Source organism: Siccirubricoccus soli, assembly GCF_024178315.1.
Classification (GTDB): Bacteria; Pseudomonadota; Alphaproteobacteria; order Acetobacterales; family Acetobacteraceae; genus Siccirubricoccus; species Siccirubricoccus soli.
The window spans coordinates 55,854-109,654 of record NZ_JAMZIK010000010.1; the positions used below are offsets into that span (position 1 = coordinate 55,854).

The 53,801-nt window shown below is 70.7% G+C and carries 47 protein-coding genes (1 of these 47 only partly in view); 26 read left to right on the top strand and 21 right to left on the bottom strand.

Features of this window, described 5'->3' with window-relative positions:
• Both NJ376_RS02190 and NJ376_RS02195 read left to right on the top strand, forming a co-directional pair.
• Positions 1-317, top strand: the final stretch of a protein-coding gene (locus NJ376_RS02190) for an efflux RND transporter permease subunit (RefSeq protein ID WP_252951575.1). 2,872 nt of this gene lie to the left of the window's left edge; the window shows 317 of its 3,189 coding nt (coding positions 2,873-3,189); its start codon lies off the left edge, out of view; the stop codon is at positions 315-317.
• Between the two features lie 108 nt (positions 318-425).
• Positions 426-2,744 carry a xanthine dehydrogenase family protein molybdopterin-binding subunit gene (locus NJ376_RS02195; protein WP_252951576.1) on the top strand — a complete coding sequence of 773 codons (2,319 nt, stop codon included), beginning with the start codon at positions 426-428 and terminating at the stop codon, positions 2,742-2,744.
• A 122-nt stretch (positions 2,745-2,866) separates the two neighbouring features.
• On the opposite strand, the gene NJ376_RS02200 is transcribed toward NJ376_RS02195, so the two are convergent.
• The 3 genes from NJ376_RS02200 to NJ376_RS02210 form a co-directional block, all read right to left on the bottom strand.
• Complete coding sequence (locus NJ376_RS02200) at positions 2,867-3,499, bottom strand: hypothetical protein (RefSeq protein ID WP_252951577.1); 633 nt, start codon at positions 3,497-3,499, stop codon at positions 2,867-2,869.
• Positions 3,500-3,713: 214 nt separating this feature from the next.
• Positions 3,714-4,190 carry a MarR family winged helix-turn-helix transcriptional regulator gene (locus NJ376_RS02205; RefSeq protein WP_252951578.1) on the bottom strand — a complete coding sequence of 159 codons (477 nt, stop codon included), beginning with the start codon at positions 4,188-4,190 and terminating at the stop codon, positions 3,714-3,716.
• Between the two features lie 102 nt (positions 4,191-4,292).
• A complete protein-coding gene (locus tag NJ376_RS02210) occupies positions 4,293-5,225 on the bottom strand; it encodes a class I SAM-dependent methyltransferase (RefSeq protein ID WP_252951580.1) in 933 nt (310 codons plus the stop codon).
• A gap of 80 nt (positions 5,226-5,305) precedes the next feature.
• Between NJ376_RS02210 and NJ376_RS02215 the strand changes: the two genes are divergently transcribed.
• The gene (locus NJ376_RS02215) at positions 5,306-6,493 is read left to right on the top strand and encodes a M20 aminoacylase family protein (RefSeq protein WP_252951583.1); all 1,188 of its coding nucleotides are present in this window, start codon (positions 5,306-5,308) and stop codon (positions 6,491-6,493) included.
• On the opposite strand, the gene NJ376_RS02220 is transcribed toward NJ376_RS02215, so the two are convergent.
• From NJ376_RS02220 to NJ376_RS02250, 7 genes are all read right to left on the bottom strand, one after another.
• Entirely contained in the window at positions 6,439-7,506 is a 1,068-nt protein-coding gene (locus NJ376_RS02220) for a M48 family metalloprotease (protein ID WP_252951585.1), read from the bottom strand. The two genes, NJ376_RS02215 and NJ376_RS02220, sit on opposite strands and share 55 nt — an antisense overlap.
• A 23-nt stretch (positions 7,507-7,529) precedes the next feature.
• Positions 7,530-8,813 carry an aspartate aminotransferase family protein gene (locus NJ376_RS02225; RefSeq protein WP_252951587.1) on the bottom strand — a complete coding sequence of 428 codons (1,284 nt, stop codon included), beginning with the start codon at positions 8,811-8,813 and terminating at the stop codon, positions 7,530-7,532.
• A gap of 153 nt (positions 8,814-8,966) precedes the next feature.
• The gene (locus tag NJ376_RS02230; RefSeq protein WP_252951589.1) at positions 8,967-9,560 is read right to left on the bottom strand and encodes a pyridoxamine 5'-phosphate oxidase family protein; all 594 of its coding nucleotides are present in this window, start codon (positions 9,558-9,560) and stop codon (positions 8,967-8,969) included.
• 24 nt (positions 9,561-9,584) lie between these two features.
• Complete coding sequence (locus tag NJ376_RS02235; RefSeq protein ID WP_252951591.1) at positions 9,585-10,196, bottom strand: glutathione S-transferase family protein; 612 nt, start codon at positions 10,194-10,196, stop codon at positions 9,585-9,587.
• Between the two features lie 101 nt (positions 10,197-10,297).
• On the bottom strand, positions 10,298-10,846 hold the full coding sequence (locus tag NJ376_RS02240) for a UGSC family (seleno)protein (protein ID WP_252951593.1): 549 nt from the start codon (positions 10,844-10,846) through the stop codon (positions 10,298-10,300).
• A 149-nt stretch (positions 10,847-10,995) separates the two neighbouring features.
• The gene (locus NJ376_RS02245; RefSeq protein WP_252951595.1) at positions 10,996-12,087 is read right to left on the bottom strand and encodes a hypothetical protein; all 1,092 of its coding nucleotides are present in this window, start codon (positions 12,085-12,087) and stop codon (positions 10,996-10,998) included.
• 68 nt (positions 12,088-12,155) lie between these two features.
• Complete coding sequence (locus tag NJ376_RS02250) at positions 12,156-13,061, bottom strand: LysR family transcriptional regulator (RefSeq protein ID WP_252951597.1); 906 nt, start codon at positions 13,059-13,061, stop codon at positions 12,156-12,158.
• Positions 13,062-13,125: 64 nt separating this feature from the next.
• Here NJ376_RS02250 and NJ376_RS02255 point away from each other — a divergent pair, with 64 nt between their 5' ends.
• The 4 genes from NJ376_RS02255 to NJ376_RS02270 all read left to right on the top strand — a co-directional run bounded on the left by NJ376_RS02255 (position 13,126) and on the right by NJ376_RS02270 (position 17,820).
• Positions 13,126-13,452, top strand: coding sequence for an NIPSNAP family protein (locus tag NJ376_RS02255; RefSeq protein WP_252951599.1), 327 nt, complete (start codon positions 13,126-13,128; stop codon positions 13,450-13,452).
• 179 nt (positions 13,453-13,631) lie between these two features.
• Positions 13,632-14,540, top strand: coding sequence for an agmatinase (gene speB, locus NJ376_RS02260; RefSeq protein WP_252951601.1), 909 nt, complete (start codon positions 13,632-13,634; stop codon positions 14,538-14,540).
• A 369-nt stretch (positions 14,541-14,909) separates the two neighbouring features.
• Positions 14,910-16,106, top strand: a complete 1,197-nt coding sequence (locus tag NJ376_RS02265; protein WP_252951604.1) for a type III PLP-dependent enzyme — start codon at positions 14,910-14,912, stop codon at positions 16,104-16,106.
• Positions 16,107-16,410: 304 nt separating this feature from the next.
• Positions 16,411-17,820 (top strand): homospermidine synthase, encoded by a 1,410-nt coding sequence (locus NJ376_RS02270; RefSeq protein ID WP_252951606.1) that lies wholly within the window; start codon positions 16,411-16,413, stop codon positions 17,818-17,820.
• Between the two features lie 41 nt (positions 17,821-17,861).
• Here the strand turns inward: NJ376_RS02270 and NJ376_RS02275 are convergent, their stop codons facing one another.
• Both NJ376_RS02275 and NJ376_RS02280 read right to left on the bottom strand, forming a co-directional pair.
• Entirely contained in the window at positions 17,862-18,995 is a 1,134-nt protein-coding gene (locus NJ376_RS02275; RefSeq protein WP_252951608.1) for a zinc-dependent alcohol dehydrogenase family protein, read from the bottom strand.
• Between the two features lie 16 nt (positions 18,996-19,011).
• A complete protein-coding gene (locus NJ376_RS02280; RefSeq protein ID WP_252951609.1) occupies positions 19,012-19,974 on the bottom strand; it encodes a Bug family tripartite tricarboxylate transporter substrate binding protein in 963 nt (320 codons plus the stop codon).
• 123 nt (positions 19,975-20,097) lie between these two features.
• Between NJ376_RS02280 and NJ376_RS02285 the strand changes: the two genes are divergently transcribed.
• The 3 genes from NJ376_RS02285 to ggt are packed head-to-tail and all read left to right on the top strand — an operon-like array spanning position 20,098 to position 22,568.
• Positions 20,098-20,319, top strand: coding sequence for a DUF2795 domain-containing protein (locus NJ376_RS02285; protein WP_252951611.1), 222 nt, complete (start codon positions 20,098-20,100; stop codon positions 20,317-20,319).
• A gap of 10 nt (positions 20,320-20,329) precedes the next feature.
• The gene (locus NJ376_RS02290) at positions 20,330-20,899 is read left to right on the top strand and encodes a type 1 glutamine amidotransferase domain-containing protein (protein ID WP_252951613.1); all 570 of its coding nucleotides are present in this window, start codon (positions 20,330-20,332) and stop codon (positions 20,897-20,899) included.
• Positions 20,900-20,957: 58 nt separating this feature from the next.
• A complete protein-coding gene (gene ggt, locus NJ376_RS02295) occupies positions 20,958-22,568 on the top strand; it encodes a gamma-glutamyltransferase (RefSeq protein WP_252951616.1) in 1,611 nt (536 codons plus the stop codon).
• Between the two features lie 257 nt (positions 22,569-22,825).
• On the opposite strand, the gene NJ376_RS02300 is transcribed toward ggt, so the two are convergent.
• Positions 22,826-23,470, bottom strand: a complete 645-nt coding sequence (locus NJ376_RS02300) for an MBL fold metallo-hydrolase (protein WP_305879957.1) — start codon at positions 23,468-23,470, stop codon at positions 22,826-22,828.
• 126 nt (positions 23,471-23,596) lie between these two features.
• On the opposite strand from NJ376_RS02300, the gene NJ376_RS02305 reads away from it, so the two are divergent.
• The 6 genes from NJ376_RS02305 (at position 23,597) to urtE (ending at position 30,260) form a co-directional block, all read left to right on the top strand.
• On the top strand, positions 23,597-24,520 hold the full coding sequence (locus tag NJ376_RS02305) for a DMT family transporter (RefSeq protein ID WP_252951618.1): 924 nt from the start codon (positions 23,597-23,599) through the stop codon (positions 24,518-24,520).
• A gap of 259 nt (positions 24,521-24,779) precedes the next feature.
• Entirely contained in the window at positions 24,780-26,030 is a 1,251-nt protein-coding gene (gene urtA / locus NJ376_RS02310) for an urea ABC transporter substrate-binding protein (protein ID WP_252951619.1), read from the top strand.
• Between the two features lie 119 nt (positions 26,031-26,149).
• Positions 26,150-27,709, top strand: a complete 1,560-nt coding sequence (gene urtB / locus NJ376_RS02315; protein ID WP_252951620.1) for an urea ABC transporter permease subunit UrtB — start codon at positions 26,150-26,152, stop codon at positions 27,707-27,709.
• A gap of 41 nt (positions 27,710-27,750) precedes the next feature.
• The gene (gene urtC, locus NJ376_RS02320; protein ID WP_252951643.1) at positions 27,751-28,800 is read left to right on the top strand and encodes an urea ABC transporter permease subunit UrtC; all 1,050 of its coding nucleotides are present in this window, start codon (positions 27,751-27,753) and stop codon (positions 28,798-28,800) included.
• Entirely contained in the window at positions 28,797-29,561 is a 765-nt protein-coding gene (gene urtD / locus NJ376_RS02325) for an urea ABC transporter ATP-binding protein UrtD (protein ID WP_252951621.1), read from the top strand. The genes urtC and urtD overlap by 4 nt, the downstream gene beginning before the upstream one ends.
• A 3-nt stretch (positions 29,562-29,564) precedes the next feature.
• Positions 29,565-30,260, top strand: a complete 696-nt coding sequence (gene urtE / locus NJ376_RS02330; RefSeq protein WP_252951622.1) for an urea ABC transporter ATP-binding subunit UrtE — start codon at positions 29,565-29,567, stop codon at positions 30,258-30,260.
• Positions 30,261-30,279: 19 nt separating this feature from the next.
• Here urtE and NJ376_RS02335 read toward each other — a convergent pair whose 3' ends face one another.
• Positions 30,280-30,972 carry a cyclase family protein gene (locus tag NJ376_RS02335; protein ID WP_252951623.1) on the bottom strand — a complete coding sequence of 231 codons (693 nt, stop codon included), beginning with the start codon at positions 30,970-30,972 and terminating at the stop codon, positions 30,280-30,282.
• A gap of 468 nt (positions 30,973-31,440) precedes the next feature.
• Here NJ376_RS02335 and NJ376_RS02340 point away from each other — a divergent pair, with 468 nt between their 5' ends.
• The 4 genes from NJ376_RS02340 (at position 31,441) to NJ376_RS02355 (ending at position 39,490) form a co-directional block, all read left to right on the top strand.
• Positions 31,441-34,773: a transglutaminase family protein gene (locus NJ376_RS02340; RefSeq protein WP_252951624.1), complete on the top strand. Its 3,333-nt coding sequence runs from the start codon at positions 31,441-31,443 to the stop codon at positions 34,771-34,773.
• A 190-nt stretch (positions 34,774-34,963) separates the two neighbouring features.
• Positions 34,964-37,480 carry a circularly permuted type 2 ATP-grasp protein gene (locus NJ376_RS02345; RefSeq protein WP_252951625.1) on the top strand — a complete coding sequence of 839 codons (2,517 nt, stop codon included), beginning with the start codon at positions 34,964-34,966 and terminating at the stop codon, positions 37,478-37,480.
• Positions 37,477-38,373 carry a transglutaminase family protein gene (locus NJ376_RS02350; RefSeq protein WP_252951626.1) on the top strand — a complete coding sequence of 299 codons (897 nt, stop codon included), beginning with the start codon at positions 37,477-37,479 and terminating at the stop codon, positions 38,371-38,373. The genes NJ376_RS02345 and NJ376_RS02350 overlap by 4 nt, the downstream gene beginning before the upstream one ends.
• 58 nt (positions 38,374-38,431) lie before the next feature.
• Positions 38,432-39,490: a zinc-binding metallopeptidase family protein gene (locus tag NJ376_RS02355; RefSeq protein ID WP_252951627.1), complete on the top strand. Its 1,059-nt coding sequence runs from the start codon at positions 38,432-38,434 to the stop codon at positions 39,488-39,490.
• Positions 39,491-39,767: 277 nt separating this feature from the next.
• Here the strand turns inward: NJ376_RS02355 and NJ376_RS02360 are convergent, their stop codons facing one another.
• Complete coding sequence (locus NJ376_RS02360; RefSeq protein ID WP_252951628.1) at positions 39,768-40,820, bottom strand: Ldh family oxidoreductase; 1,053 nt, start codon at positions 40,818-40,820, stop codon at positions 39,768-39,770.
• Between the two features lie 10 nt (positions 40,821-40,830).
• Positions 40,831-41,568 (bottom strand): enoyl-CoA hydratase/isomerase family protein, encoded by a 738-nt coding sequence (locus NJ376_RS02365; protein WP_252951629.1) that lies wholly within the window; start codon positions 41,566-41,568, stop codon positions 40,831-40,833.
• A gap of 163 nt (positions 41,569-41,731) precedes the next feature.
• Here NJ376_RS02365 and NJ376_RS02370 point away from each other — a divergent pair, with 163 nt between their 5' ends.
• From NJ376_RS02370 to NJ376_RS02380, 3 genes are read left to right on the top strand one after another with little or no spacing between them, the layout of a single operon-like run.
• Complete coding sequence (locus NJ376_RS02370; RefSeq protein WP_252951630.1) at positions 41,732-42,196, top strand: MarR family transcriptional regulator; 465 nt, start codon at positions 41,732-41,734, stop codon at positions 42,194-42,196.
• 1 nt (position 42,197) lies between these two features.
• Positions 42,198-43,334, top strand: coding sequence for an HlyD family secretion protein (locus tag NJ376_RS02375; RefSeq protein ID WP_252951631.1), 1,137 nt, complete (start codon positions 42,198-42,200; stop codon positions 43,332-43,334).
• Positions 43,327-44,877, top strand: a complete 1,551-nt coding sequence (locus NJ376_RS02380) for an MDR family MFS transporter (RefSeq protein ID WP_252951632.1) — start codon at positions 43,327-43,329, stop codon at positions 44,875-44,877. Before NJ376_RS02375 ends, NJ376_RS02380 begins: the two co-directional genes overlap by 8 nt.
• Before the next feature lie 80 nt (positions 44,878-44,957).
• Here NJ376_RS02380 and NJ376_RS02385 read toward each other — a convergent pair whose 3' ends face one another.
• Genes NJ376_RS02385 through NJ376_RS02405 form a run of 5 tightly spaced genes read right to left on the bottom strand, consistent with a single transcriptional unit; the run spans position 44,958 to position 49,664 of the window.
• On the bottom strand, positions 44,958-45,944 hold the full coding sequence (locus NJ376_RS02385; protein WP_252951633.1) for a branched-chain amino acid ABC transporter permease: 987 nt from the start codon (positions 45,942-45,944) through the stop codon (positions 44,958-44,960).
• Entirely contained in the window at positions 45,941-46,804 is an 864-nt protein-coding gene (locus NJ376_RS02390) for a branched-chain amino acid ABC transporter permease (RefSeq protein WP_252951634.1), read from the bottom strand. Before NJ376_RS02390 ends, NJ376_RS02385 begins: the two co-directional genes overlap by 4 nt.
• Position 46,805: 1 nt before the next feature.
• Positions 46,806-47,546: an ABC transporter ATP-binding protein gene (locus tag NJ376_RS02395; RefSeq protein WP_252951635.1), complete on the bottom strand. Its 741-nt coding sequence runs from the start codon at positions 47,544-47,546 to the stop codon at positions 46,806-46,808.
• 54 nt (positions 47,547-47,600) lie between these two features.
• Positions 47,601-48,341 carry an ABC transporter ATP-binding protein gene (locus NJ376_RS02400; RefSeq protein ID WP_252951636.1) on the bottom strand — a complete coding sequence of 247 codons (741 nt, stop codon included), beginning with the start codon at positions 48,339-48,341 and terminating at the stop codon, positions 47,601-47,603.
• Positions 48,342-48,347: 6 nt separating this feature from the next.
• The gene (locus NJ376_RS02405; protein ID WP_252951637.1) at positions 48,348-49,664 is read right to left on the bottom strand and encodes an ABC transporter substrate-binding protein; all 1,317 of its coding nucleotides are present in this window, start codon (positions 49,662-49,664) and stop codon (positions 48,348-48,350) included.
• Between the two features lie 277 nt (positions 49,665-49,941).
• On the opposite strand from NJ376_RS02405, the gene NJ376_RS02410 reads away from it, so the two are divergent.
• The 3 genes from NJ376_RS02410 to NJ376_RS02420 all read left to right on the top strand — a co-directional run.
• Positions 49,942-51,087, top strand: coding sequence for a CaiB/BaiF CoA transferase family protein (locus tag NJ376_RS02410; RefSeq protein WP_252951638.1), 1,146 nt, complete (start codon positions 49,942-49,944; stop codon positions 51,085-51,087).
• Between the two features lie 31 nt (positions 51,088-51,118).
• Positions 51,119-52,774 (top strand): GMC family oxidoreductase, encoded by a 1,656-nt coding sequence (locus NJ376_RS02415; protein WP_252951639.1) that lies wholly within the window; start codon positions 51,119-51,121, stop codon positions 52,772-52,774.
• 196 nt (positions 52,775-52,970) lie between these two features.
• A partial coding sequence (locus tag NJ376_RS02420) for a GMC family oxidoreductase (RefSeq protein ID WP_252951640.1) occupies positions 52,971-53,801 on the top strand: 831 nt, incomplete at its 3' end.

The window sequence follows — 53,801 nt, forward strand, 5'->3', positions numbered from 1 at the left end:
ATGCGGCCATCGAGGGTTCCCGCCTCCGCTTCCGCGCGGTGATGATGACCTCCATCGCCTTCTGCCTCGGCCTGGTGCCGCTGGTGACGGCGACGGGGGCGGCCATGCTCTCCCGCCGCGCCGTGGGCACGCCGGTCTTCGGCGGCATGCTCGCCGCCTCCCTCGTCGGCATCTTCATGATCCCGATGCTCTACGTCGTGTTCCAGACGGTGCGGGAGAGGGTGAAGGGCTGGTTCGGGGTGGCGCCGGAAACCCATGGGCCCGGCCAGGGCCCCGGCCCGGCGCCGGACAAGAAGGACAGCGCCCGGGCGCACTAGGCCCGCCGCCCCGGCGCCGCGCTGCGGCGCCGGGGACCTGCCCCCTTCCCCTCAGGGGCGCAGGTGACGGATGATGGGGGCAAGACCGATCTCGGGAGAGAGGCACCCATGGCCAAATTCGGGCTGAGCCAGCCGCTGCGCCGCATCGAGGACCCCCGGCTGCTGAAGGGCGGCGGCCGCTACACGGATGACATCGCGCCGGAGGGCACGGTGCGCGGCGTGGTCCTGCGCAGCCCGCATGCCGCGGCGAGGATCCTCTCCATCGACACCGCCCCGGCCCTGGCCATCCCCGGCGTGCTGGCGGTGTTCACCGCCAAGGATTGGGAGGAGCAGGGCCTCGGCGAGATCCCCTGCGTCATCCCGCTGAAGAACGCCGACGGCACGAGCCGCGCCGCGACGCCGCGCGGCGCGCTGGCCAAGGACCAAGTGCGCCATGTCGGCGATCCCGTCGCCTTCGTGGTGGCGGAGACGCTGCAGGCGGCGCGCGACGGTGCCGAGGCCGTCCTGGTGGATTACGACCTGCTGCCCTCCGCCACCGACCTCGCCACCGCCCACCAGCCGGGCGCGCCGCTGGTGTGGGACGGCATCCCGAACAACATCGCCTTCGACTGGGAGACCGGCGACAAGGCGAAGGCGGATGCGCTTTTCGCCCAGGCGGCGCATGTGACGAAGCTGCGGGTGGTGAACAACCGCGTTGTCGTCGCCTCCATGGAGGTGCGGGCCGCCACCGCGGAATACGACGCGGCGGAGGAGAAATTCACCCTCACCTGCGGCACCCAGGGAAGCTGGCTGGTGAAGGACCTGCTGGCGGGCAGCGTGTTCAACCTGCCGCCGGAGAAATTCCGCGTGGTCACCCCGGATGTCGGCGGCGGCTTCGGCATGAAGCTCTACCTCTATGCCGAATACGCCCTGGTCTGCATGGCCGCCCGTGCCCTGCGGCGCCCGGTGAAGTGGATCAGCGAGCGGACCGAGGCCTTCCAGTCCGACACCCATGGCCGCGACAACATCACGGAGGCCGAGCTGGCGCTGGACAAGGACGGCAAGTTCCTGGCGCTGCGCACCACCAACTACGCCAATATGGGCGCCTACCTGAACACCTTCGCGCCGATGATCCCGACCATGGCGGGCACCAAGGTGCTGGCCAGCGTTTATGATTTCCAGGCCATCCACGCCCATGTCATCGGCGTGCTCACCCATACCGTGCCGGTGGACGCCTATCGCGGCGCCGGGCGGCCGGAGAGCAATTACGTGGTGGAGCGGGTGATCGACGCCGCGGCGCGGGAGCTGGGCATCGACCGGATCGAGCTGCGCCGCCGCAACATGGTGCCGCAGAACGCCATGCCCTACGTCTCCGCCATGGGCCAGCGCTATGACAGCGGCGATTTCGCCACGGTGCTGGATGCGGCGCTGCAGAAGGTGGACTGGGCCGGCTTCGCCGCGCGCAAGGCGGCCTCGGAGGCGCAGGGCAAGCGGCGCGGCATCGGTCTTGCCTACTACCTGGAAGCGACCGGTGGCGGACCGACGGAACGCGCCGAGGTGCGCTTCGCCGCCGATGGCTTCGCCGAGGTCCTGGTCGGCACCCAGAGCACCGGCCAGGGGCACGAAACCGCCTATGCCATGCTGACCAGCCATGAGCTCGGCATCCCGATCGAGAAGATCCGCATCGTCCAGGGCGATTCGGATCAGATCCCGACCGGCGGCGGCACCGGCGGCGCGCGCAGCCTCTACTCCGAGGGCCAGGCGATCCTGCTCACCACCGCGACGGTGATCGAGAAGGGCAAGCAGGCGGCCTCCGAGCATCTGGAAGCCGCGGTGTCCGACATCGAATTCACCCAGCAGGGCGGCCGCTTCACCGTGGTCGGCACCGATCGCGGCGTGGACATCCTCGAGCTCGCCCGCATCCAGCGCGAGCGCGCGTCGAAGGGCGAGCCGGCGACCCTGCTGGACGCGGCGGAGGTGGCGGAGATCAAATCCCACACCTTCCCCAATGGCTGCCACATCGCGGAAGTGGAGGTGGAGCCGGAGACCGGCCTCGTCACCGTGGCGCGCTATGTCGTGGTGGATGATGTGGGGCACGCCATCAACCCGATGATTGTGCGCGGCCAGGTGCATGGCGGCGTGGCGCAGGGCATCGGCCAGGCGGTGCTGGAGCGCACGGCCTATGACCCGGAAAGCGGCCAGCTTCTCACCGCCTCCTTCCAGGACTACGCGCTGCCGCGGGCGGAGGATCTGCCGGATATCGAGGTGGAGTTCGTCTCCATCCCCTGCGAGACCAATCCGCTCGGCGTGAAGGGCGCGGGCGAGGCAGGGGCGGTCGGCTCGCCGCCGGCGCTGATGAATGCGCTGGTGGATGCGCTCTCCGGCGCGCATAGCGACAGGCCGGCGACGCCGGAAAGCGTGTGGAAGGCGATCAAGGCGGCGGCGTAAGGCCGAGGGGGACGCTGTCCCCCTCGGGCTCCCCCTGCCAAAGGCCGAAGGGCCTTTGGAAACCGGGAGTCTTCCGGCCCGGGGTGAACCCTATGCGTTCAAGCCCCGGGTGCGGCGCTCCTTCAGCGCGCCACGAAATTCTCGATCTGGCAGGCATTCACGCCGCGGCGCTCCTGGCTCTGCCCGCCCTCCATCACCCAGCGCATGTCGTAGGTGCATTCGCCCTGGGGCAGGCGGACGGCAAAGCGGTTACCGGGCTGCACCACCTCATCGCCCAGCCGGTCCGGCCCCCAATTGCTCTGGGAGGAGGGCGAGGCATAGAATTCCTCGATCACCCGGCCGGTCTGGTTCAGCAGGTAGAAGCTGGGGTTGCCCTGCTCCCCGCCGCCGCGCGGCGGGCGGGCCTGCTGCTGCGGCCCCGGGCCGGTATTGCCGCCCAGCACCACATCGGTCAGGGCGCAGGTGTTCAGGTTCCGCCGCTCCTCCGCCGTGTTGTTCTGGTAGACGATGCGGATGTCGTAGACGCACTGCCCATTCGCCGGCAGGCGGACGATATGCGTGCCGCCCGGCGCGATGACGGAGGTGCCGAGCCTGTCATGCCCCCAGCTTCGCTCGCTGGACGGCGAGGCATAGACCTCATTCACCGTATTGGGCGTGTTGTTGACGATCCTGAAGGAGGGATCGTTGGATTGGGCCAGGGCCGTGCCGGCGGCCGAGGCCAGGCAGAGCGCGGCAAGCAGCGCGCGACGGAGCATGCGGAACCTCCCTTGGGCAGCGGCGGCAGGCTAGAGCAATAATCTGCCAGGTGGAATCACCCGCGGGGATGTCCTGCCCTGCAAGTTATAATGTCCAGAACAGCTTATGCCCGGGCCGGTGAATTGCGCCGCATCCCTCGGCCGCAGGCTGCGCCGGCAACGGCTGGCCCGCCGGACTGGCGGGTGCTGACGGGTGCTGGGGCGGGCCCGTGCGTCAATCCGGCCCGTCTGCCGCCGCCTCGGCGCCCATCTCCGCCAGCCTTGCCTCCAGCCGGTCCAGCACGGCCTGCAGCGCGGCGGCCTCGGCAGGGCTGAAGCCGGCCAGCAGCTCCACCTCCAGCGCCCTGGCATGCGGCACGATGCCGGCATGGATGCGGGCGCCCTCCGCCGTCATCGCCAGCCGCTGCACGCGGCGATCCGCCGCATCTTCCGTCCGTTCCACCAGCCCGCGGTCCAGCAGCAGCTTCACCGCCCGGCTGACCTTCACCTTGTCCATCGCCGTGCGCTCGGCGACCTCGGTGGCCGAAAGCCCGCCGAACCGCCCCAGCACCGCCAGCACCCGCCATTCCGGCACGCTCAGCCCGAAGGCCTCCGCATAGCGCCGGGCGAACAGCCGCGACGCCCGGTTGGCGACGACGGAGAGCCGGTAGGGCAGGAACGCCTCCAGCACGAATGCGCTGCGATGCCGCAAGCCCTCACCCTCCCCGCCTGACGGTTGCCGAACCCAGGGATGCGAGGGGCCCTTCGGGCCTTGCCGGGAGAGCGCAAGAGGGCAGCGCCCTCTCGCCCTGTGTCAGCCCGGCCGGAGCTCCAGCGTGGCCCGCGCCACCAAATCGTCCCCTGCCGGCCGCATGGCATCCGGGTGCGGCCGCCGCGGCCCCGGGGGCCGCTTCGGCCACACCACCGCCTCGGTCACCTGCACCGCGAACCCCGCCCGCCGGAAGCGCGAGGCCATGGCCGAAAGCCCCAGCCGATTGACGTAGATCCCCGCCCGCCCGACCAGCGGGCTGGCCCAGAATTGGTCGCTGAAGCGCAGATGCTGCAGCCCGCCGCCCAGATGATCCTGGAAATCCACCGTATGCAGGCCAAGCCCGTCCGGCGCCGTCACCCGGCGGAGCTGCGCCATCAGCGGTGCCAGATCCTCCCGCCGCACATGCTCCAGCACCGCCTCGCTCACCACCAGGTCCACCGAGCCGTCCGGAATGGCGGAGAGCGCCGCCGGCCCGCCGATCAGCAGCCTGGCATGGCTGCGGGCCAGCACCGCGGCGCGGTCGGCGCAGCCGGAGAGGTCCGGCGACATCACGCCATGCAGCCGGCCGGTGGCGGCGGCCGCCAGGTAGGGCCCGGCCTCCCGCGGCGCACTGTCCGAAGGGTCCACGAACCAGATGCATTCGGCGCCGAGCCCGGCGAGCAGCGGCGCCCGCAGCACCATCCGCCCCGGCCCCACTTCCAGCAGGGTGCGGGGGCGGCGGCCCAGCAGCTCCGTCGCCCGCTGGAACCAGGCTTGCGGCGTGCCGACCAGCTTGGCGGGGTCGGAGGCGCCGAAGGAGGGACGGGCGAGGCCCAGCATGCGCGCCCGGGCGCCATGCACCCCGATGGCGGCGAGGCCGAGCTTCACCCCGAGCTTGATGTACCAGGGCACCGGCATGCCGCGCGAGAGGCCGCGCGGGGCTTCCACCAGCCGCCGCGGCCGCGCCGCTTCCTCCGCCAGATGTGCCATGACCATGGGATGACTTGCCTCTGCGGGGTTTCTTAGCGCAACGGCCGGGATTTGCCCATCTTTCCTAGACGGCCGATATTACCAGGATGCTGCCCGACCGCCCGACCCCGATCGACCATATCCGCCGCCACCAGGCGGAGCTGACCGCCTGGCGCCGCGACTTCCACGCCCATCCCGAGACCGGGTTCCAGGAGGTCCGCACCAGCGCCCTGGTCGCCGAGCGGCTGGAGGCCATGGGGATCGAGGTGCATCGCGGCATCGGCCGCACCGGCGTCGTCGGCGTGCTGCGCAACGGGCGGGGCAACCGCGCCATCGGCCTCCGCGCCGACATGGATGCGCTGGACATGCCGGAGGCGAACGAGTTCGCCCATCGCAGCACCATCCCCGGCAAGATGCATGGCTGCGGCCATGACGGCCACACCACCATGCTGCTCGGCGCCGCCAAATACCTGGCGGAGACCCGGAATTTCGACGGCATCGTGCATTTCATCTTCCAGCCGGCGGAGGAAGGCACGGGCGGCGCCCAGGCCATGGTGGCGGAAGGGCTGTTCGAGCGCTTCCCCTGCGACGCGGTCTATGGGCTGCACAACCGGCCGGGCATGCCGGTCGGCCATTACGGCATCTGCACCGGGCCGATGATGGCCGGCTGCGGCTTCTTCGACCTCGAGATCCGGGGCAAGGGCGGCCATGGCGCGCGGCCGGAGACCACGGTGGACCCGGTGGTCTGCGGCGCCGCCATCGTTTCCGCCTTCCAGTCCATCGTCGCCCGCAACGTGGCGCCGAACGACACGGCGGTGGTGAGCGTGACGGGCTTCTCCGCCGGCACGGCCTATAACGTGATCCCGGAGAAGGTGGCGCTGCGCGGCACAGTCCGGGCCTTCCGGACGGAGACGATGCGGCTGGTGGAGGCGCGGATGCGGGCGCTGGCCACCGCCATCGCCAGCGGCCATGGCGCGACGGCGGAGCTGACCTTCCGCGAGATCGCCGTGCCGGTGGTGAACGGCGCGGAACAGACCGCGCTGATTGCCGATGCCGCCGCCGCCATGGTGGGAGAGGCGCAGCTGGACCGGAACCGCACCCCCGCCATGGGTTCCGAGGATTTCTCCTACATGCTGGCGGAGCGGCCGGGGGCTTACATCCTGGTCGGCAATGGCGAGGGCGAGGCGGGCGGCTGCGAGGTGCACAACCCGCGCTATGACTTCAACGACGAAGCCATCCCCTATGGCGCCGGCATCCTGGCCGCGGTGGTGGAGAAGGAGCTGCCCAAGGGCTGAGGCGACAGGTCCCGTCCGCCGGCATAGCGGGCGAGGGCCGCGATCCGCTCCTCCAGCGTCGGGTGGGTGGCGAGCCAGGCATGGCCCAGCACCCCCTCCTCGCTGTCCAGCAGCATGGCCTGCAGCGAGGCGGGCAGGCGCGGCATGGCGGAATGCCCGGCAACCTTGCGCAGCGCGGCGATCATCGCATCCGGGTCCCGCGTCAGCTCCACCGCCCCGGCATCGGCGAGGAATTCCCGGTTGCGGGAGAGGGCGAAGCGCAGCCCGATCACCGCCAGATGCGCCAGCACGATCAGCAGCAGCGCGAGCAGCAGCAGCACGATGGCGGCACCGCCCCCGCCCTTCCCGCTGCTGCTGTCGGATGACGAGGAAGAGGAGGAACGGCGCCGGGGCAGGCCGATCCGCCAGGGCTCCGCCAGGCTGCGGCCGCTGCGGAAGATCACCTGGAAGGGCAGGGAAATAATGCCGGCGAAGACCGCCGCCACCACGGCAAGCCGGGCATCACCGTTGCGGATATGCGTCAGCTCATGCGCCAGCACCGCCTCCAGCTCGCGGTCGTCCAACGCCTCGAGGAGGCCGGTGGTGACGGTGACGGCACCCTGGCGGGCAGAGAGGCCGGAGGCGAAGGCGTTGCGCGCCGGGCTGTCGATGACGGCGAGCCGCGGCATCCGCATGCCGCGGCTGATGGCCAGGTTCTCCAGCGCGTTCCACAGCCGCGGCTGCTCCTGCCGGGTCACTGGGCGGGCGCCGCTCAGCCCATCCAGGATGCGCTGGTGCAGCGCCCAGGCGATGAGGAACCAGAGCAGGCTGGCCGCCACCAGGATGGGCAGCACAACGGGAAGCTGCCGCAGCGCCGCCGCCAACCCGCCCACCACATCCTCCGCCGCGAAGGCGACGAGCAGCAGGGCGACGGCGTAGCCCAGCACCAGCAGCAGCACGGGGAAGCCCGCCAGCAGCAGGGCGGTCTTCCACCAATTGTTCCAGATCCAGCTCCGGAGCCCGAAGGCGCCCATATGGCCCGGACCCCGCCCCCGGCCTACCGCGCCGGCAGGCTGGCCAGCGCCTTGGCGAAGGCCGAGAGCGTCTGGTCGCAGTCCCGCGCATCATGCGCGGTGGAGAGGTAGTATTTGCTGTCGCCCTTCAGGATGCCGCTCTCCCGCAGGCTGGCATTCACCGCCTTGGCGATATTCGCGTCGGCGCGCATGACGGCGCGGTAGTCGCGCAGTTCCTCGGCGCTGAACACCACGTCGAACAGCGTCGGCTCGCCCAGCACCTGGCCTGGCACGCCGCGCTGCTTCAGCAGCCCGGCCAGCTCCGCCATCATCTTCCGGCCATAGGCGAGGACGCCGTCATAGGCGCCGGGGCGCTTCAGGATCTCCAGCGTCTTCAGCCCGGCCACCGCGGCGACGGGGTTGCCGGAGAGGGTGCCGACCTGCATGAGAAAGCCGTCATCCCCCACCAGCCCGCGGTCGAAATGCGCCATGATGTCGGCCCGGCCGGCGATGGCCGCCAGGGCGAAGCCGCCGCCGACGATTTTTCCCAGCGTGCAGAGGTCCGGGGTGACGCCGTAATAGCTTTGCGCGCCGCCATAGCAGAAGCGGAAGCCGGTGACGACCTCGTCGAAGATCAGCGGAATGCCGTATTGCGCGGTGATCTCGCGCAGCCCCTGGAGGAAGCCGGGGGCGGGCGGGATCAGGCGCTGGAAGGGCTCGACGATCACGCCGCCGAGCTCGTCATGATGTGCCGCGATCATCGCCTTCGCGGTCTCGAGGTCGTTGAAGGGGGCGACCAGCACCTCCTCCTGGATCGACTTCGGGATGCCGGCGGAATCCGGCACGGCGACGGGGAAATTCGCCAGCCGCTTCGGCGCCAAGCTCATCAGCCCCCAATCGGACATGCCGTGGTAGCCGCCCTCGAATTTCAGGATGCGGTCGCGCTTGCGGAAGGCGCGGGCGACGCGCATGGCGTACATGTCGGCCTCGGAGCCGGTGCTGACGAAGCGGACGCGCTCGGCGCAGGGCAGCGCCTCCGTCAGCACCTCGGCCAGGCGGATGCCGTGCTCATTATTGGCGAAGAAGGTGCAGCCCTTCGGGATCTGCGCCTGGACGGCCTCGATCACCTCGGGATGGCCATGGCCGAGGAACATCGGGCCGGAGCCGAGCAGGTAGTCGATGTATTCCTTGCCGGAGACATCCCAGACCCGGCCGCCCTTGCCCTCGCGGATGATGACCTCCGGCGCGAAATTGCCGAAGCCGCCGGCGGGCAGCACGCGCCTGGCGGCTGCGGCGAGGTCGGTGTCCGGGCTGGCGATCACGTTCATCTGGCGAGCTCCTGCTGCTGCGGCGAGGCTAGAGCAGAACCGGATGGCGCGGAACCGGCCGAGGGCCCCGGAAAGCACCGGCCCTGGCCCGGCCTGCCGCCGAAGGCGCCATGGGCTGCCTGCAACGCCGCCACGGCGCCCCCTTGCGGCCGCCTACTGGCGATGCGGGTCGTCCTTCGGCAGCAGCGGGCGGATATAGTCGCGCCCCTTCCATTCCGGCGCTGGCGCGCTGCCATCCGGCCCCGGCAGGTAGGGCGAGGGCGTCGCCTGGCCGAAGCCCGGGATATAGCGCGGGCAGTTCGGAAAGATGTCCGTCACCGCCACCCGCACCAGCCGCTGCGCCCCGGGGATGGCGGCGATCCGCGCCGCATCCTCCACCAGCGCCGCCCGGCCGCGCAGCCTGAGGCGCAGCGAGCGCCCATCCATCGGCAGGAACAGCATGCCGATCGGCGGGCTGAGCGCGATGTTGCCGAGCGAGAGATACATCGAATTGCCGTCATAGTCCGGCCATTCCAGCTCGGCCGGGCCGGTGACGCGGACGAAGCCGGGCGGCCCGCCCTTGAAGCTGCAATCCACCGCGCCCTCCGCCGCCGTGGCCAGGAAGAAGAAGGGCGCGGCCTCGATCATCGCCACATGCTCGGGCTGGAAGGCCGCCACCCGGCGGCGGGCCTCCAGCGCATCCGCCACGCGGCGACCGTCGAAGCGGTCCTGGAGGGCGCGATGGCCGTGGTGAAACAGGTGGGACATCGGCGCTCCGGGACCGGGTGGGGCTCAGGCCTGCGCGCTGGGCCGCGCCGCCATCATCGCATGATGCGCCGCAATGGCCTTGAATTCCGGGTTGATCGGCTGCCTCACCTGATTGCCGAAATCGAGGAAGGCGAAGAGCAGGATATCCGCCAGGGTCAGCCTCTCCTGGCAGACGAATTGGCGCCCCGCCAGCATCTGGTCCAGCTTCGCGAGATTGTCCTGGGCTATGGCCTTCAGCCCCTCCGCCGCCTCCGGCAGGCAGCGCACCCGGTCCTTGAACAGCTTCAGCCCCTGGCTGAAGCGGAAGCCGTTGGTCAGAGGCTCCACGATGTTGAGGTCGATGCGCCGCACCCACATGCGGGTCTCCGCCCGCTGCTGCGGCGTGGCGCCGATCAGCGAGGGGCCGGGCGTGATCTCGTCCAGGTATTCGCAGATGGGAATGATCTCGGAGAGGTGGCTGCCATCGTCCAGCTCCAGGCAGGGCATCTGCCCCATCGGGTTGCGGGCGAGGTGCGGCGGCTGGCGGTTCTCCCCGCCCATCAGGTCCAGGGTCACGCGCGGCACTTCGACGCCGCGCTCCGCCATGAAGATGCGCACGACCCGCGGGTTGGGGCCGATGGAATCGTAGAGCTTCATGGCGTGCCTCCCTGGTGGTGGTCTTGCCGGGGAGGCTAGAGCAATATCCGATCAGGTGGAATTACCTGATCGGATATCCTGCTCCGGCAGCCGGCGCGGCCTCAGCGCCCGAGCCAGACCGCCTCCGCCTGGGTCTCGATCTGCCGGACGCGGGCCGCCACCTCCTCTGCGGTGATGGAGCTGACCGGGTGGTCGATGACCACGGGCCTAAGGCCGGGCATGCCCAGCGCCACGCGGGTCAGCGCCGTCTCCTTCTCGAATTCCGTGGTGATGATGCAGGCGGCGGCGACGCCCAGCCGCTCCAGCGCGATGCTGTCGCGCACGCAGCAGGAGCAACAGGAGCCGCAATCGCCGATGGCGGTCAGCACGATGTCGCATTCCGCGGCGATCCGCGCAATCAGCTCCGGCGCCGCATCCTTGGAGAAGCTGTGCTTCACGTAGTAATTCGCCGCGGCGAAGGCGAAGCGGCCGCCCAGCGCCGCCTGGGCGCCGCGCAGCAGCTTGTTGGCGTTCCACTTGCTGTTGTCGAGGATGCCGAGGCGAAGCCCGTCCAGCTTCGCCGGGCGCGGGGCGATGGGGGTCTCCGTGCTGTCCACGCGCCCGCGCGGGTCGAAGACGAAGAGCCGGCCGGCGTCGATCTGCTGCAGCATGTCCTTGTTCTCCCGCATTGGCGGCTGTCGAAACCTGTCGCTGTCCGGTGCCCTGGTGCGGCTTTGCCGCACCAGGCTGTGCGAAGCGCCGATCCCGCAGCGACTCCGGGGCCCCCGCGCCGCCACGCAGCGGCGTCGTGGGGAATGAATCAGATGGCGCAGACACCGCTGGCGCAGTCCGGGCCTTCCGGCGCCACGCTCTCGCCCACCGGCTGCATCACCGGCGTGTTCATGTGCCCCCAGCCGGGGATGAAGGCGGAGAAGCGGCCGGCATCGCCGCCCACGACGAACAGGTGGATGTTGTCCGGGCTGGGCACGATGGGGATGCGGCTGTCCGGGTCCCGCTTCACCCATTTCGGCAGGTTGCGGTTGTACACGCGGCCGTAGCGATGATCGCGGCTGATCAGGCGGAAGGCGTTGCCGCTATGCATCCACAGATAATGGCGGATGTCGCTGCGGCTCCAGCCATGCTTGGCGATGGTCCGCGCATGCTCAAGGCCGAGCGCCACGGCGCAATGGCCGGAGAGCACGGCGTTATTGCTGGCGATGGTGCTCATCGCCGAGCAGATGGTGTCGAGGATGCCTTCCGGATCGTTGCACTGGTGGTCGGTGACGCTGTGCGGCGCCTCCGCCGCCATGGCAAACACGGTGCTGTCCTCCGGCTTCCAGCCCTGCTCGACATGATAGGGGGCGAAGGGCGACTGCGCCTCGTTCTCGCAGATGGCGTAGCTGTACTTCGCCGGGTTGCCGAGGGTGCATTTGTCGAGGTCGGGCGGATGCGCCCCGCCGACATTCAGCAGCATCAGGCGGACGGCGCGGCCAATGGTGGCGTTGGCGCGGTTGCCGGGGCCGAAGGCATTGGCGCCGCCATTCATGCCGATGGCGCGCGCCGCCGGCCCGTTCACGATGACCAGCGGCGCCGCCATATGCGTCGTCGCCTGTACGCCGTTCAGGTTGAACAGCGGGTCCATCAGTGCCTGCATGGCGGCGCGCAGCACCGGCGCGTATTCCGGCAGGCAGCCGGCCATGACGGCATTGATGGCCAGCACTTCCCGCGTCAGCACGCCCCAGCGCGGCGCAACCTTGCCTTCCACATGGTCAGGCTCGCCGCCGAGGGCGGCGATGAAGGCCTCCACCTTGGCCTGGGTCGGCGGCACCACGGGCAGCCCATCGGTCCAGCCCTGGGCGAAGTAGTATTCGACGAGATCGGTGCCGGCTTCGGCGGCGGTGGCGATGGACATGGCGCGCCCTCCCTGCCCGGCATCCTGCGCCGCAGCCCCGGTTCTTGCCAGGGGTGAAGCGTTGCCGATTATTCTTGCGTCTGACGCATCAATCCCCGCAGCCTCTCCCGCAACCCGGCCGCGGCCGGGGCCAGTTCCCGCTCCGCCAGGGTGACGATGCCGATGGTGCGGCGTAGCCCCGGCGGCGCCAGGTCCCGCAGCACCAGGCCGGACTCCGCCGGCACGGCCGCGGTCGGGACGATGGCCACGCCCACCCCGGCCCGGACCAGCGCCAGCATGGTGGCGAATTGCGTCACCGTCGCCGCATGGCGCAGCGCCACCCCCGCTGCCGCCGCGGCGCCGTCCAGCAGGCGGCGGGTGCGGGCCTCGGCGGGGAAGGAGATGAGCGGCTCCGCCGCCAGCTCGGCCAGGGTCACGGCGGGCCGCGCCGCCAGGGAATGGCCCGGCGGCAGCACGGCGCGGAACGCCGCCTCCCCCAGCGCCTCGCCTGCCAGCCCCTCCGGCAGCGCTTCCAGATAGGTGATGCCGAGATCGGCGACGCCGCTCCGCACCGCCTCCAGCACGTCGCCATGCACGCCCTCCCGCAGATGCAGCTCCACCCCCGGCCGCGTCGCGCGCCATTCGGCCAGCAGCCGCGGCAAGGGGCCGGCGGCGACGGACATGATGCAGGCGAGGATCACTTGCCCCCGCTGCTCCCCCGCCAGCTCCCGCAGGGAACGGCCGGCGATGCGCAAATCGTTCAGCACGCGCTCCGCCACGGCGACGAATTCCCGCCCCGCCGCGGTCAGCGCCACGCGGCGCGTGCTGCGCTCGAACAGCGCGACGCCCAGCACATCCTCCACGCGCTGGATCAGCCGCGTCAGCGCGGGCTGGGAGAGGCGGAGGCGCGCGGCGGCGGCGACGAAGCTGCGCTCCTCCGCCACCGCCAGCACCGCCTGCAGCTGCCGCGCGCCGAGATCGGGAAGCATCTCCATGCCCCCACTATGGCATGGCGGCCAATGGCGGTAGCATCCGGCGCCCAATGGGAGGGACAACGAGATGGTCTACGAGCTTCGCATCTATCACTGCGTGCCCGGCCGGCTGCCGGCGCTGCTGGACCGCTTCAACTCCATCACCCTGAAGCTGTGGGAGAAGCACGGCATCAAGCAGGCGGGGTTCTGGACCGTGCTGGTCGGCTCCTCCAACCAGGACCTCTATTATCTGCTGGCCTGGGACAGCATGGCGGACCGCGAGAAGAAGTGGAACGCCTTCGCCGCCGATCCGGAATGGCTGACGGCACGCGCGAAGACCGAGGAAAGCGGGCAGATCGTCGCCTCGGTCGAGAACCTTTTTCTTGCGCCGACCGCCTTCTCCTCGGTGAAGTAGGCCAGTGGCCTGAGTCCGAAGTTCTGCGGACTTCGTTCCCAGGCCACCAGCGCTTATCCTCAATGGCCTGCGCTTCCGCTGCGTTCGTTGGAGAGCCAGCGAACGGAGCGGGCAGGACACTGGGTTCATCGCGGCGGTGCTGGTCGTGATGGCGCTTTTCATGACAGAGGACTGACAGCATGGCCGGCATCCCCACCTTCGCCACGGCGCCGGGCTTCCTCGGCCTGGCGCAACGGGACGGCACCGCGCGCTACGCCGTCGCCGGCGTGCCGCTCGACCTCGGCACCACCAACCGCGCCGGCACCCGGGACGGGCCGGGCGCCATCCGCCGCGCCAGCCGCATGCTGGTGGATGGCGTCCACCCGCATCACTGGACCGATCCGCAGCGCATGGATGTGGCGGATGTGGGGGAATTCGCCATCGCCCTCGGCGACCTTGCCGGCAGCCTGACGCTGATCGAGGAACAGGCGGCGCGGCACCAGCACCTGGTCGCGCTGGGGGGCGAGCACAGCATCACCCTGCCGCTGCTGCGCGCCGCCGCGAAGCGGCTCGGCCGGCCGCTCGGCCTGGTGCAATTCGATGCGCATCTGGACACCTGGGAGACCAATTTCGGCCAGCCCCTCGCCCATGGCTCCGTCTTCTGGCACGCGCTGAACGAGAAGCTGGTGGACCCCCGGCGGATGATCCAGATCGGCATCCGTTCCCCGGTCGATCGCGAGACCTGGGACTGGACCAGGTCCCAGGGCGTGACGATCGTGACGGGGCAGGAGGCGCAGGAGCTGGGGCCGGCGGCGCTGGCGGAGCGCATCCGGACGGTGCTGGGCACCGAGCCCGCCTATCTCAGCTTCGATATCGACTGCCTGGACCCGGCCTTCGCCCCCGGCACCGGCACGCCGGAGATCGGCGGGCTGGCGAGCTGGCAGGCCCAGGCCATCCTCCGCCGGCTCGGCGCGTGCCAGTTCATCGGCATGGATGTGGTGGAGGTGGCCCCCGCTTACGACCATGCGGAGATCACCGCCCTGGCCGCCGCCACCCTGGTCTGGGAATACCTGGCGCTGCAGGGCGCCCAGGAGGGGGCTGGCCGGTAAGTTTCCGGCCATGTCCCGGGGCGTCCGGTTGCCATGCCGGAAAATCGCCCGACCCCCTGAAAAAAAGCATGGCAATTCGCCGAAGGAGCCACTATTTCTCCGGCCGTCGCCTCTCCGGGGGCGGCTGACGCCATCGCACGTGCCGCGAGCGGGCCTTTCGCCCTGCACAGCAACGACGGGACGCGTCCTTTTCGTCCATGCCGGCGCTTGCGCCGGGGTCGTGAGGGATTGCCCATGCTGTTGAGACGCATCGCGGCGGTGACACCCCACCGCATCGCCTGAAGCCCGGGGCCGCCAGGCCCCTGTCTCCATTCGACTTCTTGTCGCAGCGTGCCGCAGGCGCGCCCGCGATGCCGTGAGGATTGCCCGATGAGCCTGCTGCGCGCCCGTACCGCCGTCTCCCCCCTCCGCCGCCGCTTCGAGGCTGCGGAGCCGGTGCTGCCCCGTGTCGATGATCTGGTCGCGGTGGAGCGGCCGGAGGAGCCGATGCATTGCCTGCGTCCGGCGGTGATCGCCGCCGCCAGCGCGGGGTTCGTGCAGGGCTTCCCGGGCAAGACGCTCTATGCGGTGAAGTGCAACCCGGAGCCGGGCGTGCTGCGCGCGGTCTGGGAAGGCGGCGTCCGCCATTTCGACTGCGCCTCGGCGGCGGAGGTGGCGCTGGTGCGCACCCTCTTCCCGGAGGCGGAGATCCACTTCATGCACCCGGTGAAGTCCCGCGGCGCCATCCGCGAGGCGTGGAGCCGGCACGGCGTGCGCGACTTCGTCCTCGACACGGCGGATGAACTCGCAAAGATCGTCGCCGAGACCGGCGGCGGCGAGGGCGAGCTCGGCCTCGTGGTGCGGCTGGCGCTGCCGAAGGGCCGGGCGGTCTATGACCTCTCCGGCAAATTCGGCGCGGCGCCGGAGGAGGCGGTGGCGCTGCTGCGCGCCGCCCGGCCGCAGGCGAAGCGGCTCGGCCTCTCCTTCCATGTCGGCTCCCAGTGCCTGGACCCGCTGGCCTGGCGGGAGGCGCTGGCACTGGCCGGGCAGGTGATCCGCGCCGCCGGCGTGGCGGTGGAGATCGTCGATGTCGGGGGCGGCTTCCCGGTGGCCTATGAGGATGCAACGCCGCTGCCGCTCGGCGCCTTCTTCGCCGAGATCGAGGCGGGGTTCGAGGCGCTGGCGCTGCCGGGCGCGGAGCTGTGGGCGGAGCCGGGCCGGGCGCTGGTCGCCGCCGGTGGCAGCGTCGTCGTGCAGGTGCAGCAGCGCCGCGGCGACGCGCTCTATGTGAATGACGGCATCTACGGCGCGCTGTCCGACGCCGGGCTGCCGGGCTTCGCCTTCCCGGTGCGGCTGATCCGGCCGGAGGGCGAGGTGGCGGAGGGGCGGCGCGGCTTCATGCTGTTCGGCCCCACCTGCGACAGCGCCGACCGCATGAACGGGCCCTTCTGGCTGCCCGAGGATGTGCGGGAAGGCGACTGGATCGAGATCGGCCAGCTTGGCGCCTATGGCGCCTGCCTGCGGACCGGGTTCAACGGCTTCGATCGGGCAAGGCTCGTCGAGGTGCGGGACGCGCCGCTGCTGTAGCGTTTCGAGAGGGGGAGGCGCCGTAAGGCGCGCCTTACGGCGCGCCCCCTCTCGAGCTCACCCTGCCAAGGGCCGAAGGGCCCTTGGAACCCTTGAGTCTTCGACCCGTCGGTCGAAGCGCAGACTCGTGGTTTCCAAAGGCCCTTCGGCCTTTGGTGGGTGGGAGTCTGAGGTAGGGCCGCACCGTAAGGCGCGCCTCGCGGCACGACGCCCTCCCTCAATCAGCCTGTGAAGTCAGGCGTTGCCACCCCGCCAGCCACCCGGCCGGCGGGCATCTCTGACGCGTGCCCTGGAGGACCTTGTTATGATCCACGCTTCCTTCTCCGGCCGCCTGGTGATGCTTGGCTTCGGCAGCATCGGCCAGGGCGTGCTGCCGCTGATCCTGCGCCATATCGACATGCCGCGCGACCGCATCACCATCGTCACCGCGGAGCCCCGCGGGCGCGAGATCGCGGCCGAGTACGGCATCCGCTTCGTCCAACAGCCGGTGACGCGCGAGAACTACAAGGATGTGCTGGTGCCGGAGCTGCGGCGCGGCGATTTCCTGCTCAACCTCTCGGTGGACGTCTCCTCCGTCGCCCTGATCGCGCTGTGCCAGGAGATCGGCGCCCTCTACCTCGACACCTGCATCGAGCCCTGGGCCGGCGGCTACACCGACCCGTCCCTCACGCCCTCGCAGCGCTCCAACTACGCGCTGCGCGAGAGCGCGCGGGCGCTGCGCGACGGCGTCAAGGGCCGCCCGACCGCGGTGCTGACGCATGGCGCCAACCCCGGCCTCGTCTCCCACCTGGTGAAGGAGGCGCTGCTGAACCTCGCCCGCGACCTGGAGCTGGATGTGGTGGTCCCGACCGACCGGGAAGGCTGGGCCGCGCTGGCCGAGCGGCTGGGCGTGAAGGTCATCCATATCGCGGAGCGTGACACCCAGGTGGCGGACCGCCCCAAGGCGCGGGGCGAGTTCGTCAACACCTGGTCGATCGACGGCTTCGTGGGCGAGGGCTGCCAGCCGGCCGAGCTGGGCTGGGGCACGCATGAGAAGGCGCTGCCGCCGGACGGCAACCGCCACGAATTCGGCTGCGATGCGGCGATCTGGCTGGCCCGCCCCGGCGCCTCCACCCGCGTCCGCAGCTGGACGCCGCTGGAAGGCCCGTTCCACGGCTTCCTGATCACCCATAACGAGGCGATCTCGCTGGCGGACTACTACACGGTGCGGGATGCGGCGGGCGCGGTGCGCTACCGGCCGACGGCGCATTACGCCTACCACCCCTGCGACGATGCCGTGCTGTCCGTGCACGAGATCGCCGGCAAGAATTGGGAGATGCAGCCGCAGAAGCGCCTGATGATGGAGGAGATCACCTCCGGCATCGATGAGCTTGGCGTGCTGCTGATGGGGCATGAGAAGGGCGCCTATTGGTACGGCTCGCGGCTTTCCATCGAGCAGGCGCGGGCGCTGGCGCCGCACAACAACGCCACCTCCCTGCAGGTGACGGCGGCGGTGCTCGCGGGTCTGGTCTGGGCCATCGAGAATCCGCGCGCCGGCATCGTGGAGGCGGATGAGATCGACCATGCGCGCTGCATGGAGATCATGCGGCCCTATCTGGGCGAGGTGGTCGGCGAGTATTCCGACTGGACCCCGCTGCAGGACCGGGAGCAGCTCTTCCCGGAGGAGCTGGACCGCCAGGATCCCTGGCAGTTCAAGAATTTCCGGGTGGTGTGACGAAAGGGGGGCGGGCTTGCGGCCCGCCCCCTTTTCATGGCCTACATGTTCGGCCGCAGCACCTGGCGCAGCACATTGCCCTCCGCCAGCCGGTCGAAGCCGGCATTGATCTCGGAGAGCGGCAGGAAGCCGCTTTTCAGCGAGCCCACCGGCAGCTTGCCGCGCTGATACATGCCAAGGAAGCGCGGAATGTCCCGCTCCGCGATGCAGCTTCCCATGTAGCTGCCGAGGATGCTCTTCTCGTCCGAGACGAGCCCGGCATGCATGTAGGAGAAATTCGCCCCCTGCGCCGGCAGCCCCGCGCTCACCACGCGCCCGCCCCGGGCGGTCACGGCATAGGCCAGCTCCATCGCCTTGATGTTGCCCGCCGTCTCGATGACGGTGTCCACCCCGCCATCGGTCGCCGCCTTCACCTGCTCCACCACATCCTTGTCGGTGGCGAGGAAGGTGTCCGTCGCGCCCCATTGCCGGGCGAGGCCCAGCTTCTGCTCGCTGGTGTCGATGGCGATGATCCGTTCCGCCCCGCCCGCCACCGCGGCAAACAGCGCATTCATGCCGACGCCGCCGAGGCCCACCACGGCGATGGTGTCGCCCGCCCGCATCCCCGCCGTGTTCAGCACCGCCCCGGCCCCGGTCATCACCGCGCAGCCGAAGATCGCCGCATCCTCCAGCGGGATCGACGGGTCGATCTTCACCGCGGAGCGGCGCCCGACCACCGCGTATTGCGCGAAGAGCGACAACCCGCTGCCATGGTTGATCTTCTCCCCGTTCAGCCGGCTGATCCGCTTCGCGCCCGAGAGCAGCGTGCCCGCCGCCCGCGCCGCCCCGCCGGCCAGGCAGATATTCGGCCGCCCGCGCACGCAATTCCGGCAGGAGCCGCAGGAGGCGACGAAGACGGTGATGACATGGTCGCCCGGCTTCAGGTCGGTGATGCCCTGCCCCACCTCCCGTACGATGCCGGCGCCCTCATGGCCGATCACCACCGGCAGCGGCCGCGGCCGGATCCCCTCGATGGCCGAGAGGTCGGAATGGCAGAGGCCGGCGGCGGCGACCTCGATCAGGATCTCGCCCGGGCCGGGGCCTTCCAGTTCCACCTCCTCGATGACCAGGGCGTTGGAGGTGGCGTAGGGCCGGGGCTTGCCCTGCTCGAACATGATGGCGGCCTGCATGCGCATATCGGTCTGGTCCTGACTACTCGATGTGAATATTGGCGGCACGCGCCACTTCGGTGTTGATGGCGATCTCGCGCGGGATGCGGGCGCGGAATTCCGCCGGCCCCTCCCCCTCCACGATGCCGCCGCTGCTCTCGATGCGCTGGATGATCTCCGGGCGCTTCAGCAGCGCCTGCACATCGCTGGCCATGCGGTTCACCAGCGCCTCCGGCAGCCCGGCCGGGCCGACGAAGCTGTACCAGGGGGAGGTATCGCGGATCTCCACCCCCTGCTCCGCCATGGTCGGCACGTTGGGGAAGGAAGGGGTGCGGCGCGGCGCGGCGATGGCAATGGGCTTCAGCTTGCCGTCCCGCGCCAGGCCAATGGCCCCCGACAGGGTGGAGAAGGTGATCGGCACCCGGCCCGTCATCACATCCTGCAGGGCGGGGGCGGCGCCGCGATAGGGCACATGCGTCAGCTCGATGCCCGCCGCCCGCATGAACATCTCCGTCGCGAAATGGCCGGAGGTGGCGACGCCCGAGGTGGCGGCAGCCATGCCCGGGTGCTTCTTCGCCGCCGCGATCACCTCCTGCACGTTGCGGTAGGGCGATTTCTCCCCGACGAAGAGCACGGTGGGGGAGGAGTAGATGATGACGATCGGGGTGAAGTCGCGCAGCGTGTCATAGGGCAGGCGGGCGAAGACCGCCGGGTTGCTGGTCAGGTTGCTGGTGCAGAGCAGCAGCGTGTAGCCATCGGGCGGGGATTTCGCCACCGCCTCGGAAGCGATCACCTGGCTGGCGCCGGGCCGGTTCTCGATGACCAGCGGCTGCCCCCAGACCTGCTGCAGCGCATCCTGCAGCACGCGGGCGGCGAAATCCGTGGGTCCGCCGGCGGGGAACCCCACCAGCAGCCGGATCGGCTTGTCCGGCCAGGCCGGCTGGGCCCGCACCGGCCCGGCCAGCGCGAATCCCGCCCCGGCCAACATGCCCCGTCGCGTCAACATCGGTTTCCTCCTTGCTTCGATGCAGGTTCGGCAATGTGCGGCGGGGCGTCAAGCAAGCGGCAGCGGCGCAACCCCGGCCCATGCTGGCGTGTTCTCCGGCCACCACGGCAGGGAGAGCAGACCATGACCCGAGGCCTCGGCGGGCATTCCCCCGCCAATGTCACGCATAGCCTGAAGGGCATCCATTTCCCCGCGAGCAAGAAGGATCTGGTGCAGCAGGCGAAGAAGAACGGCGCCGAGCAGGCCGTCATGGAGGTGATCAACGCCATGCCGGACCAGGAATTCGCCAGCATCGCCGAAGTGACCAAGGCGGTGGGCGAGGTGGAGCGCGGCGCCGAGCGATAGGGAGAACCGCATGGCCGACGAGCTGCAAGGCTGCAAGGTCGCCGTGCTGGCGACCGATGGCGTGGAGCAGGTGGAGCTGACCGAGCCGGTCAAGGCCCTGAAGCAGGCCGGCGCCCAGGTGGAGGTGGTGTCCCCGAAGCCGGGCAGCATCCAGGGCTGGAACCACCTGGACAAGGCGGACAGCATCCCGGTGGACCGCGCCCTGGACCAGGCGGACCCCGGCCAGTACCAGGCGCTGCTGCTGCCGGGCGGGGTGGTGAACCCGGACCAGCTCCGGCTGCAGCCCAAGGCGATCGACTTCGTCCGGCATTTCGTGGAGCAGAAGAAGCCCATCGCGGCCATCTGCCACGGGCCCTGGACGCTGATCGATGCCGGCGGGGTGCGCGGGCGGCGGGTGACGAGTTGGCCTTCGCTGCGCCAGGACCTCACCAATGCCGGTGCGCAATGGGTGGATGAGCAGGTCGTCACCGACCAGGGCCTCGTCACCTCCCGCAAGCCGGACGACATCCCGGCCTTCAGCCGGAAGATGATCGAGGAGTTCCGCGAAGGCCGGCATACCGGGCGGCAGGCCGCCGAGTAGGGCTTTCCGTCCCGCCGGTGGCATGCTGACCTCCGCCTGTGTCCTAGGGGAGGTCCGCATGCACCCGGCTTTGCGTAGCCACCGGCCGCTGATCATGGGCCGGCGCGGCGCCGTCGCCAGCAACCATCCGGTCGCCACCCAGGCGGGGCTGGATGTGCTGCGGGCAGGTGGCAACGCCATGGATGCCGCCATCGCCACCTCCCTGACCCTGGGGGTGGCGGAGCCGCACATGTCGGGCATCGGCGGGGATGGGTTCTTCCATCTCTGCCTCGCCGACGGCACGGCGCTCTGCGTGAACGCCACCGGCGCGGCGCCGGCGGCGGCAACGCCGGAGCGCTACCGGGCGGCGGGTGGCATTCCCATCTCCGGCCCGCTCAGCGTGCAGACGCCGGGGCTGGTGGCCGGGCTGGCCCTGCTGCATGCGCGGCATGGCAGCCTGCCCTGGGCCAGGCTGGTGGCGCCGGCCATCGAGGCGGCGCGGGAGGGCTTCGCCGCCACCCATGCCTACCGGCATTTCAGCGGCGAGATGCGTACCCGGCTACGGGAGGATGCCGGCAGCGCGGCGCGCTTCCTCCACGGCGGAGAGCCCCCAGCCCTCGGCGCGCTGGTGGTGCAGCCGGAGCTGGTGGAAACGCTGGAGGCGCTGGCGCGGGACGGGGCCGAGGGCTTCTACCGCGGCGCCCTGGCGCGGCGCCTGGCGGCTGGCATCGAAGCCGCCGGCGGGCTGGTGGCGGCGGCGGACCTTGCCGCCTGCACGGCAGAGGTCCAGGCCCCAATCGAGATCCCCTGGCGCGGCTTCACCCTGCGCCAGACGCCGCCCAATTCCACCGGCTTCACCTTCCTGCAGATGCTCCGCATCCTGGAGCGCTTTGAGCTGGATGGGCTGGGCCGGGACAGCGCGGCGCTGATCCACCTGATGGTGGAGGCCAAGAAGCGCGCCTTCCTGGACCGCGAGACCCATGGAAGCGATCCGCGCGGCGCCGCCATCCCGCTGGACCGCCTGCTCTCTGCCGATCACGCCATGGCCCATGCCGCCGCCATCGATTTCGGCCGCGCCGCAAGCCTGCCGGTGCGCGACATGGCGGAAAGCGACACCACCTATTTCTGCGTGGTCGATGCGGCGGGGAATGTCGTCTCCGCCATCCAGTCGTTGAACTCCGCCTTCGGCAGCGGTGTGACGGCGGGCGATACCGGCGTGTTGCTGAACAACCGCATGGCGTATTGGCACCTCAGCCCCGGGCACGCCAATTTGCTGCGGCCGGGCCTGCGGGTGCGGCACACCATGAACGCGCCGATCGTGCTGCGGGACGGCAGGCCCTGGGCGGTCTTCGGCACGCCGGGCGCCGACAACCAGGTACAGATCAACATGCAGGTGCTGGTCGCCATGGCGGTGTTCGGCCTGGACCCGCAGCAGGCGGTGGACGCCCCGCGCTGGACCAGCAGCCAGCCCGGCCAGGCGGCCAACTACCCGCATGGCGGCGATGCCGTGCTGACGCTGGAACAGGGGCTCGCGGACGCCGCCCCCGCGCTGACGGCGATGGGCCATCAGGTGAAGCTGGTGCCGCCGCTGGAAGGCCCGTGCAGCGTCGCTGCCATCCGCATCCTGGAGAATGGCGTGCGCATGGCCGGCAGCGATCCGCGCCGGGATGGCTGGGCCGCCGCCTACTGACCGAACCCCGGGCCGGGCGGCGCTTTCCCTCGATGCAAAGGGAGATCGCCGCATGTCCACCACCCTGCTGATCCTGCTGCTGGCCGTCCTGGCCCTGCTGGTGCTGGCGCTGCTGCAACGGGCGGAGTTCCGCAGCGTCTTCCGCCGGCGGCGGCCGCCCGGCGCATGATACCCTCGCCCGCGCGCACGGCACCTTCCCAGGCCCTTGCCTTGCCGCGCGGGCCACGTCCGGCGGCTCCGCCTCAGCAGATTGCGCCCTACGCCCCCCTGAGGAAGGGGTTCCGCTGCCGCTCATGCCCGAAGCTCGAGCCCGGGCCATGGCCGCAGAGGAATTGCACGTCATCCCCCAGCGGCAGCAGCTTGCCATGGATGGCGGCCAGCAGCGCGGCGTGATCCCCATAGGGGAAATCCGTGCGGCCGATGGAGCCGCGGAACAACACATCCCCCACCAGCGCCACCCGCAGCGCGGTGGAGACGAAGACCACATGCCCCGGCGTATGCCCGGGGCAATGCAGCACGCCGAAGCTCTCCCCGCCGATCTCGACCGTGTCGCCCTCGGCGAGCCATTGGTCCGGCGTCACGTTGCGCGCCGGCAGCCCGTACTTCGCGCCCTGGCTCTCCAGCGCCTCCAGCAGGAACTGGTCGCGCGCGTCGGGCCCGATGATGGGCGGCGTGTCCGGCAGCGCCGCCTTCAGCTCCGCCGCGCCCCCGGCATGGTCCATATGGCCATGGGTCAGCAGGATGCGCTCCACGCTCAGCTTCAGCTCGCCGATCGCAGTCAGGATGCGGTCCACCTCCCCGCCCGGGTCGATGACCACGCCCTTGCCCGTCCCTTCCTCCCAGAGCAGGGCGCAATTCTGCTCAAAGGGCGTGACGGGAATGATGGCGGCCTTCAGCGCCATGGCGCGGTTCACCTTTCGCAACGGGCTCGATGCCGATGATGCCTGAGAGCGGGCGCCGCAGCCAGGGGGGCGCGGGGCTTACGCGGCGGGCTTTACGCCACGGGGGCCGCGCCGCACCCTGCCATCATGCCGGATTCGCCACGCGACCGGGCTGCGGAGGGCGCGCTGCCGCCCGCGGCCCTTGCCCTGATGCTGCTGCTCTGCCTGGTCTGGGGGCTCAACACCGTGGCGATGAAGCTGGCGGGCCAGGGCATTCCGCCCGTGCTGCTGGCCGGGCTGCGCAGCCTGGTCGGCACCTTCACCCTGCTTGGCTGGTGCCGCTGGCGCGGCCTTGGCTTCGGCGCCTGGCGGCGGGACGGCACGCTGCCCCTCGGCCTGCTGTCGGGCGTCATCTTCGCGGCCGAGTTCATCGCCTTCTATATCGGGGTCCAGCTCACCACCGCCTCCCGCGCCATCATCTTCATGTATGGCGCGCCCTTCTTCGTCGCTATCGGCGCGCATCTGCTGCTGCCGGAGGACCGGCTGACCCGCGCCAAGGCGCTGGGGCTGCTGGTCGCCTTCGCCGGGCTGGTGCTGGCCTTCGCCGAAGGCCTGCTGGTGACGACGGGGCCGGAGGCGCTGCTGGGCGATGCGCTCTGCCTGCTCGGCGGCGCGCTCTGGGGCATGACGACGCTGCTGGTGAAGGCCAGCCGACTGAAGCGCGCCCTGCCGCAGACCATGCTGTTCTACCAGCTCGGCCTCTCCGTGCCCCTGCTCCTGCTCGCCTCGCCGCTGCTGGGGGAGCGCTGGACGCTGCACCTCACGCCGCTCGTCCTCGGCGCCTTCCTCTATCAGGCGGTGGCGATCGCCGGCATCAGCTACCTGGTCTGGTTCCGGCTGGTCTCCAGCCACTCCGCCTCCCGCCTTGCCGCCTTCTCGGTGCTCTCGCCCATCTTCGGCGTGCTGGCCGGGGCGGTGCTGCTCGGCGACCCGCTCGGGCCGCTCTTCGGCCTTGCCGTGCTGCTGGTGGCGGCGGGGCTCTGGCTGGTGAACCGGCCAGCCAAGCGCTGAAGCGCCATAAGCCATTGCGATAACGCCGTATCACTCCGCGCTGCCGTGCAATGCCTGCCCCGCGGCGGCGCAGCCTCCGTCCAGAATGGCAGCGCAATGCACAAGGCTTGAGCAGAAGCGCGGAAAACCGCGGCTGCAGGCCGTTCTCGCCCTGGCACGCATCTCGCAATGCCGTGCCGCAGGAAGCCGCGCCGCATCCCCCGCCCGCCGGGGCGGTGCGGCGGCTTCGCCGCCAAGGCCAGAACAGGAAGGAAGCCGCATGTCCCCGACCACCCTCACCCGCCGCGCCGCGCTGGCCGGCCTCGGCAGCGCGCTGGCTGTCCCCTTGGCCCTGCCGGCCATCCGCCCCGCCTGGGCGCAGGGCGCCCCGATCAAGGTGGGCGTGCTGCACTCCCTCTCCGGCACCATGGCCATCTCGGAGACCGCGCTGCGCGACACCGTGCTGATGATGGTGGAATGGGCCAACGCCCAGGGCGGCGTGCTGGGCCGGAAGCTGGAAGCGGTGGTGGTCGATCCCGCCTCCAACTGGCCGCTCTTCGCCGAGAAGGCGCGCGAGCTGCTGCAGGTCCACAAGGTGGACGTGACCTTCGGCTGCTGGACCTCGGTCTCCCGCAAATCCGTGCTGCCGGTGTTCGAGGAGCTGAAGGGCCTGCTCTTCTACCCGGTGCAGTACGAAGGCGAGGAGGAGAGCCCGAACATCTTCTACACCGGCGCCGCGCCGAACCAGCAGGCGATCCCGGCGGTGGAATACCTGATGAGCGACGATGGCGGCGAGGCGAAGCGCATCGTCCTGCTCGGCACGGACTATGTCTATCCGCGCACCACCAACCGCATCCTGCGCGGCTTCCTCAACTCCAAGGGCATCGCCAATGCCGACATCATGGAGGAATACACCCCCTTCGGGCACTCCGACTGGCAGGGCATCGTCGCCCGGGTGAAGCGCTTCGCCGGCGAGGGCAAGAAGACCGCCATCGTCAGCACCATCAACGGCGACGCCAACGTCCCCTTCTACCGGGAGCTGGGCAACCAGGGCATCAAGGCGGAGGACATCCCCTGCGTCGCGTTCAGCGTGGGCGAGGAGGAGCTGGCGGGCATCGACACCAAGCCGCTGGTCGGCCACCTGGCCGCCTGGAACTACTTCATGTCGGTGCCCGGCGCACCGAATGAGGAGTTCAAGAAGCTCTGGCAGACCTACATCAAGAATCCGAAGCGCGTCACCAACGACCCGATGGAGGCCACCTATACCGGCTTCCGCATGTGGATGCAGGCGGTGCAGAAGGCCGGCACCACCGCGGTGGCGCAGGTGACGCCGGCGCTGATCGGCCAGAAGCTGACGGCCCCCTGCGGCTATGAGGAGGAGATGCTGCCGAACCACCACCTCTCCAAGCCGGTGCTGATTGGCGAGGTGCAGGCGGATGGCCAGTTCAACATCGTCTGGAAGACGCCGAACGCGGTGAAGGCGGAGAACTGGTCGCAGTTCATCCCGGAAAACGCGAACCGCCGCCGCTAGGGCGCCGATCGCGCGAACAGGCCATGGCCTGGCGCGTGCGGCGAAGGCTCCACGCCCCAGGGCAGGCGGAAGACGGCGCCGGGCTGCGGCCCGGCGCCCACACGGTGCCAAGAGAGATCATGAAACGTCACCTCCTCGGGCTTTGCCTCGCCCTGCTGCTGGCCTTGCCGGCCGCGGCGCAGGACCGCTTCGCCTCCGCCCTCGCCGGCCTCGGCGAGGGATTCGGCCAGACCGCGGAGGTGGCGGAGCGCCTCGGCGCGCTCGGCGACCCGCGCGCCATCCCGCTGCTGCGGGCGCTGCAGGACGGCACGCTGCGCCGCACCCCCGCCGGCGCCGTGCTGCTGCCCAACGGCACGGATGCCGCCACCGGCCAGCCCGCCGATGCGACGGGGGCCGAGCCGGTGCGCATCAACAACCGCGTCCGCCAGGTGTTGCGCGGCGCGCTTGGCCGGCTGCAGCTCATCTCGCCGGACCCGGCGGAGCGGCTGGCGGCCGCCGAGGCGGTGTTCCGCAGCCCGGCGCCGGAGAATGTGCCGCTGCTGCAATCCGCCTTGACGCAGGAGCGGGAGGCGCGGATCCGCGCCCAGCTCGAGCTTGCCCTCGCCGCCTCCCAGCTCCGCGCCGACGACGCGGCGGCGAAGCGCGATGCCGTCGCCCGGCTCGGCACCGCCGCCACCACCGAGGCACGCGCCCTGCTGATCGAGGCCCGCGCCGCCAACCCGGAGATCGCCACCGCCATCGATGTCTCCATCGCCGCCATCGAGCAGCGCCTGGCGCTGCGCCGCGTGGTGGAGACGCTGTTCCAGGGACTCTCCCTCGGCTCCGTGCTGCTGCTGGCGGCGCTGGGCCTCGCTGTCACCTTCGGCGTCATGGGCGTCATCAACATGGCGCATGGCGAGTTCGTCATGCTCGGCGCCTATGCCACCTTCGTGGTGCAGGAGCTCTGCCGCGGCATCCCCTGGCTGGCGCCCTGGTCCCTGCCCCTGGCGGTGCCGGCCGCCTTCCTCGTCACCGCCCTGGCCGGAGCAGTGCTGGAGCGCGGGCTGATCCGCCACCTCTACGGCCGGCCGCTGGAGACGCTGCTGATGACCTTCGGCGTTGGCATGATCCTCCAGCAGGCGGTGCGTCTCGCCTTCGGCGCGCAGAACCGGGAAGTCGTCAGCCCTTCCTGGATGCAGGGCACGCTGATGTTCCCGGGCGGCATCGCGATGACGCAGAACCGGCTCTGGATCATCGTCTTCGGCATCTTCGTGCTGCTGCTGGTGGTCGCCGCCATCCGCTTCACCCGCTTCGGGCTGGAGATGCGGGCAGTGGTGCAGAACCGCCGCATCGCCGCCACCATGGGCATCCGCACCGGGCGGGTGGACGCCATGACCTTTGCCTTCGGTTCCGGCCTGGCTGGCCTCGCCGGCGTCGCGCTCAGCCAGATCGACAATGTCTCGCCCAATCTCGGCACCGGCTACATCATCGACAGCTTCATGGTGGTGGTGTTCGGCGGCGTCGGCTCGCTGGCCGGCACGCTGGTGGGCGCGCTGACCCTCGGCGTCGTCAACAAGGTGCTGGAACCCTATGCCGGCGCGGTGCTCGCCAAGGTCTGCGTCCTCGTCGCCATCATGCTGTTCATCCAGCGCCGGCCGAAAGGCCTCTTCGCGCTCAAGGGAAGGGCTGCGGAATCGTGAGCGCCACCCTCGCCTCCCCCGCGCCATCCGGCTTCGGCCGCATGACGCTGCGCCTGGTCCTCATCGGGGCCGTGCTGATCCTCGCCCTGCTGCCGGTGCTGAACCAGATGCCGACGGACAGCGCGCTGCATGTCTCGGATTTCGTCGTCACGGTCTGCGGCAAGTGGATCACCTACGCGGTGCTTGCCTTGGCCATCGACCTGGCCTGGGGCTATGCCGGCATCCTCTCCCTCGGCCATGGCGCCTTCTTCGCCCTCGGCGGCTATGCGATGGGCATGCATCTGATGCGCCTCATCGGGCCGCGCGGGGTCTATGGCCATCCGGTGCTGCCGGATTTCATGGTCTTTCTCGGCTATCAGGAACTGCCCTGGTACTGGCTGGGCTTCGACCATTTCCCCTTCGCCATCCTCATGGCCATGGCGGTGCCGGGGCTGCTGGCGCTGGTCGTCGGCTACCTCGCCTTTCGCAGCCGCATCACCGGCGTCTATCTCTCCATCATCACCCAGGCGATGACCTACGCCCTGATGCTGGCCTTCTTCCGCAACGACATGGGCTTCGGCGGCAATAACGGCTTCACCGACTTCAAGGAGCTGCTGGGCATGCCGCTGAACACGCCGAATGCCCGTTCGGTGCTGTTCTACGCCTCGCTCGCGCTGCTGCTCGGCGCGCTCTGGCTCTGCAGCGCCGTCACCCGTTCCAAGCTCGGCCGCGTGCTGGTGGCGATCCGCGATGCCGAGAGCCGGGTGCGCTTCCTCGGCTATGACGTGACGCAGCACAAGCTCTTCGTCTTCGTCCTCTCCGCCGTGCTGGCCGGCCTCGCCGGCGCGCTCTACGTGCCGCAGGTGGGCATCATCAACCCCGGCGAGTTCAGCCCGGCCAATTCCATCGAGGCCGTGATCTGGGTGGCGGTTGGCGGCCGCGGCACGCTGCTGGGCGCGCTGCTCGGCGCCTTCTCGGTCAATGCGCTGAAGACCTGGCTGACGACGGTGGCGCCCGATCTCTGGCTCTTCGCGCTCGGCGGCCTCTTCGTCGCCGTCACGCTCTTCCTGCCCCGCGGCCTGATCGGCCTGTTCACGAAGGCGCCGAAATGAACGCCGCCCAGCTCACCGCCCCGGCGCCCGACCCGCTGCTCTATCTGGACGGCGTCTCCGTCGTCTTCGACGGGTTCAAGGCGCTGAACGCCCTCTCCCTCATCATCGACCCGGGCGAGCTGCGCGCCATCATCGGCCCGAACGGCGCGGGCAAGACGACGATGATGGATGTCATCACCGGCAAGACCCGCCCGACCGAGGGCGTGGTCCGCTTCCGCGACCACGATCTGACGAAGCTGGACGAGGCGAGCATCGCCAATCTCGGCATCGGCCGGAAATTCCAGAAGCCGACGATGTTCGACAAGCTGACGGTGTTCGAGAATCTCGAGCTCGCGCTGAAGGCGCCGCGCGGACCGCTCGCCTGCCTGCGCTGGGTGCTGGGCGGCGGCGACCGCGCCCGGATCGAGCAGACGCTGGAGGAGGTGGGGCTGGCATCCCGGGCGCATGACCTGGCGGGCGTGCTCAGCCATGGCCAGCGGCAATGGCTGGAGATCGGCATGCTGCTGATGCAGGACCCGGAGCTGCTGCTGGTGGACGAGCCGGTGGCCGGCATGACCGACCAGGAGACCGAGCACACCGCCGCCCTGCTGGTGCGCATCGCCGGGCGGCGCAGCGTGGTGGTGGTGGAGCATGACCTGGAATTCGTCCGCGCCCTGGGCAGCAAGGTGACGGTGCTCTGCGAGGGCTCGATGCTCTCCGAGGGCAGCATCGACCATGTGCAGAACGACCCGCGGGTCATCGAAGTCTATCTGGGGCGCTGACCCATGCTGCGTGTCGAAGGCATCGATCTTTCCTACGGCGCCTCGCGCTGCCTGCGCGGCGTTTCGCTGGAGGCGGACCCCGGGCGCGTCACCTGCGTGCTGGGGCGGAACGGCGTCGGCAAATCCTCGCTCATGCGGGCGATCGTCGGGCTGGAGCGGGTCCAAAGCGGCCGGATCATCTGGGAGGGCCGCGACGTCGCCGGCTTGGCGCCGGCGGAGCGCGCCCGCGCCGGCATCGGCTATGTGCCGCAGGGGCGGGAGATCTTCCCCTTCCTGACGGTGCAGGAGAATCTGGAGACGGCGCTCGCCGCCGCCCCACGCGGCAGCAAGGTGCCGGAGGAGGAGATCTTCGCCCTCTTCCCGATCCTCAAGCAGTTCCTGAAGCGCCGGGGCGGCGACCTTTCCGGTGGGCAGCAGCAACAGCTTGCCATTGCGCGGGCGCTGACCGCGCGGCCGCGGCTGCTGATCCTCGACGAGCCGACCGAGGGCATCCAGCCCAATGTCATCAAGGACATCGCCCGCGTCATCCGGCTGCTGGCGCGGGAGAAGAATTTCGCCGTGGTGCTGGTGGAGCAGTACTACGAATTCGCCCGCGACCTCGCCGACCGTATCGCCGTGATGGTGCGCGGCGAGGTGGCGCTGGGCGGGCCGGTGGAGAGCCTGGAGGATGAGGAGGTACGGCGGCTGCTGACGGTGTGAGGCCGGGCCATCGGCCCGCCTAATCCTCCAGCAGCGCCACCGCCCGGATGGGGCTGCCCGTGCCGCCCGCGATCTTCAGCGGAAAGCCGATGAAGCGGAACCGCCCCTTGCCCACCAGCTGGTCCAGATTCACCAGCCCCTCGATATGAGTGAAGCCCATGTCGCGGCAAACATGGTGCACCTCGAAATTGCTCCGGCCTGGCCGGCCGGGGGAGACCGCCTCCACCCCGAAGGCGGTGATGCCGTGCCGACCCAGCCAGGTCGCGCTTTCCTTCGTCAGGCCGGGGAAGTCGGTGAGATAGCCCTCCGTCCCCCAGGTGCGGCGGTAATGGTCCATGTGCAGCAGCACCGTGTCGCGTGGCTTGATCTTCACGCCAGCGGCCTCGACCGCCGCCTCCAGATCGCCGACCGAGATATCGCTCTTCAGCGGCTTATGGGAAAGGTCGAGGCACACCGCCTCGGTGAAGAAATTCTCCAGCGGCATCTCATCGATGCCCTTCGCCCCCGGCCGCTCATCGAAATGCCGCGGCGCATCGACATGGGTACCGGAATGGTCACCCATGTTCAGCAGCATGACGGCGGAGGAAAACACATAGCCCTCCACCTCCCGCTTCTCCGCATGGGTGGTGAATTCGGAGAGGCTGATCATCGGGTGGTTCGGCAACCGCGGCATCTTGTGGGTGATGGTGCGGGACAGGTCGATCAGGCGCATGGGAACCCCCTGAGGACGAGCAGGCCAGCGGAGTATGAACCACGGGCAAGGTCCGGCAAGCTGGCACCCGCATTGCATCCCCTTGCGCCATCAAGGGAGGGACCCCGACCCTGCGCCGCCGCCCTGACCTGCCCCTCGGCCCCGTCCCATGGCCCGGCGCCCTGGCCGACCCTATCCCCTTCCAGCCGGGCGCGCCCGCTTTGCCCGCCCGCTGGGCAGGCCGGCTCCCCGGCCGGGCAGTCCGGTGTCCTCCCTCCCGCCGCGCGCATGGCTCGGCCCCGATAAGATCGGTGCTGTCCCCGCCGCTTTCCTGCTCCATGCGCCGCCGCCCCACGCCCCGCCCCGGCAGGACCGGCACCATCCCACCAAGCCGAACCAGGCTGCCCCGGCCATGATGCGCCCGGCGCAGCTCCACCCCCGGCCCCTGCCCGCCGGCGCAGGGCTGCGAGCCCCGGAAGACCCCGCCCGATGCCGCTCCACATCGCCCTGACCCACCGCACCTCCTACCGCTACGACCGCGCCGTCTCGCTCGGCCCGCAGACCATCCGGCTGCGCCCGGCGCCGCATGCCCGCACGCCCATCATCAGCTACGCGCTGAAGATCGAGCCCCGGCCGCATTTCCTGAACTGGATGCAGGACCCGCAGGGCAACCACCTGGCCCGCGTGGTCTTCCCCGAGCGGGTGACGCATTTCGACGTCACGGTGGACCTCGTCGCCGACATGGCGACCATCAACCCCTTCGACTTCTTCCTGGAGCCGGAGGCCGAGACCTGGCCCTTCGCCTATGACCCGGTGCTGGAGCAGGAGCTCGCCCCCTTCCGCAAGCTGGAGACGCCGGGGCCGCTGCTCGCCGCGCTGATCGCCGAGGCCCAAGGGAACCATGAAAAGGGCCGGCAGCCCACGGTGGACATGCTCGTCGGCCTCAACCGCGCCGTCCAGGAACGCATCGCCTATGTGGTGCGGATGGAGCCCGGCGTCTGGACGCCGGAGGAGACGCTGGCCAACGGCAAGGGAAGCTGCCGCGACAGCGCTTGGCTGCTGGTCCAGCTTCTCCGCCATCTCGGCTATGCCGCGCGCTTCGTCTCCGGCTATCTCATCCAGCTCGTCGCCGATGTGAAGCCGCTGGCGGGCCCTGAGGGCCCGGCCACCGATTTCACCGATCTCCACGCCTGGGCCGAGGTCTATCTCCCCGGCGCCGGCTGGATCGGCCTGGATGCCACCTCCGGCCTGATGGCGGGCGAGGGCCATATCCCGCTCGCCGCGACGCCGGATCCGGTCTCCGCCGCCCCCATCACCGGCCTCATCGAGAAGGCGGAGACGAGCTTCGAATTCCACATGGAAATCAGCCGCGTGCGGGAGACGCCGCGCGTGACCAGGCCCTACACCGAGGCGCAGTGGCAGGACATCCTCGCCCGCGGCCAAGCGGTGGACCGCGCGCTTGCCGCCGGCGATGTCCGCCTGACCATGGGCGGGGAGCCGACCTTCATCGCCACGGACGATATGGACGCGGCGGAGTGGAACACCGCCGCCCTCGGCCCCACCAAACGAAAATATGCCGGCCGCCTGCTGCGCCGGCTGGCGAAGCTCTGGTCCCCCGGCGCCGCGCTGCAATACGCCATGGGCAAGCACTATCCGGGCGAGCAGCTTCCCCGCTGGGCGCTCTATTCCCATTGGCGGAAGGATGGCGAGGCGATCTGGCGCGACCCCGACCTGCTGGCCTCGGATGACGATACGGATGACGCGACGGCCGAGGACGCCGCCCGCTTCGCCGCCCTGCTGGCCGAGCGGCTGCAGGTGGATCCCTCCCTGGTCCAGCCGGCGCATGAGGACATCCACTACTATCTGTGGCGGGAGAAGCGCCTGCCCGCCAATGTCCTGACGGAAGACGCGAAGCTGCGCGACCCGCTGGAGCGCGCCCGCCTCGCCCGGGTCTTCGGCCAGGGCCTGGCCAGCCCGGTCGGCAGCGTGCTGCCGCTGCGGCGGGTGATGCAGGACGGCTCGCGGCGCTGGCAATCCGGCCCCTGGTTTTTCCGCGACGGCCGGCTCTTCCTCCTCCCCGGCGACAGCCCCATCGGCTTCCGCCTGCCGCTGGACAGCCTGCCCTGGCTGTCGGAGGAGGATGCCGCCCGGCAATTCGAGCCGGAGCCCGACCCCTTCGCGCCGCGGGACGCGCTGCCCTCGCGGCAGGCCTTCGAACGCTCGCGCCTGCCGGAGGGCCACGGCCCCGCCCTGGGCGCCGAGGATTTCCGCCCCATGCCGCAGGACCTGCCCGTGGTCGGGCGGAGCGACCCGGGCGTGGTCCGCACCGCCCTTGCCGTGGAAGCGCGGGGCGGCCTCCTCCATGTCTTCTTCCCGCCGCTCACCCAGGCGGAGGACTGGTTGGACCTCGCCGCCGCCATCGAGGGCACGGCGCAGGAAACCGGCCGGCAGGTGGTGCTGGAAGGCTACCTGCCGCCGCGCGACGAGCGGCTGCTGAGCTTCTCCGTCACCCCCGATCCGGGCGTGATCGAGGTGAACATCCACCCCAGCGCCGCCTGGGCCGAGCATGTCGAGCGCACCGAGCAGCTCTATGAGGAAGCGCGGCAGACCGGGCTCTCGGCCGAGAAATTCATGCTCGATGGCCGCCATGTCGGCACCGGCGGCGGCAACCATGTGGTGATGGGCGGCGCCACCCCGGCGGACAGCCCCTTCCTCCGTCGCCCGGACCTGCTGAAATCGCTGCTCGGCTTCTGGCACAACCATCCGAGCCTCTCCTACCTGTTCAGCGGCCTCTTCATCGGCCCGACCAGCCAGCATCCGCGGGTGGACGAGGCGCGGCAGGACAGCCTTGCCGAGCTGGAGGTCGCGTTCGGCCGCATCACGCCGAAACAGGAAACCCCGCCCTGGCTGACCGACCGGCTCTTCCGCAACATCCTCTGCGACATGACCGGCAACACCCACCGGACCGAGTTCTGCATCGACAAGATGTACGCGCCGGAGAGCAGCTCCGGCCGGCTCGGTTTGGTGGAATACCGCGCGCTGGAAATGCCGCCGCATGCCCGCATGTCGGCGGCGCAGATGCTGCTGATGCGCAGCGCCATCGCCGCCTTCTGGCAGACACCTTATGATCGCCGCCTGATCCGCTGGGGCACGAGGCTGCATGACGAGTTCATGCTGCCGCATTACGTGCAGCAGGATTTCGCCGATGCGCTGCGGGAGCTGGCCGATCTCGGCTTCCCGCTCGAGGAGTCCTGGTTCGCGCCACACCAGGAATTCCGCTTCCCCCGGATCGGGGAGGTGACGCTGCGCGGCATCGGGCTGGAGTTGCGCCATGCGCTGGAACCCTGGCATGTGCTGGGCGAGGAGCCCGCGGCCGGCGGCACGGCGCGCTATGTGGACAGCAGCACGGAGCGGCTGCAGGCCCGGGTCTCCGGCTGGGTGGAGGAACGCTACGTGCTGGCCTGCAATGGCTATGAGGTGCCGCTGACCGCGACGGAGACCCAAGGGGAGTACGTCGCCGGCATCCGCTTCAAGGCCTGGGACCCGCCCTCCGCCCTGCACCCCACCATCCGGGCGCAATCGCCCGTCATCCTGGACGTGTACGATCGCTGGACTGGCCGCAGCCTCGGCGGGTTGACCCACCATGTCTCGCATCCAGGCGGGCGGAATTACGAGACGCTGCCGGTGAACGCGAACGAGGCCGAGGCGCGGCGGCGAACGCGGTTCCAGCCCTTCGGCCACACGCCGGGGCCGATGGCGCCGCCCAAGCCGCTGCCGGCGCGGGAGCAGCCGCGGACGCTCGACCTGCGGCGGGCGCCTTGAGAGGGGCTTTGCCCCTCTCTGCACATCGGACGCAGTGCGTCCGATCCCACCCAAGGCCGAAGGGCCTCTGGAAGCCGGGAGTTCGCGCACGGCGGTTCAACCTGCCGACTCAAGGGTTCCAAGGGCCTTTCGGCCCTTGGCGGGGGAGAGCCCGAGAGGGGGCAGCGCTCCCTCTCGGCAGCCCCCACCCATGACCCCCCTCGACGAAATGGTGGACGGCCAGGGCGGCTTCCGCCCGCATTGGCGCCCCCTGCTCGCCGCCCTTGGCCAGCTTGGCCGCGAGGTGCTGGCCGAGCGTGCCCAGCAACTCGACCGCGCCTTCGCCGAGGAGGGCATGACCAGCCTCCTTCCCGGCCCGGTCGCCGCCCTCGCCGCCTGGCGCTGCGACCCGGTTCCGCTGATCCTCGACCCCGCCGAATTCGATGCCCTGGCCGAGGGCCTGGCCCAGCGCGCCAGCCTGCTCGAGCTCGTGCTGCGCGACATCTACGGCCCGCAGCAATTGCTGGCCGATGGCGCCCTGCCCCCGGCGCTGGTCTTCGCCAACCCCGCCTTCCTCCGCGCCTGCCGCCAGCCCGGCGGCCATGCCGGCCCGCTGCTGCAAAGCTACGCCGCGGATCTGCTGCGCGGCCCGGATGGGCGCTGGCGCGTGGTGGCGGACCGCACCGCCGCGCCCCCCGGCATCGCCCATGCGCTGGAGAACCGCCGCGCCATGGCGCGCCACATCCCGGAATTCGCCCGGGCGATGGAGCTGCGCCGCCTGCTGCCCTTCTTCGACATCTGGCAGGACGCCCTGCAACGCCTGGCCCCGGTGGCGAATCCCGGCGTCGCCCTGCTCACCCCCGGCCATGCCAGCCCGCTCTGGTTCGAGCATGTGGTGCTGGCCCGCGAGCTCTCCTGCGCCCTGGTCGAGGGCGGCGATCTGACGGTGCGCGAGGGCGCGCTCTATCTGAAGACCCTGCGCGGCCTGCAGCGGGTGGATGTGCTGCTGCGCCGCCAGGATGGCCGCACCATCGACCCGCTGGAGGCGGAGCAGAACACGCTGCAAGGCGTCGCCGGCCTGCTGGACGCGGTGCGCAGCGGCACCCTCCGCATCGCCAACGACCCCGGCACCGGCTTCGCCGAGGCGCCGGCCCTGGCCGCCTTCCTCCCCGCCCTCGCCTGCCGCCTGCTGGGGGAGGAGCTGCGCCTCCCCGACGCCCATACCCTGTGGCTCGGCGACCCGCCGGCACGAGACCGGGTGGGCCAGGAGCTCGATCGCTGGCTGGTGCGCCATGCGGTGGATGGCACGGTGCGCTCCATCCGCGCCGCCGCCCTCGCCCCCGCCGATCGCCAAGCCCTGGCCCGGCGCATCCTGGCGACGCCGGAGGAGTATGCCGTGGCGGAAGCCCTCTCCGGCTCCGCCACCCCCTGCCTCTCGCCGGAGGGGCTGGTGCCGCGGCCGGTGGTGCTGCGCCTCTTCCTCGTCTTCGACGGCCAGCGCTGGCACGCCCTGCCGGGCGGCCTCGCCCGCACCCTGGCGGAGCCCGACCCCGCCTCCGGCCTCCGCCCCCGGGCGGTACTGGCCAAGGATGTCTGGGTGCCGGCGGCGGACAGCCAGGAGATCCACGGTCCGCGCTCCCTCTCCCTCGCCGCCCTGCCGATCCGCCGCGGCAGCGGCGACCTGCCGAGCCGCGTCGCCGACAATTTCTTCTGGCTCGGCCGCTATCTGGAAAGGCTGGAAAGCGCCGCCCGCCTGCTGCGCGCCGGCGCCGCCCGCCTCGCCCGCCCCGCCCCGACGCCGCGGGAGGCGGTGGAGCTGCGCAGCCTCTGCGCCTGCCTCGCGCGCGCCGAGCTGCTGGATGCCGAGACCGCCCAGGCCGCCATCGCCGGCATCGGCACCGCCCCGCTCAGCCGCGCCCTGCTGCGGGCGATGCGGGAGGCGGGGCCGGTGGCCGGGCTGCTCGGCCAGGTCGCCCGCCTCACGGAGGTACTGCGGGACCGGCTGACCGGGGAGATGCACCTCGCCCTGCATCGCGGGCTGCGGCAGCTCTGGGACGCGCTGCGCAACGCCGACCCGGCCCGGGAGCCGGCGCGGGAGCTGGAGCAGCTCGACCAGGCCTGCACCCTGGTGCTGGGCTTCGCCGCGGCGGTTGCGGGCCTCGCCGCGGAGAACATGGTGCGCGGCGGCGGGCGGCTCTTCCTCGATCTCGGCCGGCGGGTGGAGCGGGCGCAGAATGTGGTGGCGGAGCTGGCCCGCGCGCTGGACCAGCCCGGCGTTATCACCCAGCCGGCGCGGCTGGAACCCGGGCTGCGCCTGGCGCTGGAGCTGCGCGATTCCGTCATCACCTATCGCAGCCGCTATCTGACGGTGCTGCAGCCGGCCCCGGTGCTCGACCTCGTGCTGGCCGATGAGGGCAATCCGCGCGGCCTGGCCTTCCAGTTGCGCGCCGCGCGGGACACATTGGCGGATCTGGCGGGGGAGGCCGACTCCTCCCTGGTGACCCTGGCCGAGCAATTGCTGGAGGAGACGCGCGACATGGTGCGGGAGGTGGCAGCCGCGCCCGCCCAGGCGGAGGCCGCGATCCGGCTGCTGCCGCGGCTGAAGGCGATGGAAGGCGCGGTCGCGGCGCTGTCCGACCGCGTCAGCCGCCGCTATTTCGCCCTGCTGCCGGCGCCGCAATCCCTCGGCCATGGCAGCGCGCCCGGAAGGCTGCGCGGCGCGGCGTGAGGTACCGGGTCCGCCACAGCACCGCCTATGCTTACCGCCACACGGTGGATCTGGCGGCGCATCTGCTGCACCTGACGCCGCGGGCGCTGCCCTTCCAGCGCGTGGAGGAGGCGCGCATCACCGCCGCGCCCCATGCCTGCCGCCGGCGAGACGGGGTGGACCATTTCGGCAATCCCTGCACCTGGCTGTTCCTCGACGAGCCCCACGCCGCCTTCGAGGTGACGGCGGAGGCGGTGGTGGAGGTGCGCTTCCCCGAGCCGCCGTCCGCCGCCGCGACGCCGGACTGGGCGCTGGTGGCGGAAGCCGCCCGCCAGGGGCGTGGCCCCGGCGCCTGGGAGGCGGCGGAATTCCTCTTCGAGAGCCCGATGCTGCCCAACCTGCCGGAGGCCGCCGCTTGGGCCGCCCCCTGCTTTCCCGCCGGGCGGCCGGTGCTGGAAGGGCTGCTGGCGCTGAATGCCCGCTTCCGCCAGGAGTTCACCTTCCGCCCCGGCGTCACCAGCCTCGACACCCCGGTGGCCGAGGTGCTGGCGCGGCGGGAGGGCGTCTGCCAGGACTTCACCCATCTGATGATCTGCGCCCTGCGCGGCCTCGGCCTGCCGGCGCGCTACGTCTCCGGCTATCTCCGCACCCGCCCGCCGCCGGGGCAGCCCCGCCGCCTCGGCGCCGACCAGAGCCATGCCTGGGTCGGGTGCTGGCTGGGGCCGGCGCATGGCTGGGTGGACCTCGACCCCACCAACGACCTGGTGGTGCAGGAGGAGCATGTGGTGCTGGGCTGGGGCCGGGATTTCGGCGATGTCAGCCCCTTGCGCGGCGTGGTGCTGGGCGGCGGGGCGCACAGCCTCGCCATCGGCGTGGATCTGGAGCCGGCGGAACTGCCCGCTGCGGCGAAGTAGCCGCAACGGAACTCCCCAGCCGGGCCTGCGTCCTGCCAAGGCGCGAAAGGGCCCGGCCATGAGATTGTTCCGCTGCCAGCATTGCAGCCAAGTGCTGTATTTCGAGAATACGCGCTGCGAGCGCTGCGGCCATTGCCTGGGCTTCCTGCCGGAGGCGGCGACGCTTTCCGCGCTGGAACCGGCGGGCGAGGCCTGGACGCCCCTGGCCAGGCCGGGCCGGCCCCGGATGTTCTGCAGCAATGCGCAGTATGGCGCCTGCAACTGGCTGCTGCCGGAGGATGCGGCGGAGACGCTCTGCGCCGCCTGCCGCCACAACCGGGTGATCCCCGACCTGACGGTGCCGGAGAACCTGCCGCCCTGGCGCCGCATCCAGGACGCCGCGCATCGGCTGATCTACAGCTTCCAGCGCCTCGGGCTTCCCCTGGCCAACCGCATCGAGGACCCCTCGCACGGTCTCGCCTTCGATGTGCTGGCGGACCCGCCGGAGGGCAGCGCGCCCAAGGTGGTGACCGGACATGAGGAGGGGCTGATCACCATCGCCCTCGCCGAGGCCGACGATGCCGAGCGGGAGCGCCGCCGCACCGCCATGGGCGAGCCCTACCGCAGCCTGCTCGGCCATTTCCGCCATGAGTCTGGGCACCATTACTGGGACCTGCTGGTGCGCGATGGCGGCAAGCTGGAGGAATGCCGCGCCCTGTTCGGCGATGACAGCCAGGACTACGCCGCGGCGCTGCAGGCCCACTATGCCAATGGCGCGCCGCCGGATTGGCAGAACGCCTATGTCAGCGCCTATGCCACCGCCCATCCCTGGGAGGATTTCGCCGAGACCTGGGCGCATTACCTGCACATCGTGGACACGCTGGAGATGGCAAGCGCCTTCCGCCTCAGCGTGCAGCCGCGCGTGGCGCGGGGCGACGAGCTGGACACGCAGATCGACTTCAACCCCTACAAGGTGGCCGACATCGCAGCGATGATCGAGGCCTGGCTGCCGCTGACCTATGCGGTGAACAGCCTGAACCGCTGCATGGGCTCGCCGGATCTCTACCCCTTCGTGCTGTCGCCGCCGGCGATCGAGAAGCTGGGCTTCATCCACCGGCTGGTGCACGACAGGCGGTAATCACTGGACGTTCCGTCCGGACGCGCCAACGCGCGCTCGACACCGTCGAGCGACCTCTCGCTTGCGGCACCGTGGCCCCAGGCAATGGTGGCCTTCGACGCTGTCGAAGGCCCTGTCAGGGCCTTCGCCTTCGCGTGGATAACGGGGACCCAAGGCCCCGGCAGAACCTGCGCCGCCCGTTGCCCTTCCGCGGCTTTGCCGCGGAAGGCTGTGCGAGAGGTCGGGACTCCAGCGCCCCCGGGGCCCCCGCGAAGACGCGCAGCGGCTTCGTGGGGAATCAGGCGAAGCCAAGCTTCGCCGCGATCCCACCCTCCTGCGCCAGCTCGCCCAGTTTCTTCCAGGTGGCGTCCTCGATCTCGACACCCTCCGCCGCGCGCTGCTGCTCGGCGCGATACTCCACCTCGCCCGGATAGAGCACGCCCTTGCTGCCCTTGGCCGGCGGCGTCTCCTTCAGGTAGTGCGCGAACTCCGCCACCTCCTTGCGGAAGGTCAGCAGCGGCCGGAAGGCCTCCACCTTGATGGCAATCAGGAAGCAGCCGTCATTATGCCGCCCCGTCGGCTCCACGCCGAAGCCGAGCCCGGTCAGCAGCCCGCAGAAGATCTCGCCGAAGGCCGCCAGGGCGGTGCCCTTGTACCCCTCCCCCGGGCCGCCCAGCGGCAGCAGCGCGCCGCCCTTGATCTTCTTCGGGTCGGTGGTCAGGTCGCCCTCGCTGTCCACCACCCAGCCGCGCGGAATCTCCTGCCCGCGCGCCTCGGCCAGCTTGATCTTCCCCATGGCGACGGCGGAGGTGGCGAAATCCATGCAGAACGGGCCGTCGAGGTCGGAAGGCACCGCCATCGCCCAGGGGTTGGTGCCCAGCCGCGCCTCCCGCCCGCCGAAGGGCGCGACGCCCTTGGGGGAACGGCCGCTATCGGCCCAGGCCATGCCGATCATCCCCGCCTTCGCCGCCATCAGCGGGTAGCTGGCCAGCCGCCCGACATGGCCCTGGCGGAACACCGTGCAGGCGGCGATGTTGGTCTTCTCCGCCTTCTCGATGGTCAGCGCCATCGCCTTCTCGTTGATGACGTAGCCGAAGCCCCAATTGCCATCCACCACCGTGGTCGCCGGGGATTCCTGCACCACGGTGAAGGGCGCGCCGGGCACGATATGGCCGACCCGCACCCGCTCGATGTAGTTCGGCAGCATGATGACGCCGTGGCTGTCATGCCCGGCGAGGTTGGCATTCACCACATGCCGGGCGACAGTCGCCGCCTCCCCCTCCGGCACGCCATTCGCCATCAGCAGGGCGCGGCCGATCTCGCGCAGCTTCTCCGCCTGAACCTTCGGCATGATTCTCTCCCTACCCCTTGCGTTGCGCCGCGACGGCGGCGCGATACTCCAGAATCCGCTGCTTCAGCCCCGGCCGCGCCGCGGAGCGGACCAGCGCAGCGAGATCCGCATCGTCATCGGCGCCGCGCGTGCGGGCATGCAGCCCGGCCACCGTCTCCGGCGCCAGCCGTGAGGCCGCGGCGCCGATGCGCGCCAGCGCCGCCGGCAACGCCGCCTCCTCCAGCACCGCGGTGGCGAGGCCGGCCGCCAGCGCCGCCTCCGCGTCCAGGCTCTCGCCGCCCAGCAGCACCTCCCGCGCCCGCCCGGCGCCGATCCGTGCCGCCAGCCGCGCCGTGCCCAGCACCAGCCCGAAGGACGGGCCGGGAAAGGCGAAGCTCGCCCCCGCCATGGCGATGCGATGATCGCAGACGGCGAAGAGATCCGCCCCCGCGCCGAAACTGCGCCCCTGCCCCACCGCCACCGTCACCACCGGCGCGGCATGCAGGCGCTGCAGCAGCTGCTCGATCCGCACCACCCGCAGCAGCAGGTCGCCATCCGAAAGCTGGTCGAGGTCCGAGAGGTCGAAGCCGGTGCAGAAATGTCTGCCCGCCCCGCGCAGCACCAGGCAGCGCGCGCCATCCACCAGCGCCGCCGTCACCGCCGCGTCCAGCGCCGCCACCAGCTCCAACCCCAGCGCATTGCCCCGCTCCGGCCGTTCCAGCCACAGCGTCGCGACCCCCGCCGCGTCCTCGCACCGCACCAGGCTCATGGGCGTGGCTCCATCTCCGGCGCCTGCTGCATTGCAACATGGCCCGAGGCAGTTCCGCGCATCCCTCGCTCCTCCATCGCCGTCATCCTGCGGCGGGGCGCCTCCTCGCGGAACCCCCAATATCTAGTTTGCTCATCATTCGCCCGCATCCTAGTCTCACGCCATGCGGGACGGTTCCAGCCTCGCCCATACGCAATGGCAAATCGGCATCGCGATCGCGCAGATCGCCAGGCGCTGGCGCGCGCGGCTGGATGCGCGCATTGCGGAGCATGGGCTGACTGAGGCGCGCTGGCTCGCGCTGCTCACCCTGTCGCGCCTCGGCGACGGGCTGACCCAGAAGACGCTGGCCGCCGGCCTTGCCATCGAGGGCCCGACCCTGGTGCGCACGCTGGACTGGCTGCAGGCGGAAGGGCTGGTGGAGCGGCGCGAATCGGTGCTGGACCGCCGCGCCAACACCCTGCACCTGACGGAGAAGGCCCGGCCGCTGATCCAGCGCATCGAGGCGGTGGCCACCCAGGTGCGGGCGGAAATCCTCGGCGGCATCCCGGAAGCGGAATTGCGCGCCTGCCTTGCCGTGCTGGACAAGGTCGCCGCCGGCCTGGCCGCCCCGCCTCCCGAAGGGGGCTGACATGGATGTCGGGCCGGGCAGCGTCAAAAGCCTGGCGCCCGACGCCGCGGCGCGACGCATGCGGCGCCTCCGCCTGCTGGCGCTGATGGCGGCGCTGCTCGCCCTTCTCGCCGGCGCCGCCTGGTTCACCCACCGCCTCTTCACCCTCGTCGTCGTCGATGATGCGCGGGTGGCGGCGGACATGATCACCATCGCCTCCCGCGTCCCGGGCTGGGTGGCGGAGGTGCGCGTCATCGCCGGCGACACGCCGGGCAAGGGCAGCCTGCTGCTCCGCATCGACAGCCGCGAATCGGAGATCGCGCTGCGCGAGATCGAGGCGCGGCTGGCGACGCTCGCCGCCCGCCGGGCGGAGCTGGAGGCGCGGCTCTCCATGGTGGACCGGCAGACCGAGAGCGCCGCCGCCGGCACCCGCGCCAAGCTGGAGGTGGCCCGCGCCGCCCTGCCGGCCGCCATCGCCGAGCGCGTGCTGGCCGAGGCGGAGCATGAGCGCGCCCAGATGCTGGTCGCCAGCGGCAGCGGCACCCGCCAGCGCCAGGACCAGACGCGCAGCGGCCTCGACATGGCGCGGCAGAAGGTGCTGGCCGCCACCGCCGAGATCCTGAACGCCGAGGCGCAGATCGCCGCCAGCGAGGCGGCGCGGGAGGAGCTGGTGGTGCTCCGCCGCCAGCTCGAAGCCCTCGGCCCGCAGCAGCAGGAGCTGGAGGCGCAGCGCGACCGCGCCGCGCTCGACCTCGCCGATCGCCGCATCGTCATGCCCTTCGACGGCAGCATCGACCGCGTCTTCGTCGATCCCGGCGAATACGTCGCCGCCGGCCAGCGCCTGCTGATGCTGCACGACCCCGCCCGGGTGCGGGTGGAGGCGAATGTCAAGGAGACGGAGATCCGCTGGTTCCGCCCCGGCACCCATGTGCAGGTGACGGTGGACGCCCTGCCCGGCCAGCGCTTCGAGGGCGTGGTGGAGCGCGTGGCCGGCGCCGCCACCAGCGAATTCGCCCTGCTGCCCAGCCCCAACCCTTCCGGCAATTTCACCAAGATCACCCAGCGCCTGCCGGTGCGCGTGGCCCTGCAGCCGCCCCCCGCGCCCGGCCTGCTGCGTCCCGGCATGATGGTGCAGATCGAGGCCGCGGCGATTGAGTGAGCGGACGCTGGAAACCCTGGGACGACGCTTCGGCCCCTTCTATCGCTGGCTGGTGACGGCCACCGCCATCATCGGGACGCTGTCCACCATTCTCGCCTCCACCATCGTCAATGTCGCGCTGCCGGACATCATGGGCGCCTTCGGCATCGGCCAGGACCATGCGCAGCTTCTCTCCACCGGCTTCCTCGCCGCCGTCACCGGGACGATGCTGCTGAATGCCTGGTTCACCGAGAGCTTCGGCCACCGCGCCACCTATCTCGGCGCCGTCGCGCTGTTCCTCTCCGGCTCCGCCCTCTGCGGCTTCGCGCCGAACGAGGCGGTGCTGATCCTCGGCCGCATCCTGCAGGGCGCCTCGGCGGGGATGATGCAGCCGCTCGGCACCCAGATCATCTTTCAGGTCTTCCCGCCGGAGAAGCGCGGCTCCGCCATGGGGCTCGCCGCCGTCGGCATCGTGCTGGCGCCGGCCCTCGGCCCCACGCTCGGCGGCGTGCTGGTGGACCATTACGGCTGGCGCAGCGTCTTCGTCCTCTCCGTGCCCTCCGCCCTGCTCGGCAGCGGCCTCGCCATGGTCTTCATGCCGGACCGGGCGGAGTCCGGCCCGCGCCGCCGCTTCGATGCGCCGGGCTTCCTGCTGCTGATCCTGGCGCTGCTTGCCCTCTTCACCGGCCTCTCCACCGGACAGCGGGAGGGCTGGGGGTCGGAGCCGGTGGTCGGCGCCCTGGCCGCCGCCACCCTCGCCATCCTCGGCTTCCTGCTGTGGGAGCTGTGGACGCCGGTGCCGCTGCTGAACCCGCGCATCTTCGCCCATCGCGGCTTCGCCGGGGCCTTCGCGGTCGCCATCGTCTATGGCGCCTGCATCTTCGGCACCACCTACCTGCTGCCGCTCTTCGTCCAGACGGTGCAGGGCTACACGGCGACGCGGGCGGGGCTGGTCCTGATGCCGGCCGGGCTCATCATGCTGGTGGTCTTCCCGGTGGCGGGCAGGCTGGCGGACCGGCTGCCGCCCTGGCAGCCCGTGGCCTTCGGCCTGCTGCTCTTCGCCCTCTCCTCCTGGCTGCTGCGCGGGGTGCACACGGACACGCCCTTCTGGTCCATGGCGCTGATGGTCCTGGTCGGCCGGGTCGGCCTCGGCTTCACCATGCCGTCCATGAATGCCGGCGCGCTGCGGGCCCTGCCCCCGCGCTTCCTCGGCCAGGGGGCGGGGGGCATCAATTTCGCCCGGCAATTCGGCGGGGCGCTCGGCACCAACCTGCTCGCCATCACGCTGGAGCGGCATACCGAGCTGCACGCCCAGGCCCTGACACCCAGCCAGGATGGCAGCGGCGCCGGCACGCTGGAATTCCTCCGCCAGGCCCAGGCGCTGCTGCGGCAGGACGGGGTGCCGGAGACGGAAACCCTGGCCGGGGCTTATGAGCTGCTCTCCCGCGCCGTGGCGGCGCAGGCGAGCATGCTGGGCTTCCGGGACAGCTTCCTCTGGGTGGCGCTGGCCTGCCTGGCGGCGGTGCTGCCGGCGTTGGCGACGCGACGGAAGCAAACCGCCTAGGCATCGGGAGGGGCCTTGCCCCTCCCGAACCCACCCCACCAAAGGCCGAAGGGCCTTTGGAAACCATGAGTCAGAGGCGCCTACTCCGCCAGTTGGACGGCCGGGGCTGCCGGCTTCCGGGCCTGGGGGCGCCGCTCCAGCAGGCCGGCGATGCCGCGCGGCAGGAACAGCATGAACAGCACCAGCAGCACGCCATAGACCAGCGGGGCGCCGCCGGTGAACTCCGTGCCGAAGCCGAAGCGCAGCGCCTCCTCCAGCCCGATGGTGATGACGGCCCCGATGCTCGGCCCGAAGGGCGCATACATCCCGCCGGCAATGGCGCTGAAGACGATCTGCAGCGAGATGCCGAGCCCCGACAGCGATTCCGGGTTCAGATACATCCGGTACTGCGCCATCAGCGCCCCCGCCAGCGCCGCGAAGGCGACGGAGATGACGGTGATCTTCAGCTTCTCCCGCGTCACCTGGATGCCGACGGAGGCCGCGGCATCCTCGTCCTCGGCGATCGCCGCCAGCGCCTTCGAGGTCATCGAGCGGTCGAGCAGCCACCAGGCCAGCAGCGCCAGCCCCCAGGCTCCCAGCGCCACCCACCAGAACCCCGCCTTGTCGAACTGCATGGCGAGGAAGCCGCCGCCCGGCGGCGCCTGGTTCGGCGTCATGCCGAGCGAACCGCCGGTATGCTCGCGCAGCGCGGTGACGAGGATGCGGACGATCTCCCCCGCCGCCAGGGTGACCAGGGCGAAGTAATGCCCCACCACGCGCAGCCGGAAGCAGGGATAGCCCAGCAGCACCCCCAGCAGCACGGCAACGAGGACGCCGACCGGGATGCCGAGCCAGGGCGTGATCCCGAGCTCGTTCCACAGCAGGGCCATGGTGTAGGCGCTGGCGCCGAGGAAGGCGCCATGGCCGAAGGAGACGAGGCCGAATCGCCCCATCATCGCCCAGCCCGTGCCCATCACCGCCGTCAGCAGGGCGGTGATGAGAAGGTGCATGAAGTAGTCGGGCGGCGAGAGCAGCGGCACGCCGGCCAGCAGCACCAGGAGGAGGATCGGCAGCAGGGGAAGCTTCATCGGGCGAACAGCCCCCTCGGCCGGGCGAAGATGGTGAGGATGAAGAACAGGAAGGCGATGACGTAGGAATACTCGGTATTCCCCCAGAAGCCGCCGACCGAGATGATGAGCCCCATGAGGAAGGCGGCGAGGAAGCCGCCCAGCATGTTGCCCAACCCGCCCATGACGCAGATCATGAAGGTGATCGGCCCGAAGGAGAGGCCGACGAAGGGGTGGACGTCGAGCTGCACCACCAGCAAGCAGGCCGCCAACCCCGCCAGCGCGCCGCCCACCGCCGAGGCGATGAGGTAGATGCGCTGCGGATCGACGCCCATCAGCGGCATCACCTCCCTATCCCGCGCGATGGCGCGGATGGCGACGCCGACATAGGTGAATTTCAGGAAGGCCCAGAGCACCGCGGCGCCGAGCAGCGCGGCGCAGAAGGCCGCCAGCTTGGTGCCGCTGACGAAGACATCGCCCACCTCCATCGGCGGCATGTCCACGCCGAGGCTGCGGAAATCCGTCCGGAAGGCAAGCGTCGCCGCCCCCTGCAACACGAAGAGCACGCCGCCGGTGGCCAGCACCTGGTTGATCGGCGGCTGGTTCAGCAACGGCTTCACCACCAGCAGGTGCAGCAGCAGCCCCAGCAGCGAGACCAGCGGCAGGCAGACCGCGAAAGCCGCCCAGAGCGGCCAGCCCGCCTGGGTGTAGAGGAACCAGGCGGCATACATGCCGACCATCACCAGCTCCGCATAGCAGAGCCAGACCACGTCCACGACGCCGAAGACGAGGTTGAGGCCGAGCGCCGGCAGGGCGAAGACGCCGCCAAGCAGGATGCCGTTCACCAGCGCCTCAAGGAAGAAGGGATCGAGGAGATCCAATTCAGTGTCCTCCCAGGTAGGAGCGGCGGATGGCGGGGTCGGCGGCCAGTTCCGCGGCGCGGCCCTCCGCGGCGACGCGGCCGGTTTCCAGCACATAGGCGCGGTCCACCACCCGCAGCACCTGCGCCACGTTCTGCTCCACGATGAGGACGGTCAGGCCCTCCTCGCGGATGCGCTTCACCAGGGCGAAGACCTGCTGCACCACCAGCGGCGCCAGGCCGGCGGAGGGCTCGTCCAGCAGCAGGATCTTCGGGCCGGACATCAGGGCGCGGCCGATGGCGCACATCTGCTGCTCGCCGCCGCTCATCGTGCCGGCAAGCTGGTGGCGGCGTTGCTGCATGCGGGGGAAGAGGGAATAGACATGGTCCCGCCGCTGCTCGAAATGCGCGCGCGACGCCTTGGAGAAGGCGCCGACCTTCAGATTCTCCTCCACCGTCAGATGCGGGAAGAGCCGCCGGTTCTCCGGCACATGCGCGATGCCGAGCGCGGGCAGCGCATGCGCCGGCACCTGCAGCAGATCCTGCCCGCCGAACCGCAAGGTCCCGGCGCGCGGCCGCAGCAGGCCGGAGATGACGCGGAGCAGGGTGGTCTTGCCCGCGCCGTTCGGCCCGACCACGCCCACCGCCTCGCCCGGCTCCACCCGCAGCGAGACGCCGAACAGCGCCTGGAAATCGCCATAGCCGGCATGGATGTTGGAGAGTTCCAGCGTCGCGCCGGCGCTCTGCTTCATGGCGGCGCTCATGCGGCGCGCATCCTTCTGTTCGCGCTCATGCGGCGCGCGTCCTTCTGTTCGCGCTCATGCGGCGCGCGCCTCGGGCGGGCCGAGATAGACTTCCGCCACCTTCGCATCCTCCTGCGCCTCATAGGGCGTGCCCTGGAAGATCACCGCGCCATGGTCCAGCACCACCACGCGGTCCACGACGGAGAGCAGCACGCCCATGATGTGCTCCACCCAGACGATGGTGATGCCCCGCTCATCGCGGATGCGCTTCAGCATCTCCGCCGCCTGGCGCATCTCCCCGGCATCCAGCCCGCCGAGGGATTCATCCGCCAGCAGCAGCTTCGGCTGCGTCGCCAGCGCGCGGGCCAGCTCCAGCTTCTTCAGCCCGGCGGCGCCGAGGCCCTGGGTCGTCGTCTCCGGATCCTCGGGAAGCTGCGCCAGGCGCAGCGCCTCCCGCGCGCGGCGCAACGCCTCCTCCCGTGTGATATGGCCGCTGGCGCCGTAATGCGCGGCCAGCGCCGCATTCTCCAGCAGCGAGAGCCCGCGGAAGGGACGTGGGATCTGGAAGGTGCGGCCGATCCCCCGCCGGCAGGTGGCATCCGCCGTCAGCCCGGCAATCTCCTCCCCCGCCAGCTTCACGGACCCGGAGCTGGGCCGCAGCATGCCGGCGATGCAGTTGAAGGTGGTGGACTTGCCCGAGCCGTTCGGCCCGAGCAGCCCCAATATCTCCCCCTCGGCCACCGAGAAGGAGACGTTGTCCACCGCGGTGAAGCCGCCGAATCGCTTCGTCAGCCCCGCAACTTCCAGCAGCGCCATCGCCGCTCAACGCGCCGCATAGGCGTGGCCGGGCGGCAGCGGCAGCACCGGCGGCTGGCCGATGCTGCTGGGCCAGATCACCCGGGACCGGCCATTCTCGAACTGCATCACCACCGCGATGCTACGGGCATTCTGCCCTGCCATGGCGGAACCCGGCGGCTCGAATTTCACCCCATAGCCCTGGATCGTGCCGCCCATCGGGATGTCCACCTCCAGCGCCGCCTCCCGCAGCGCATCGGCCGTCATCCCTCCGGTCTTCCTCACCGCCGGCGCCAGCACGTTGTTGAGGAAGATCCACATGTTGTTGAAACCCATGGAGGCATGGGTCGGCAGGTCGCGCACCCGGTGCTTCTCGGAATATTTGGTGACGAAGGCCTGGGCCAGCTCGCCGACGCCGGGCTGCAGCTTGGACCAGTCCAGCATCTGCGCCGCCGCCGGATCCACATTGCACATGTGGTTCACGTCCTGGCCGAAGGTCTCCGTCAGCCGGTCGATCTGCGACCAGCCGGCGCCGTGGCCGATCAGCATCTTGAAGCGCAGCCCGCCGGATTTCGCCTGGCGCAGGAACAGCGTGATGTCCGGGTTGTAGCCGGCCTGCAGGACGATGTCGGCGCGTTCCCGCCGCAGCTTCGTCACCAGCGTCGAAAGGTCGGGCGCCGAGGCGGAATAGGCCTCCTTCAGCACCACCGGCATGTTGCGCTGCTTTGCATTCGCCTCGATGGCGGCGGCGACGCCGGTGCCGTAGGGCCCGTCCTCGTAGATGATGGCCAGCTTCACCTTGTCCGGCGCCATGCCGAGCTTCGCCTGGGCATTCTCATGGATCATGGCGACGGAGCCTTCGCCATACTGGTCGGAATGCACGGTGGGGCGGAAGACGTAGCGGAAATTCTTGTCCTTCAGCACCGCGGTGGCGATGGCGGAGGTGATCCACATGATCTTCTTCGCCTGCTCGAACCGGCCGGAGAGCGGGACGGCATGGGCGGAGGAATAGATGCCGGTGACGACCTCGACGCGCTCCTGCCCCAGCAGCCGCTCCATCTCGTTGATGGCGGTCTCGGTGCGGCTCTGGCTGTCGGCGGTGATGGGCTGCACCAGGCGGCCATCGACGCCGCCCCGCTCGTTGAACAGCTCGACGGCGGTTTCCATGCCCCAGAACAGGGGCTGGCTGCCGGCGCCGGCGAAGGGGCCGGAAAGGTCGGTCATCACCCCGACGCGCAGCGGGTCCCTTCCCTGCGCCCGGGGCTGCGCCGGCAGGCTGGCGGCGAGGCCGAGGCCGGCGCCGCCGGCCAGCAGGCCGCGGCGCGTTGTCCCAGTGGTGAGCATCCCTGTCATCCTCCGTTGGGTCGTGCCGGCCAGCCGGCGCGCAGGGGCGCACCGGGCGGGGCCGGCCAGCTCGACTGGAATGGGGCAGGGTTTGGCGGCGCGGCAGCGCCACCATCGGACCGTTCCCCCAGGCCAGTGCCGTCTCGTGCGGCGCTGTTGCCGAAAGGAAAGTCTGGCGGCGGGGTCCGCGTCAAGCACTTGCACGAATCCGCGCCCTCTCGACCGCCCCGGCTGCCGGCGCTTAACTGCCCGGGCCATGGCGGAAGGGGATGCGGCAATGGAAATGGCGCTGGACGGCCTGGTCGTCCTCGACCTGACGAGTTTCCTCTCCGGCCCCTATTGCGCCATGCTGCTGGGCGACATGGGCGCCGACGTCATCAAGGTGGAACGCCCGGATGGCGGCGACGACGCACGGCGGATGCCCCCCTTCGTGGATGGCCGCGGCGCGCCCTTCGCGGTGTGGAACCGCAACAAGCGCAGCATCGCGCTGGACCTGAAGCAGCCCGCTGATCTCGACACCGTGCGCCGCATCGCGCTGCGCGCCGATGTGCTGGTGGAGAATTTCCGCCCCGGCACGCTGGAACGGCTGGGCCTGGGCTGGGAGGCGCTGCACGCCGCCAATCCGCGGCTGATCTACGCCTCCATCTCCGGCTTCGGCCAGACCGGCCCCTGGGCCGGGCATGGCGGCCTCGACATGATGGCGCAGGGCATGTCCGGGCTGATCGCCGGCAATGGCCCGCCGGAGGGCGAGCCCTACCGCCTGCCCATCGCCATCACCGATGTGACGGCGGGCATGTACACCGCCATCGCCGTGCTCGGCGCGCTGCAGGCGCGGCACCGCACCGGGCGCGGCCAGCGCATCGACCAGTCCCTGCTGGAAGCCGGCCTCGCCCTCGGCGTCTATGAGGCGGCGCATGTCTTCGCCCTGGGCACGCGGCCGGAACGGCTGGGGCAGCTCCATCGCGGCTCCTCCCCCTACCGCGTCTTCCGCACGCGGGATGGCTGGATCACCCTCGGCGCCTCCAAGGACAAATTCTGGCGCGCCCTTTGCGGCATCATCGGTGCGCCGGGCCTGCTGGAGGATCCGCGCTTCACCACCAATGCGCTCCGCGTGCAGCACAATGCGGAGCTGATCCCGTTGATCCAGGCGAAGCTGGCGGAGCAGGACAGCGCCCATTGGCTCGGCCAGTTCGAGGCAGCCGGCATCCCCTCCGAGGAGGTGCTGAGCTATGACGAGGCGCTGGCCCATCCGCAGGTGCAGGCGCGCGGCGTGGTGGTGGAGTATGAGGACCCGAAGCTCGGCCCCCAGCGTGCCCTGGCGCCGCCGGTCCGGCTCAGCGAGACGCCTGCGCGCATCCGCCGCCGCGCCCCCGACCTCGACGAGCATGGCGCGGAGATCCGCGCCTGGCTCGACCAGGGCTGACGCCCCGCCCCTCACCCGACAGGAACACCGCATGGCCACCGAGCATCCCGGCGCCGACAGCTTCGACTACGTGATCGTCGGCTCCGGCGCCGCCGGCTCCGTCCTCGCCAACCGGCTGACGGAGGATGGCACCGCCACCGTCTGCGTGCTGGAAGCCGGGCCGCCCGACCGCAACCCCTGGATCCACATCCCTGCCGGCTTCATCAAGACGCTAGTGGACCCCGGCGTCACCTGGCAGTTCAAGACCGAGCCGCTGGAGATGACCGGCGGCCGCCGGATCAGCACCGTGCAGGGCCGGACGCTGGGCGGCTCCTCCTCCGTCAACGGCATGATCTACAACCGCGGCCAGCCCGCCGACCTCGACAACTGGGCGCAGCGCGGCAATCGCGGCTGGGGCTATGAGGATTGCCTGCCCTATTACCGCCGCAGCGAGAACCGGATGGGGATCTGCGACGAGGCGAAGCGCGGCCGGGAGGAGGATGGCATCCCGGTCACCGACAATGACTGGATCAACCAGGTCTCGGAGGCCTTCATCGCCGGCTGCATGGGCCTCGGCATCCCCCGCAACCCGGACTACAACAGTGGCGACCAGGCCGGCGTCGGCTATTTCCAGCGGGCCATCCGGCGCGGCATGCGCGTCTCCGCCGCTCGCGCCTTCCTGCACCCGGCGATGCGCCGCCCGAACCTCGAGGTCCGCACCGATGCGCGGGCCAGCGCCATCCTGCTGGAAGGCAAGCGGGCGGTGGGCGTGCAGTACCTCCATGCCCGCGGCGCCGCGCCGAAGACGGTGCTGGCGCGGCGGGAGGTGATCCTCTCCGCCGGCACGGTGAACACCGCGCGGCTGCTCCAGGTCTCCGGCATCGGCCCGGCCGATCTGCTTGGCCGCCTCGGCGTGCCGGTGCGGCACGAGCTGCGCGGGGTCGGCGCCAATTTCCGCGACCACTACGCCTCTCGCTTCGTCATGCGGGCGAAGCCGGGGGTCGTCACCCTGAACCAGCTCGCCCGCGGCGTGCGCCTGGCGCAGGAGGTGTGGCGCTGGAGCCGCGGGAAGCCCAGCATCCTCGCCACCTCCCCCTCCCACGTCCATGTCTTCTGGAAGAGCTTCGAGGGGCTGGACATGCCCGACCTGCAATGCGTCTTCACCCCGGGCTCCTATGCCGAGGGCAAGGTCTACGTGCTGGACGACTACCCGGGCGTCACCGCCGGCGCTTGGCAGCACCGGCCGGAAAGCCATGGCTGGGTCCGCGCCCGCAGCACCGACGTGTTCGAGGACCCGGAGATCAACCCCAACTACCTCTCGGACCCGATGGACCGGCAGGTGCATCTCGGCGGCATGCGGCTGCTGCGCCGCATGCTGAACACGCCGGAGCTGGCACCCTATCTGGAGACGGAGACGCTGCCCGGCCCGCAGGTGCAGAGCGACGACGAGCTGCTCGACTTCGCGCGGAGGAACGGCAGCACCACCTATCACCTGATCGGCACCGCCCGCATGGGCCCGGCCAGCGACCCGAGCGCGGTGGTGGATGACCGGCTGCGGGTGCATGGGCTGCAGGGGCTGCGAGTGGTGGATGCCTCCATCATGCCCAGCATGCCCTCCGCCAACACCTACGCCACCACGCTGATGATCGCGGAGAAGGCCGCCGACTTCATCCGCGGCCGTCAGGCGATGCCGGCGGAGGCCGCCTGAGCTGCCCGCCTCGCCCATAGGGCGAGGCAAGTCACAATCCTCTCCATCATGTGCGGTCCTGGCGTACCGCCTCGCAACGACGTGCGCAGGAAACGAGCCGCTGCCGCTCGCGCCTTTGGCGCAGCAGTAGATAGAATACTTTCTGCCGGATCTGTTCCCCCCGCGTCTCATCGACGGCCACGACAGGATGCCCTTGATGCTCGAACCCATTCCCGGTGCCGACAGCTTCGATTACGTGATCGTCGGCGCCGGTGCAGCCGGCTGCGTCCTTGCCAATCGCCTCACGGCGGATGGCAGGACGACGGTTTGCGTGCTGGAAGCCGGCCCGCCCGACCGTAGCCCCTGGATCCACATCCCCGCCGGTTTCATCAAGACCCGCACGGACCGCAGTATCACCTGGCAGTTTCATACCGAGCCGACGGAGATGACTGCCGGGCGCCGCATCCACACGGTCCAGGGCCGCACCCTCGGCGGTTCCTCCTCCATCAACGGCATGATCTACAATCGCGGCCAGCCCGCCGACCTGGACAATTGGGCGCAGCGCGGCAACCGCGGGTGGAGCTATGCGGATTGCCTGCCCTATTACCGCCGCAGCGAGAGGCGCATCGGCGCCGGCGACGATACGCGGCGCGGCCGCGACGGCGACTTCGCCGTCACCGACAATGACTGGATCCACCCGCTGTCGGAGGCCTTCATCGAGGGCTGCGTCGGCCTCGGCATTCCGCGCAATCCCGATTACAACAGCGGCGACCAGGCCGGCGTCGGCTACTACCAGCGCGCCATCCGCAACGGCATCCGCGTCTCCGCCGCCCGCGCCTTCCTGCACCCCGCCATGTCCCGCCGCAACCTGGAGGTGCGGACGGAGGCGCGGGCCAGCGCCATCCTCTTCGAAGGCCGCCGCGCCATCGGCGTCCAGTACCTCCACGCCCCCGGCGCCCCACCGCGCCGCGTGATGGCGCGGCGGGAGGTGATCGTCTCCGCCGGCACGGTGAACACCGCGCGGCTGCTCCAGGTCTCCGGCATCGGT

Coding starts and splice junctions, on each gene's coding strand:
- NJ376_RS02255 (WP_252951599.1), top strand. CDS start 13,126: ATGGTCTACGAGCTTCGCATCTATCACTGCGTGCCCGGCCGGCTGCCG.
- speB (WP_252951601.1), top strand. CDS start 13,632: ATGGCCGGCATCCCCACCTTCGCCACGGCGCCGGGCTTCCTCGGCCTG.
- NJ376_RS02215 (WP_252951583.1), top strand. CDS start 5,306: ATGCTGCCCGACCGCCCGACCCCGATCGACCATATCCGCCGCCACCAG.
- NJ376_RS02305 (WP_252951618.1), top strand. CDS start 23,597: ATGCCGGATTCGCCACGCGACCGGGCTGCGGAGGGCGCGCTGCCGCCC.
- NJ376_RS02285 (WP_252951611.1), top strand. CDS start 20,098: ATGACCCGAGGCCTCGGCGGGCATTCCCCCGCCAATGTCACGCATAGC.
- NJ376_RS02370 (WP_252951630.1), top strand. CDS start 41,732: ATGCGGGACGGTTCCAGCCTCGCCCATACGCAATGGCAAATCGGCATC.
- urtD (WP_252951621.1), top strand. CDS start 28,797: ATGAACGCCGCCCAGCTCACCGCCCCGGCGCCCGACCCGCTGCTCTAT.
- urtC (WP_252951643.1), top strand. CDS start 27,751: ATGACGCTGCGCCTGGTCCTCATCGGGGCCGTGCTGATCCTCGCCCTG.
- ggt (WP_252951616.1), top strand. CDS start 20,958: ATGCACCCGGCTTTGCGTAGCCACCGGCCGCTGATCATGGGCCGGCGC.
- NJ376_RS02405 (WP_252951637.1), bottom strand. CDS start 49,664: ATGCTCACCACTGGGACAACGCGCCGCGGCCTGCTGGCCGGCGGCGCC.
- urtB (WP_252951620.1), top strand. CDS start 26,150: ATGAAACGTCACCTCCTCGGGCTTTGCCTCGCCCTGCTGCTGGCCTTG.
- urtE (WP_252951622.1), top strand. CDS start 29,565: ATGCTGCGTGTCGAAGGCATCGATCTTTCCTACGGCGCCTCGCGCTGC.
- NJ376_RS02290 (WP_252951613.1), top strand. CDS start 20,330: ATGGCCGACGAGCTGCAAGGCTGCAAGGTCGCCGTGCTGGCGACCGAT.
- NJ376_RS02225 (WP_252951587.1), bottom strand. CDS start 8,813: ATGAACGTGATCGCCAGCCCGGACACCGACCTCGCCGCAGCCGCCAGG.
- NJ376_RS02385 (WP_252951633.1), bottom strand. CDS start 45,944: ATGAAGCTTCCCCTGCTGCCGATCCTCCTCCTGGTGCTGCTGGCCGGC.
- NJ376_RS02400 (WP_252951636.1), bottom strand. CDS start 48,341: ATGGCGCTGCTGGAAGTTGCGGGGCTGACGAAGCGATTCGGCGGCTTC.
- NJ376_RS02415 (WP_252951639.1), top strand. CDS start 51,119: ATGGCCACCGAGCATCCCGGCGCCGACAGCTTCGACTACGTGATCGTC.
- NJ376_RS02365 (WP_252951629.1), bottom strand. CDS start 41,568: ATGAGCCTGGTGCGGTGCGAGGACGCGGCGGGGGTCGCGACGCTGTGG.
- NJ376_RS02235 (WP_252951591.1), bottom strand. CDS start 10,196: ATGAAGCTCTACGATTCCATCGGCCCCAACCCGCGGGTCGTGCGCATC.
- NJ376_RS02375 (WP_252951631.1), top strand. CDS start 42,198: ATGGATGTCGGGCCGGGCAGCGTCAAAAGCCTGGCGCCCGACGCCGCG.
- urtA (WP_252951619.1), top strand. CDS start 24,780: ATGTCCCCGACCACCCTCACCCGCCGCGCCGCGCTGGCCGGCCTCGGC.
- NJ376_RS02210 (WP_252951580.1), bottom strand. CDS start 5,225: ATGGTCATGGCACATCTGGCGGAGGAAGCGGCGCGGCCGCGGCGGCTG.
- NJ376_RS02280 (WP_252951609.1), bottom strand. CDS start 19,974: ATGTTGACGCGACGGGGCATGTTGGCCGGGGCGGGATTCGCGCTGGCC.
- NJ376_RS02220 (WP_252951585.1), bottom strand. CDS start 7,506: ATGGGCGCCTTCGGGCTCCGGAGCTGGATCTGGAACAATTGGTGGAAG.
- NJ376_RS02240 (WP_252951593.1), bottom strand. CDS start 10,846: ATGCTGCAGCAGATCGACGCCGGCCGGCTCTTCGTCTTCGACCCGCGC.
- NJ376_RS02340 (WP_252951624.1), top strand. CDS start 31,441: ATGCCGCTCCACATCGCCCTGACCCACCGCACCTCCTACCGCTACGAC.
- NJ376_RS02270 (WP_252951606.1), top strand. CDS start 16,411: ATGATCCACGCTTCCTTCTCCGGCCGCCTGGTGATGCTTGGCTTCGGC.
- NJ376_RS02230 (WP_252951589.1), bottom strand. CDS start 9,560: ATGTCCCACCTGTTTCACCACGGCCATCGCGCCCTCCAGGACCGCTTC.
- NJ376_RS02195 (WP_252951576.1), top strand. CDS start 426: ATGGCCAAATTCGGGCTGAGCCAGCCGCTGCGCCGCATCGAGGACCCC.
- NJ376_RS02355 (WP_252951627.1), top strand. CDS start 38,432: ATGAGATTGTTCCGCTGCCAGCATTGCAGCCAAGTGCTGTATTTCGAG.
- NJ376_RS02275 (WP_252951608.1), bottom strand. CDS start 18,995: ATGCGCATGCAGGCCGCCATCATGTTCGAGCAGGGCAAGCCCCGGCCC.
- NJ376_RS02395 (WP_252951635.1), bottom strand. CDS start 47,546: ATGAGCGCCGCCATGAAGCAGAGCGCCGGCGCGACGCTGGAACTCTCC.
- NJ376_RS02335 (WP_252951623.1), bottom strand. CDS start 30,972: ATGCGCCTGATCGACCTGTCCCGCACCATCACCCACAAGATGCCGCGG.
- NJ376_RS02250 (WP_252951597.1), bottom strand. CDS start 13,061: ATGGAGATGCTTCCCGATCTCGGCGCGCGGCAGCTGCAGGCGGTGCTG.
- NJ376_RS02200 (WP_252951577.1), bottom strand. CDS start 3,499: ATGCTCCGTCGCGCGCTGCTTGCCGCGCTCTGCCTGGCCTCGGCCGCC.
- NJ376_RS02360 (WP_252951628.1), bottom strand. CDS start 40,820: ATGCCGAAGGTTCAGGCGGAGAAGCTGCGCGAGATCGGCCGCGCCCTG.
- NJ376_RS02245 (WP_252951595.1), bottom strand. CDS start 12,087: ATGTCCATCGCCACCGCCGCCGAAGCCGGCACCGATCTCGTCGAATAC.
- NJ376_RS02410 (WP_252951638.1), top strand. CDS start 49,942: ATGGAAATGGCGCTGGACGGCCTGGTCGTCCTCGACCTGACGAGTTTC.
- NJ376_RS02345 (WP_252951625.1), top strand. CDS start 34,964: ATGACCCCCCTCGACGAAATGGTGGACGGCCAGGGCGGCTTCCGCCCG.
- NJ376_RS02300 (WP_305879957.1), bottom strand. CDS start 23,470: ATGGCGCTGAAGGCCGCCATCATTCCCGTCACGCCCTTTGAGCAGAAT.
- NJ376_RS02265 (WP_252951604.1), top strand. CDS start 14,910: ATGAGCCTGCTGCGCGCCCGTACCGCCGTCTCCCCCCTCCGCCGCCGC.